This is a genomic window from Halomonas urmiana, assembly GCF_005780185.1.
In the GTDB taxonomy this organism is placed as follows: Bacteria; Pseudomonadota; Gammaproteobacteria; order Pseudomonadales; family Halomonadaceae; genus Halomonas; species Halomonas urmiana.
In genome coordinates this window covers 1-54,175 of the sequence record NZ_VBUI01000018.1, presented here as the reverse complement: position 1 = coordinate 54,175, position 54,175 = coordinate 1, and the positions used below count along the sequence as shown (strand labels likewise).

Below are 54,175 nucleotides of genomic sequence, written 5' to 3'. Positions count from 1 at the left end.
AGGAGCCCCAGCAGCGGACGGTCGAGGCGGCTGGCGCGGCGCCCGATAAAACCGGTGGTAAAGAGAGTTCGGCCAGCCATGAGCGGCTCCGGTGGTAACGTCCACCTTGAGTGAAGCCGATTTTCGACATGCTTTCGAGGCGTCGTGAAGGAAAAGCCAAAAAGTTGTACAAGGAATGTAGACTTCCACTATGGTGGTTACATGATCCCGCCACATAATCGCCACCACTCCCTATCCACGTCATAGAAAATTGCTACAAGCCTTTAACAAGACACTCCCGCTATGCTCATGAGTCACACCTATCGCTCACCCGATCGATTGATGACACGAGGGACCCTCCATGAACCCCAAGCATCTGATCGCCGCGGCCGCCCTCGCCACAACCGGCCTGATCGCCGCCCAGGGGGCCATGGCCTACCTGATCGATGATATCGACGAGACCGGGAAGCTGGAGGTCTCCGATGAGCGCGGCATGGCCTACGCCGTAGGCTACCTGTTCAGCGACAGGCTAGGCATCGAACTCAACGGCACCGAGGCCGTCGAGCACCGGCTCAGCACCGCGGCCCTCGATAGTCCTTCCGGTGGCGTGGATCGGCTGCCCGTCAACCTGACGCTCAACTACTACCCGATGGGCGGCACCGACGCCCGCATCCAGCCCTATGCCGGCATCGGCGTCAACTACACCCACGTCTCCGAGGAAGAGCTCGAGGAGCTGGACGTCGACGCCGCCTACGGATTGGCCGGCCAGATCGGGCTCGACATGGCGGTCAGGCGCTACCTGCTGGTCGGCGCCTTCGCTCGGTACGCCAACGTCGAGGCCGACGTCAGCGTCGAGGGCTCGGCGCTCGGCGAGGCCGATATCGACCCGATGACCCTCGGCGGTGGCGCCACCTTCCGCTTCTGATCCGTTACCAGCCGCGGTGTGTCGCACCGCACATGGCAGCATCGGGCCCAGTACACGATGTCGCCGCGTCTTTACCTTCAGCGCCGTGACGCTCAATCCTTGCGCTGGATCAATATCCTCCAGAAATGACGCCGATAGACTGTTGGCAGGATCCGACGCGGCAAGGCCGCCGCCCTCTCGTTTATCAGGAGATGACCCATGCACAAGAACGTCCTTCCCTCCCTGCTCGTGGCCGGCATTGCCGCCGCCGCCTTCACCACCAGCACCCAGGCCTTCGCCTACGGCGCCGGAGACTTCTTTACCCGTGTGGGCGTCGCCAAGGTCGAGCCCAAGAGCGATAACGGCGAGGTGGATACTGCTCTCGGCAAGTTCGAGGTAGATGTCCAGGACGATAGCGCCTTCGCCTTTACCCTGGGCTATCGCTTCACCGACAAGCTGGGCGTCGAACTGCTGGCCGCCGAACCCTTCGATCATGAGATCAAGCTCAACGGCGCGAACATCGCCGCCACCGACCATCTTCCGCCGACCCTGACCGTGCAGTACTACCCGCTGGGCGGCACCGACGCCCGCATCCAGCCCTATGCCGGCATCGGCGTCAACTACACTATCTTCTCCGACGAAGAGCTGGATGTGAGCGGAGTGGACCTTGAGCTGGACGACTCCTGGGGCGCGGCCGGCCAGGTGGGCGTCGACCTGCTGATCGATGACCACTGGGCGCTCAACGCCGCCGCCTGGTACCTGGATATCGACACCGATGCCACCGTCGGTGGTGCTGATGCCGGCGAAGTGGAGATCGACCCGGTGGTGGTGATGGCCGGCGTCAGCTATCGCTTCTGATCGCCCCGCCCGAGACGACAAGGCCCGCCAACTGGCGGGCCTTGTCGTTCTGGGCGATGACTCTGGGCCTAGTGCGCCTGGCCGTGGCAAGACGCTAGCGCGGGCTCTCGCGCGAGAGCCCGAGGGCGGCCAGGGTCGGCGCATCGAGGCCGGCCACCGCCTCCACCGCAGCGAGGCGAGCATGGTAGTCGGGCGTCAGGAAGGGCTCGCCGGCCAGCAGATGCTCGAGGTACTCCCGGGCCGGGCGCAGGGCCTCGGCGGTGGTGCCCGGCGCGGCGATATAGACCCAGGCCTCGATCGTGCCCTCGTGCGTCGCGATCGGCAGGCGATGACGGTCATACTCGTGGGGATAGCCCTCGAAGGGGTCCATGTCGCGAATCTGCTCGGGATGCGCGAGCTCGAACAGCGCACCCTCCACCCGTTTGCCGGCTGACGCCGCCACGTTGGCATGGGCGATGCCCGCCACCGTCGAGGCCTTGTCGAAGCGCAGGGCATGATCGTGCAGTACCCCGGCCAGGGCCCGGCGGGTACGCCCGATCCGGGCGGCGACCCGCTCGGCATTCATGTTGCTGCCATAGGCGAAATAGAAGGGCATCGGGCGGCCTCAGTTCTCGGTAACCAGGCGATCGATCTCCTCGACCACGCGGCACATCAGCAGCCGATCGCTTGGGCGCGCGCCCTCCTGTTTCAGCCACGCCTCCACCGCCGGTGCCACGTCGCACTGGGCCGGCATCGGCGAGCGCGTCTCGACCAGCACTTCCAGGCGCACGATGAAGACGAAGCGCAGCCACTGGGGCAGCGTCATGGTATCGATGCAGAACGGCTGCACGCTGTCGAAGGCGTGCGGCTCGGGGCGTTCCATGCGCCACAGGCTGGCGGCCTTCATGGTGGCTTCGAGCTCGCGCAGGGCGGCGGCGAGTTCGTCGTGAACGGTCATGGACAATCTCTCTGATGCATTTGTGCCCATTATCCCCGCTCGCCCCCGTCGCTGGCCACCCCAGCGGGTTGTCCACCGCGCACGAGGCGACCCGCATCGGCCTTGTGCACAATGCACAGATATCCTGAACGGCCCTGTGGATAAGCACTGGAAAGATGCCCCCTGGCCAGGCCTCATGCGCCTTGGCGTCGACTGATCAGGAAATGACCAGCGTGACGGCGGCGATGCGACGCCCCGGATGGCTGACAGCACCCCGGCGCCGCGGTAGAGTGCACGGTTCGTGACCCGGAGACAGCATGCAAGCGATCAATAGCCTTCACGATTTCTTCCAGCGCAGCGGTGCCGAGGTGCGGCTCTATCACCTGGGACGGCGCGTCGAGCCCTGCCCGCTCGACACCCTGGCCGCCTTCGAGGCTGGCGAGCTGGCCTGGCCGGCGCCGTGGCAGGGCGCCGCGCGCCTGGCCATGGTCTTCCGCCTGGGCGAGATGGACGACCCGCTGATCTGGTTCCTGGCCCTGCCGCTGGACGAGCAGGGCCACCTTGACCCGGCTCCCCGCGACGCCTTCGTGCAGCGCCTGCTGGAGACCCTGGGCCGCAGCGTGCAGGGCCTGGGCCGGGCCGAGGGCGAACGGATCGACAACCTGATGAAGGACAATCCGCTGGCCTTCACGCCCTCGCTGCCCTTCCGGGCCGTGTTGCACGCACGCGCCAGCCGGGATGCCGGCCGACCGGCCAGCGAGCATCTGGAACCCGCCGAGGCCTACCTGACCGGGCAGCAGACGATCGACTGGCGCGCCCTGGGACTGCAGGGGCTAGCCGACACCGTGGTGCGCCTGGACGCCACCACGAGCCAAGCCATCGCCGCCCACCTCGATGCCCTGCCCGGGGAGGTGCTGACCTCGCTGTGCTACTGCCTGGAGCACGTGGCCATCGACGATGATCTCGCACGAGCGCTGCGGCGGCGGGGCGAGGCCGCCGGCGCCAGCGGCGACATCGAGACCTTCTGCGCCTGTGTACGCGCCATGGGCGGCGCCTCGACTGAGCAGGCCGGCGCCTGGTTCGATGCCCTGCTCGACGATCCGGATGCCTGCGGCCCCGACCTGCTGGCCGCCATGGCCGGACGCGGCTGGCACCACCTGGAGGACGCCGAGCGCCTGCCCCGCTTCCTCACGCGCCTGGCCGAAGCCCCCGGCACCGACTTCATGGCCGTGGCCCGTGACCTGGCCCTGATCCCGCGGCTGCGCCTGCCGCTGCTGATGACGCTGCGCGAGGCCGAGGCGGAGTCCGCCATTGGCCGACGCCTGGCAGACCTGTCACGCTGAGCACAGAGACTTGAGAGCGAGACGATGAAAGAACTGCCCTATACGCCCAAGGCGGTGATCGGCCGCCGCGAGATGGTGACGCTGCCGGAGCTACACCTGACTCTGTGCGCCAAGGCCGACACCGGCGCCCGGACGTCGGCGCTGCACGCCGAGGACATCGAATCCTATGAAGAGGATGGCCACCTCTGGGTCGGCTTCACCACGCGTAGCGGAGGCCCCGGTACGCCGGCACACGTGCATCGCATGCACCTGCACGATCGGCGCCGGGTGACCAGCTCCAACGGCCAGGCCGAATGGCGCTATGTGATCCGCACGACCATGCAGCTGGGCACCCTCTCCTTCCCGGTGGAGCTCAGCCTGACCGACCGCCGCGACATGCGCCACCCCATGCTGCTGGGGCGACGCGCGCTGCGTCGCCTGCTGGTCGCACCCGGCGTCGCCTTCCTTCACGGCGAGCCCTGAGCCCCCCGTCCTACACCGCCTCGTCCCGATCCGGAGTCCCGCTGAATGCATATCGCGCTGCTGTCCCGCAATCGCAACCTCTACTCCACGCGGCGCCTGATCGAGGCCGCCGAGCAGCGCGGCCACAGCGCCCGCGTGGTCGACACCCTGCGCTGCTACATGAGCATCGCCTCGCACCATCCCTCGATCCACTACAAGGGGCAGGAGCTCGAGCCGTTCGACGCGGTGATCCCGCGCATCGGCTCCTCGATCACCTTCTACGGCTGCGCGGTGCTGCGCCAGTTCGAGATGATGGGCACCTACGTGCTCAACGACAACGTCTCCATCACGCGCTCCCGGGACAAGCTGCGCTCGCTGCAGCTGCTCTCGCGCAAGGGGCTGGGGCTGCCGATCACCGGCTTCGCCCACTCCCCGGACGACATTCCCGACCTGATCACCATGGTCAGGAACGCGCCGCTGGTCATCAAACTGCTGGAGGGCACCCAGGGCATCGGCGTGGTGCTGGCCGAGACCAACCAGGCCGCCGAGAGCGTAATCCAGGCCTTCATGGGCATGAAGGCCAACATCATGGTGCAGGAATACATCAAGGAGGCGAAGGGCGCCGATATCCGCTGTTTCGTGATCGGCGACAAGGTGGTGGCCTCGATGAAGCGCCAGGCCGCCGAGGGTGAGTTCCGTTCCAATCTGCACCGCGGCGGTAGCGCCAGCACCATCCGCATCACGCCGGAGGAGCGCTCCACGGCCATCCGCGCAGCCAAGGCGATGGGGCTCAGGGTGGCCGGCGTCGACCTGCTGCGCTCCAACCATGGCCCGGTGATCATGGAGGTCAACTCCTCGCCGGGCCTGCAGGGCATCGAGACGGCCACCGGTAAGGACATCGCCTCGCTGGTCATCGAGCACCTGGAGCGCAACGCCGCCCCGCGCCGCAAGGTGCCGCCTCGTCCCAAGGGCTGAGGGTCGAGGGAGGCGACCTGCGTCCAAAGACTAACGGCGAACCCGTGATTTATTGATCCGCAGGGGTGGCAAATGCACGGCGACAGCCCCACAATCTGCGTCACCGGAGGAGGTGACCGCTCATGTTTCTCGACAATCGCCAGGTGGCGATGGACAGTGCCCTCGAGGCGATGGCCGACAGCATCGACTATTTTCAGGACAATCTGGAACGCCTGATGCCCTCGCTGCGCGACACCCTGAAGCCTCATTACGAGGCCAGGGCTCAGTCGATGCACGAGCTCCAGGAGCTGTCGCGCAAGCACCTCAACCTGCTACCCCGCGATGCCGATGTGGAGCGCGACGACTACATGTGGCTGTGGAGCCGGCTGAAGAGCTTCGTGGGCAACGAAAGCCAGGTAGTGATCGGCGAGCTGCTGGAGCAGGAGCGGGTGCTGATGCAGGCGCTCTCGACGCTGTTCACCCATCCCCTTCCCGAGCCGCTTGAGCCGGTCATCGAGGAGTGCTGGAAGGGCTGCCGGGCGCTGATTCAGGAGCTGTATCGCCTGCAGAAGCAGCGCCAGAAACGCTGAACATCCCCGGCGGCAGCAGCAGGCGCTCGCGCTCGTCCGGCATGATGTCCAACGGCTCGAGCGGCCCCAGAAAGTGCGGCTCGCGCTCCCACACGTAGAGATCTCCCAGGGTGGCCACCCGCGCCACCCACTCGCGCAGCCTGAGCCGCCAGAGCCCGGACACCGCACGCTCCGGCGCCGCGCAGCCGCGCACCTCCAGGCCCAGTGCCCCGCCGATAAACAGTGCCCGCGGCAGGTGCCAGTCCTGGGTGATCAGCAGTGCACGCTTCACGCCGAACACGTCCCGCGCCCGCGCCAGAGTGTCGAAGGTGCTGAAGCCGGCATAGTCCAGGGTCATGTCCACGTCGCGCACGTCGCGGCCGCGCAGGTCGCGCCACATGGTGACGGGCTCGTTGTAGTAGCGGGTGCTGTTGTCGCCCGAGATCAGCAGATGATCGACCCGCCTCTGGTGGATCAGCCGGGCGGCGGCCTCCATCCGTCCCTCGAAGTGCGGGTTGCGGCTGCCGCTGCGCGTCCAGTGGGAGGTACCGAAGACGATGCCCACCGGCTCGCTGGCGCACTGCGCGGAGACCGGCTCGATGCGCCCCACGGTGCGACCCAGCACGTAGACGTTGGCCAGCACGAACAGCAGCGCCGCCAGGAGCGCAAGCGCACCCAGCGTCATCAGTACTCCCTTGCAGACCGTCCAGAGTGGCAGGCGCATGGATCTCCCCGGCGCAACCGCTAGAACATCCCCAGTTCCAGCTTCGCTTCGTCGCTCATCATCTCACGACTCCAGGGGGGATCGAACACGATCTCGGTGTGCACCTTGCTGATCTGCGGAGCGCCGAGGATCTTGTTACGCGCATCGGCGGCGATCACGTCGCCCATGCCGCAGCCCGGGGCGGTCAGGGTCATGCGGATGGTGACGAGGCGCTCGCCGGTGATCAGCCGCTCGATGCGACAGCCGTAGACCAGGCCCAGGTCGACGATGTTGACGGGGATCTCGGGATCGAAGCAGGTGCGCAGCTGGTCCCACACGAACTGCTCGATCTCCTCCTCGGTGGCCGCCTCAGAAAGCGTCGGGCGCGGCAGCGCCGGGAGGCCCAGGGCGTCCAGGTTGGCGCCCTCGATCAGGTAGAGGCGCCCCTCGAACCCCACGCTCACCGTGCTGCCCTTGGCCTGCATCACGCTGACGATGCTGTCCTCGGTCAGGGTCACGGTCTTGCCGAAGGGAATGGAGATCGCCGCCACGTCACGCTGCAGGGGCAGCTCCTGCCCCTTGTGGAGGGTGGCTATCTGCTCGATATCGCTCATGTCGCTCCTTGATAGGCCTCAGCGCAGCATGCCGATGACACGCTCGAGCCCCTCGACGAAGACGTCGATCTCCTCGGGCGTATTGTAGGCGGCGAAAGAGGCCCGGCAGGTAGCATCCACCCCGAACCGCGCCAGCAGCGGCTGGGCACAATGGTGGCCGGTACGGATTGCCACCCCGAGCTGGTCGATCAACAGCCCGATATCCTGGGAGTGCGCTCCATCAACCACGAACGACAATACGCCCGCCTTGTCCGGCGCAGTGCCCAGGATACGCAGCCCCTCGATGCCCTGTATCCCCTCGGTGGCATGCTCGAGCAAACGCGCTTCCCAGGCGCCAATCAATTCGAGTCCGATCCCCTGGACCCACTGCAGGGCACGCCCCAGGGCGATCACCTCGGCGATGGCCGGGGTGCCGGCCTCGAACTTGTGCGGGATGTCGGCGAAGGTGGTCGGCGCCTCGAAGGAGACCGTCTTGATCATCTCGCCGCCGCCCTGCCAGGGCGGCATCGCCTCGAGCAGCTCGGCCTTGCCATAGAGCACGCCCACGCCGGTAGGCCCATAGACCTTGTGGCCGGAGAAGGCGTAGAAGTCGGCGTCGATGGCCTGGACGTCGATGGCCTGATGGGGCGCGGCCTGGGCGCCGTCGATCAGGATGCGGGCGCCGTGCTCATGGGCCACGCGAGCCATCTCAACCACCGGGTTGACGGTGCCGAAGGCGTTGGAAATGTGATTCACCGCAACCAGGCGGGTGCGCTCGGTGAAGAGGTCGCGATAGGCCGCGAGGTCCAGCGCGCCGCGCTCGTCGACCGGAATCACCTTGATGGTGAAGCCGAGCTCACCGGCCAGCAGCTGCCAGGGCACGATGTTGGAGTGGTGCTCCAGGCGCGAGATCAGCACCTCGTCGCCGGCCTTGAGGTTGGCCCGCCCCCAGCTGCTCACCACCAGGTTGATCGCCTCGGTGGTGCCGCGGGTGAAGACGATCTCGCGTTGGTCCGCGGCGTTCAGGAAGGCGCGCACCGTCTCTCGCGTGCCTTCGAAGGCCGCGGTGGCCTCGTCGGCCAGGGTGTGCAGGCCGCGGTGGATGTTGGCGTTGTAACGACCATAGTAGTCGTCGAACACCTCGATCACCTGGCGCGGCGTCTGGCTGGTGGCGGCATTGTCCAGGTAGACGAGCGGCTTGCCGTGGACCTCTCGATCGAGGATCGGGAAGTCGCGTCGCAGCTTCGCCACGTCCAGCGTCAGGTCGCTGAAATCGGCCATCGCTTACTCCTCGTTCAGGGCCACGGCGGCTTCCACCAGGCCGGCCAGGTGGAAACGCTCGGGCAGCTTGCCGGCGACGGCCAGCTCGACCCGCTCGGCCACGGCGTCGAGATCCACCTGCTCCATCACCTCGCCGGCGAAGGCCAGGGTCAGCAGGCCACGGGCGGTCTGCTCGTCGATGCCGCGGGTGCGCAGGGCGAACACCGCCTCCTCGTCGAGCTGGCCGGTGGTGCTGCCATGGGAGCACTTGACGTCGTCGGCGTAGATCTCGAGCTCGGGCTTGGTGTCGATCTCGGCGCGGTCGGAGAGCAGCAGGTTGGCGTTGCTCTGGTAGCCCTCGATCTGCTGGCTGTCGCGCTTGACCATCACCTTGCCGTTGAACACGCCATGGGCGCGGTCATCGAGGATGCCCTTGTAGTTCTCGTTGGAGTAGGTGCGCGGCGCGTTGTGATTGACCAGGGTGTGGTTGTCCACGTGCTGACGCCCCTGGCCGTAGAACAGGCCGTAGAGGTTGGCCTCGGCCCCCTGACCATTGAGCTCGGCCACCAGGTCGTTGCGCACCAGGCCGCCACCCAGGTTCAGGTTGAAGGAGGTGTAGCGGCTGTCGCGGGCCTGCTCGACGTGGAGGCTGGCCACATGCAGATCCTGAAGCGAGGCCTCCTGCAGCTTGTAGTGGGTGAGGATCGCGCCGCGCTCGAGGATGATCTCCTCGACCAGGTTAGTGAAGTTGGCGGCGCCCTCCTCGCCCACGTGGTGCTCGATCACCGTGGCCTCGCTACGCCCGGCCATCTGGATCAGGATGCGCGGATGGCTCATCACCGCCTGCTCGCCGGACCGGGAGAGGAACTGCAGCACGATGGGCTTCTCGACCACGGTGCCCGGCGCGAGCCGCAGCACCGCACCCTCCTCCATGAAGGCGGTATTGAGGGCGGCGAAGGCGGAGAACTCGACGCCGGTCAGCCGGCCCAGCGGCCCGCCCACGGCCTCGTGGTTCTCCTCGAGGGCCGCCGAGAGTGGCATCAGCGCAACGCCCCCGGGCAGCTCGTCGAGCCGCGACAGGGCCGGGGCGAAGACGCCGTCGACGAAGGTCAGGCGGTGCGCCTCGATCGGCAGCGTCAGCGCCGCCGCGCTGGCGGGCGAGAACTCGGCGTCGCCGGCCAGGGCGAAGTCGCCCCGGGCGATGGCGCGCACGTCGGTGTACTTCCACGCCTCGACCCGGCGATGGGGAAAGCCCATGGCCTCGAAGCGCGCGGCACCCGCCTGGCGCCGTGCGGCGATCCAGGTGGGCTCCGGCCCGCGGGCGGCGTTGCGCTCGGCCAGGCGGTCGAGGAAGGTCTTCACGTCTTCACTCATGCGGCGGACTCCTCCTGCACCCAGTCATAGCCACGGCTCTCGAGCTCGAGGGCGAGGGCGGCATCACCGCTCTTGACGATGCGCCCGTCGACCAGCACGTGGACCCGGTCCGGCACGATGTAGTCGAGCAGGCGCTGATAGTGGGTCACCAGTAGGATGGCCCGGTCCTCGGCGCGCAGGGAGTTGACGCCGTCGGCGACCACCTTCATGGCATCGATATCCAGGCCCGAGTCGATCTCGTCGAGCATCGCGAGCCTGGGCTGCAGCACCAGCATCTGCAGGATCTCGTTGCGCTTCTTCTCGCCGCCGGAGAAGCCCTCGTTGACGGCGCGCTGCAGGAAGCTGGTGTCCATCTTCATGGAGGCCACCTTCTCCTTGATCAGCTTCATGAACTCCGGCGCCGGGATCTCGCCCAACCCTTCGGCCTCGCGCTTGGCATTCAGCGCCGCCTTGAGCAGGTAGATGTTCTTCACCCCCGGGATCTCCACCGGGTACTGGAAGCCCAGCAGCAGGCCGGCACGGGCGCGCTCCTCGATCTCCATCTCCAGCACATCCTGGCCCTCGAAGGTGATCGAGCCCTTCGTCACCTCGTAGCCGTCCTTGCCGGCGATCACCGCCGAGAGGGTCGACTTGCCGGCCCCGTTGGGACCCATGATGGCGTGGACCTCACCGGCGTTGATGGTCAGGCTGAGGCCCTTGAGGATCTCGGAACCCTCGGCCGTGACGTGCAGATCCTTGACTTCGAGCATGTTGACTACCTTTGATTCGTGGTGAGCCGCCGGCGCGACTCCTTGAATGTCTTGACCTTTTCGCGAATCCGGAGAAACGCGCGAGCGACGCGCAGCCGTTTTCTCAACCAACGGCGCCTTCCAGGGTCACGTTCAGCAACGCCTCGGCCTCCACGGCAAACTCCATCGGCAACTCCTGGAAGACGTCCTTGCAGAAGCCGTTGACGATCATGCTGACCGCATCTTCCTCGGAGATGCCGCGGCTCTGGCAGTAGAACAGCTGGTCCTCGCCGATCTTGGAGGTGGTGGCCTCGTGCTCCACCGTGGCGGTGCTGTTGCCGATCTCCTGGTAGGGGAAGGTGTGGGCGCCGCACTGATCGCCGATCAGCAGGGAGTCACACTGGGTGAAGTTGCGCGCGCCCTTGGCTCGCGGGCCCACCTTCACCAGCCCGCGGTAGGACTGGTTGCTGCGACCGGCGGAGATGCCCTTGGAGACGATATAGGAGCGCGTGCCCTCGCCGATGTGGATCATCTTGGTGCCGGTGTCGGCCTGCTGGCGGCCGTTGGTCACCGCCACGGAGTAGAACTCGCCGATGCTATCCTTGCCGCGCAGCACGCAGGAGGGGTACTTCCAGGTGATGGCCGAGCCGGTCTCGACCTGGGTCCAGCTGATCCGCGAGCGATCGCCGCGGCAGTCACCGCGCTTGGTGACGAAGTTGTAGATGCCGCCCTTGCCGTCCTCATCGCCGGGGTACCAGTTCTGCACCGTGGAGTACTTGATGTAGGCGTCTTCCAGGGCCACCAGCTCGACCACCGCGGCGTGCAGCTGGTTCTCGTCGCGCTGGGGCGCGGTGCAGCCCTCCAGGTAGGAGACCTGGGCGCGGCTCTCGCAGACGATCAGGGTGCGCTCGAACTGGCCGGTGTTGGCGGCGTTGATGCGGAAGTAGGTGGAGAGCTCCATCGGGCAGGTCACGCCTTCCGGCACGAAGACGAAGGAGCCGTCGGTGAAGACCGCCGAGTTGAGCGCCGCGAAGTAGTTGTCGCCCTGGGGCACCACGCTGCCCAGGTACTGCCGGACCAGCTCCGGGTAGTCGCGGATCGCCTCGGAGATGGCGCAGAAGATCACCCCCGCCTCGTGCAGCTTCTCCTTGAAGGTGGTCGTCACCGACACGGAGTCGAAGACCGCGTCCACCGCCACACCGGCCAGTGCCGCCCGCTCGTGCAGCGGAATGCCGAGCTTCTCGTAGGTCTCGAGCAGCTTGGGGTCGACCTCGTCGAGGCTCTGGGGCTTGTCCTCATCGCGCTTGGGCGCGCTGTAGTAGGAGATCGCCTGGTAGTCGATGGGCGGGTAGTCGAGGTGGGCCCAGGAGGGCGGCGTCATCTTGAGCCACTGGTGGTAGGCCTTGAGCCGCCACTCCAGCATCCACTCCGGCTCGCCCTTCTTGTTCGAGATGAAGGCGATGGTGCTCTCATCCAGGCCGGGCGGTACCGTGTCGCTTTCGATGTCGGTCACGAAGCCTTCCTTGTATTCGCGACGGACAAGCTGTTCCATTTCCTGACTTGCCATGATGTCTCCCCTCCCGGGCGGTTGGGTCGGCGAGCGCTGGCTCGCCTCGGGTAGTGAAATACTCGAGTGCGTCAGGCCTCGGCGGCCAGACTCACGCTCTGAATGGGCAGCTGCACCGGCAGCTTGATCGGATTGGTGTCGGCCAGGTGGGCCAGGGTGACGCTGTCGAGCAGGGTGCGGATGGCCAGCGAGACGCGCTGCCAGTTGTCCGCCACACCACAGGTGGCGGCCAGGTCACAAGCACCGCCGGCCTGGCTGCACTCGGTCATGGCCACGGGACCCTCGATGGCCGAGATGATATCGCTGGCGGTGATCCGGGAGGCCGGACGCGCCAGCGAGTAGCCACCCTGGGCGCCGCGTCGCGACTCCAGCAGCCCGGCGCGCACCAGCATCTTCAGCGTCTTGCTGACCGTGGGGTGCGGCAGCTGGACCGCTTCGGCGAGCTCCGCCGCGGCATGGGGCTGCTCGGGATGCCTGGCAATCTGCGCCATCACCACCGCCGCGTAGTCGGTCAGTCTGGAAAGCTTCAGCAAGGCCTGACTCCCCGGGGTTCGACCCCCTCGTGTTCGATTGGGGACCAGTTTAGTCCTGTATGAATTTGATGTGAAGCCCCGCAGCTCAGGAAGCGTCAGAACCGGCAGGATCGCGGCACGTTCGCCACCATTTGCCTAATAATGCCAATCATTCTCATCTAATGGACAGCCGATCTTCCCAGCGACGTGACGCCTCGGTAGCATGTCGCTAATCCCTTCGAGGCCGACACGATGACGATGTCCTTCATGTTGCTGATCGGTGTGGTGCTGGTGGTGCTTGCCGCCCTGCACTGGCTGGTGTTTCGCCTGGTCAAGCGGGCGATCATCCGCTCGGAAGCGAACCGGCAGGACGATGACCCGCGCCGAGAGTGAGCGACGCTGCCCCGCAGCCAGCGGCTCGCGACGTCACCATAGAAGACGACAGGAGAGATGATGATGCGCGAGGCTCCCGTAGTGGTCTTCGGCGGCACCGGCTTTCTCGGTGACGCCATCGTCCGGGAGCTGGTTGAAACCGGCCGGGCCGCGCGCATCGCCGCCCGCCACCCGGCGCTGCCCGCCTGGGCCGAGGAGGGCGACGTCATCGAGTTGGTCACCGCCGACCTGCGTGACGAGGCGAGCGTGACCGCGGCACTGGCGGGCGCCGGCGCCGTGGTCAACGCCGTCAGCCTCTACGTGGAGACCCGCGAGGCGAGCTTCGAGGCGATCCACGTCGCAGGGGCCGGCCAGCTGGCCCGCCTGGCTCGGGCGGCGGGCATCGCCCGGCTGGTGCAGGTCTCGGGTATCGGCGCCTCCCTCGACTCGCCCTCGACCTATGTGCGAGCCCGCGCCCGGGGCGAGGATGCGGTACTCGACGCCATGCCCAAGGCGATCATCGTGAGACCCAGCGTGCTATTCGGCCCCGGGGATGCCTTCCTCTCCGGCCTGGAGGGCCTGACCCGGCTACCGCTGATCCCGCTTTTCGGTCACGGCACGACCCGGCTACAGCCGGTACACGTGATGGACGTGGCGCGGGCTATCGCCACACTCACGGGTCGCTCTGCCACCGCAAGACGTCTCTTCGAGCTCGGCGGGCCCGAGGTACTGAGCTACCGGGAGATTCTCGAGACGCTGCTCACTCATCTGCACCGCGAGCGGCCGCTGGTGCCCATTCCCTTCCTCGCCTGGCGGCTGGTAGCGGCCCTGGCCACGTGGTTGCCCGGCCAGCCGCTGACCCGGGACCAGGTGATCCTGATGCAGACCGACAACGTCGCCGACGAGGATGTCGGAGGCTTCCGTGACCTGAAGATCCTGCCCCACTCGCTGCGCGAGAGCCTGCCGAATTGCCTGACACCCCACGATGCCTGATCCTTCATGCTCGTCAAGCAGAGGGCCCAGCGTCTATGTTGGGAGGCATGAAACTATTCTCTCTCAACGCCAGTAGGCCCTTTGGCGAAAAGGTGGCCCAGGCACTGGGCCACTCGCTTGCCGAACACGAGGAGCGCGACTTCGAGGACGGCGAGCACAAAGTGCGGCCGCTGGAAAGCGTGCGTGGTGAGGATGTCTATGTCCTGCAGAGCCTCAACGGCGCCCCGGAGCAAGGCGTCAACGAGCGGCTTTGCCGGCTACTCTTCTTCCTTGGCGCCGTCCACGATGCGGGAGCCCAGCGGGTCACCGCCGTCATTCCCTATATGGCCTATGCGCGCAAGGACCGCCGCACCAAGTCCCGTGACCCGCTGACCTCGCGCTATCTGGCCATGCTCCTCGAGGCCATGGGCATCGATGGCGTGATGACGCTCGATGTTCACAACCCCGCCGCCTTCCAGAACGCCTTCCGCTGCCCCACCCATACCCTCGATACGCGTCGCCTGTTTGCCGATTACATGCGCGAGCGCTGCGGCAACGGCAAGGTGGTGGTGGCCTCCCCCGACCCGGGCGGCGTCAAGCGGGCGCAGGGCTTCAAAGAGATGCTGGAACCCATGCTGGATCGCGAGATCGGCGCGGCCTACATGGAGAAGCGTCGCAGCGAGGGCAAGGTCAGCGGTACCCTGCTGACCGGCGAGGTCGAAGGCGCCACTGTGTTGGTCGTGGATGATCTGGTCAGCTCGGGGGGCACCCTGCTGCGTGCCGCCCAGGCCTGTCTGGACCGGGGCGCAAAGACGGTCGTCGGGCTGGCGGCACATGGGCTCTTCGTCGGCGATGCCAACCAGGTGGTTAGCGACCCGCAACTGACGAAGCTCATCGTGACCGATACCATCCCGCCGACCCGCCTCGACGCCGAGGTCGTCAGCCAACACCTCGAGGTGGTCAGCGCCGCTCCGCTCTTTGCCGAAGCAATCCGCCGCGTCCATGAGAATGGCTCACTTACCGAGCTGCTCGAAGGCCCCGCGTAAATGGCACGCCTCTACCGGCCTGAAAGGCCGGGAATCCAGGCAGATTAGGGCGCGTCCAGTTCACGGCAGGCCCGCTGCCCCAGAGCCAGGTAGTCCTCGGCCTGCGGCTCCCACTTGTCCGGCGTGCGCGGATCCGGCTCGAGCAGGTGAGCGAGGGACAAGCGAGCCCTGAGACAGGCACGATACGCCGTATAGAAAGCCAGCAACCGCCTGTCTGGCCAATCCAGTAGCGTCTGGGCGCACTCGTTGACCAGCAGCTCGCCAATCCAAGCGGCCCCGAGTCGGTCGCACTCAAGCCCCAGGAAGCTCAGTTCGTCGAAGGGGTCCACCAGCCGCAGAGGGCGACTGAATTCGAGGCAATCGATGACAACGGGGGGCTCGGAGAGGCAGACGTGCTCGGGGCGCAAATCACCATGTCCCTCGACGATTCGCCCCTGCCGGGCTCGCTCTCTCAGCAGGTCAGGCTCTTGGTCAACCAGACGATCGAGGCGGTCGAGCATCGGCGCCACGCCATCCCTCGCCAGCGAGAATCGCGCATCAGTGATGACCTCCCGATTCCTGTCGAGCTCACACTTGAAATGATCCAGGTAGGTCTCTACCGACATCTCAACCGGCTCCAGGCCCTGATAGAAGCTCGAGAGCCGCTCGGCGACCCGGGTGACCCCGGCCTTGGTGACGGTACCCTGCGACAGCGCCACATCCAGCATGAGATGCTCGGGCAGACGCTTCATCACGACCAGCCAGTCGACCACCTCTCCCTCGCCATTGAGCGCCAGCCTGCCCTCGGAATCCAGCCTCAACGATGCCACGCCCAGGTAGACCTCCGGTGCCAGGCGACGGTTGAGCCGAACCTCCTCATGGCAGAGAAACTCGCGGTCGCGAAGAACATGGCAGTCGCGGTGATTGTACTCGACGGGCTTCTTGAGCTTGTAGACTCGGTCTTCAGTCAGGAAGACCCAGGCCATGTGGGTCTCCTTGACATCGACCTCCCCCTCGAAACCGGTGTAAGCCTGGGGACTCGACAGGAACGCGACCTTGCCCCGAAGTGAGATGTCGTTTGTGGCCGCGGCTGAGTTGCGGGATGAATCCTTGGCCATGAGTGCTCTCTCCCAATGTGGCGAGGGGGTATTACACCTTCTTGACGAACCCGGACTTGAGCTTCATCGGCCCGATGCCGTCGATCTTGCAGTCGATGTCGTGATCACCCTCGACCAGGCGGATGTTCTTGACCTTGGTGCCGACCTTCACCACCGAGGAGGAGCCCTTGATCTTGAGGTCCTTGATCACTGTTACGGTGTCTCCGTCGGTCAGCGGGTTGCCATTGGCATCGCGGATCACCGCCTCGTCCTCGCTCGCCGCTGCGGCGTCCTTCGACCACTCGTGGCCGCACTCCGGGCAGACGTACTGCATGCCGTCGTCGTAGGTGAACTCGGAGCCGCACTCGGGGCAGTTGGGCAGATCGCTCATCGAAGATGTCCTGTGCATGGAGAGAAAGGCAGCAAGCCTACACCCGGCGCCCGCGCCGCTCCAGTCGACACCTTGCTGCGGGGCCCGAGCGACGATCCCCTTGAACCTGAGCTCAGCATCCCGCTCGCTGTTACCCTATTGGGCCTTGCCACATCGCCATAGGGGACCCCCATGACCCGGCCGCGGATCACCCTCGATGTCTTCAGCGACTATGTCTGTCCATTCTGCTACCTGGAGGCGCCGGAACTCGATGCCCTGGCCGAGCGCTTCGGGGGCGAGGTGACGATCCGCTGGCGCGCCTTCGAGCTGCGCCCCGCACCGGAGCCGACCCTCACCCCCGATGGCGACTACCTGCACGATGTCTGGGAACGCGCAGTCTATCCCATGGCCGCGGAGCGCGGCATGACCCTGCGCCTGCCCCGCCGCCAGCCCCGTTCGCGGCTGGCCCACGAGGCCAGTGCCTGGGCCCGCACGCAGGAGGCCATCCGATCCGGGGCCGACGGCGCCATGCGCAGGGCGCTGTTCCGTGGCTTCTTCGAGGAGAGCCTGGACCTGGCCGCCCCCGAGGCACTGGTCCAGGTGGCGCAGACGCTCGAGCTGGATGGCCAGGCCCTGCGCCAGGCCCTGGCGCAGGGCGAGTTTCGCCAGGAGGTACGGATCGACCAGCAGACCGCCCGGGAGCTCGGCATCGGCGGGGTGCCGGGCCTGCGCTTCTCGCTGGACGGCGAGCACGCCGGCGTGCTCGAGGGCGCCCAGCCGCGCCGCCAGCTGTTCTTGGCGGTGGAACGCCTGCGCGATGCCATGCGCTGATGTGACGGGCCATTCTCCCCCCACGGTGATCCCCCTGATATGCTGTTGCCGGGTCTGGCCCGTATGCTGCGCACAACAGGGAGCCTTGCTGTGGCCGAACAGAACAGCGTGATCGCCTTCTATGACGAGCGGATGCTGGCCCATGAGCCGAATATCGAGGTGCCCTTCCTGCCGGGTCGCATGGACAAGCGAGTCCGCTCATTGCTGTCGGGTCTGGGCGTACCCTGGAAGTATCCCGAACACCCCGCCCGGCTCACCGCCATCCGTCACCTGCTGGACCTCGAGCCGATCCCCGGGGTGACCTTCGAGAGGGGCATGCCGGCCACTCGCGAGCAGCTGGGGCGTGTCCACACCAACTCCTACCTGAACAGCATCTACCAGCTGCGCGGCAAGAGCGCCTGGCTGGACGTGGATACCACGGCCGTATCCCCCGGCAGCGTCGATGCCGCCGAGGTGGCCGCCGGCACGTCGATCGCCGCCGTGGAAGCGGTGATCGAGGGGCGCACCGAGAGCAGCTTCGCGCTGGTCAGGCCCCCCGGACACCATGCCGAACCGGTGCGCGCCCGCGGCTTCTGCCTGTTCAACAACGTGGCGGTGGCGGCGGCCCATGCGCGGCCCATGCGCGGGCCGTACTCGGCTGTCAGCGGGTCATGATCATCGATTGGGATGCCCATCACGGCAATGGTACCCAGGACATCTTCTGGGCCGACCCGGATGTGCTGTTCTTCGATATCCACCGAGCCTCCCCCTTCTATCCCGGCACGGGGAGCCTCGAGGAGGTCGGGGTGGGCCTCGGGGATGGCGCCATCATCAATGTCCCCCTGCCTGCCGATACCGGCGACGCCGCCTATCTCAAGGCCTTCCACGAGATCCTGGTCCCGGCGGCCGAGTGGTTCCGACCCGACCTGATCCTGGTCTCGGCAGGGTTCGATCCCCACAGCCATGACCTGGCGCTGAATGTCTCCTATGACGGCTTTGCCGCCATGACCGGCATCCTGCAGGGACTGGCACGCCGGCAGTGCGGGGGCAGGCTGGTCTTCGTGCTGGAGGGCGGTTACAACCTGATATCGCTGTCGCGCGGCGTCAGGTCGGTGCTGAAGGTGCTGGCCGGCGACGAACCACCGGAACCCGGCTTGCGCGGCCTCGCCGAGGTGGAAGCCGCGGCGGCCTTCCATCGCAGTGCCTTCGTCGCCGAAGAGGATACGCCGAGCACTCCAACCGACGCCGGTCCGGACGGGCCATCAGGCACCCCATGAGTTGAGCGGCATCACTGCTCGCCTTGCCACTCGAGCACCAGCCGGTCTGGGCCATCGCGGCGTACCCGGGTGCCGAGCGGCTTTCCCTCACGGTTCAGCATCCGGTACAGCCACTCGGCCTCCTCGCGGGGGGCTCGCTCGAGACGGAAATGGCGGCGCTGCAGGGGCACCATGACCAGCCGTTCCAGGCGGCCGTCCGTGGGGCAAAGGGTCGGGAAGTAGAGCAGGGCCAGGTCGTCGCGGAAGGCCTCGTGGCCGGTGATGCCCTCGTAGTCGTTGATCAGGTCACCGCAGCCGTAGAGGATCAGCCTGCCACGATACACCTCGATGCCCAGCGGATGGTGGGAGGAGTGGCCCCAGACCAGGTCCACGCCGGCCTCGTCGATCAGGCGGTGGGCGAACGCCCGGTGCGCATCGGGGATCGCGTAGCCCCAGTTGCCGCCCCAGTGCAGCGAGACCAGGGCCAGTTCGCCAGGCTCGCGCCCCCGGGCGACGTCCGCGGCAATGGCCGACACGGCGGCGGACGAGAGGTCGGCGAGCACGTTGACCCCGGGGCTGCCGTTACTGGCCGCCCAGTCGAGGGGCACGCCGCTGCTGGGCAGCCCGAAGGCCAGCAGCCGCACCCTCCCGCCGAGGACCTCGAAGCGTGCCGGGCCCCTCGCCTGCTGCCGGTCCAGGCCGGCACCGGCCGTGGCATAGCAGGCCTCCCCGAGCACAGTCAGCGTCTCGCATAGCCCGCGCCGTCCCCAGTCCAGCACGTGGTTGTTGGCCAGCACGCAGGCATCCACTCCCGCCGCGGCAAGCACCGGCAGGTTGGCGGGATGCATGCGGTACTGGATCCCCTTGGGCTCGGCATCGTCGCTGGTGGTGACCGACGTCTCGAGGTTGATCAGGCGCAGGTCGGGCGCCTGGCGCTCGAGCCACGTCAGGGCGTCGCCCCAGATGTAGGCGAAGTCGACGGGATGCGGGATGGGGCCGGTCACTCGCTCGGCCAGCCGGACATAGTCGATGGCCGAGGTCATGCAGGACTCGAAGATCCGGGGGTCGCCGGGATGCGGCAGGACCTGGTCGATGCCGCGGCCGGTCATCACGTCGCCGGTCAGCCAGAGGGTCACGCCGGCCATCGTCTCCCTCCCCGATCCGGGTCCCGGCCCCTACCCCTGCGAGGAGAGAGGCTCCCGGGGTAGCCGCTCCGGCAGGTGGGCCCGGATCTCGTCGCGGCTCAGGGCGGTGAGGTCCTTGTGCAGTTCGAGCACGATGCACGTCGCGACAGCCTCGGGCAGCGTCTCGCGCAGCAGCCCCAGGAAGCGCGGCGTGGCACTGATGATCAGGTGCCGGAAGGCACCGTCGTGCAGGCCGGTGGCCAGGCGCTCCCCCACCTCATGGGCGAAGCGGATCGCCTCCTGCTCCTTGGGCGAATGGTGCTTGCCCATGGCATGGCGCCCCTCGCCCATGGAGTCGAAGGCGCGCCCCGGGCTGTCGGCATTCAGGTCCCGGTCATGCAGGCGGCCCTCGGGATTGGCCAGGTCTTCCACCTCCTCCAGCGGCCCTCTCGGATCGGACGCCGAGAAGAGCCGTGCCCGTGCCTGATCGGCGACCACTACCCAGGTAGTGTCCATGTCGTTCCCTCACGCGAGGGGAGCCGGCAGGCCGGGCGTCCCGGTCTGCCGATCTTCCCGGATGGTTACTTGATCTCGACCTTGCGGCGGTTGGCCTGCTTGAGCTTGGGCAGCGTCAGCTCGAGGACGCCGTTCTTGAAGCTGGCGGCCGCCTTGTCGGCATCGATCTCGCTGGGCAGGGCCACAGTCCGGGTGAAGGAGCCGTGGGAGATCTCGGAGTGGAAGTAGTCGCCCTCTTCCTCCTTGCTCTCCTCGCGGTGGTCGCCCTTGATGGTCACCGCGCCGTCGGTCACCGAGACGTCGAGCTCCTCGCGCTCGAAGCCCGGAACCTCGGCGCGCACCACCACCTCGGTATCCCGATCGATGACGTCGACCTTCGGCATGCCCTTCTCGAAGGCGGCAAAGCGCTGCCAGAGGGGATGCTCCCAGCGCGAGGGCATCCCACCGCGATCAAAGAAACTATCAAGCATCCGATCGAACTCCCGGAACGGGCTCATCGCCCGGGACTCCGATGGCTGGGAAGACTTCTCGGTCGAGACCGGGACATCCTTGGACGCTTTCTTGGCCATGTCGATGACTCCTCGAATGCAGATCAGGAATGGCGAAACCCATGGGAACTGGAGGGACCGGACACCGAGGGGCACCGGTTATCGTTCCCCGAGTAGGCCCGCCTCATCCTCAAAGGTAGTCCAGCCCTGCCCGGCCGACTTGACCCAGATCAGTAGGGTTTTCATCATGCCCTGACGCTACAGGCGCTACTCGCCGATGTCCTCGTGCCACAGTTCGGGCGAGGCGGCGATGAAGCCCCCCATCAGCGCGATGCACTCAGGATCCTGGAGCACCTCCACCTCGACGCCACGCGCCTTCAGCAGGGCCTCCTCGCCCAGGAAGGTGCGGTTCTCGCCGATCACCACCTTCGGAATGCCGTAGAGCAGGATGGCACCGCTGCACATCGGGCAAGGCGAGAGGGTGGTGTAGAGGATGCTCTCGCGGTAGGTCTCGGCCGGATGGCGCCCGGCGTTCTCCAGGGCATCCATCTCGCCGTGCAGCACCGCGCTGCCCAGCTGCACGCGACGATTGTGGCCGCGGCCGATGACCACTCCGCGGTGCACCAGCACCGAGCCGATGGGGATGCCGCCCTCCTCGAGGCCATGGCGGGCCTCCTCGAGCGCGGCCTGCATGAAGCGATCCATTCGTTGACTCCCTGGCGTGACGGTGCCCCCAGCCTACGCCGCCCTGGCCCGAGCAGGCCAGCAGCCAGGCCAACCGGATCACGCTCACCCCCGCGGGCGGGTAAGAGACCCGGTTGGCAAGTGCCAGGAGTCAAGGCGGGCGGGACGGCCTACAGCCCCACGCCGAACAGCGCCTGCGCCAGGTGGCCGGTGAGGTAGGCCAGCCCCGCCGCGGCCCCGCCGATCAGCAGGGTTCGCAGCCCCGACCTCAGCACCGGCTGATGGTAGACCAGGCTCTTGCCCATGCCGATCAGGAAGAACATCAGCCCGGCCACCGCCAGGCTCGCCAGGAACTGCCGAGTGGTATCAAGCCCAGGGATCGCATAGGGCAGCAGCGGCATGGCGCCCACCACCAGGAAGGCGAGGAAGGTGGCCAGCGCCGAGCGCAGCGGGCTCAGCCCCACGGTCTGCAGGCCGTGCTCCTCGGAGACCATGGTCTCCACCCACACCTCGCGATCGCTGCAGATGGTCTCCACCACCCGTTCCAGGGTCTCGCCGGCGAACCCCTTGCGCTGGAAGATCTGGCGGATCTCCTCGCGCTCGCCCTCCGGCACCGCGTCGATATGGTGGTTCTCGCTGCGGCGCACCCCGTCGACATGCTCGCGCTGGGCCTGGATCGCCTCGTAGTTGCTGACCGCCATGCTGAAGCCGTCGGCGAGCAGGTTGGCGACCCCCAGCACCAGCGCCACCGTGGACGAGAACCCCGCGCCGAAGGCCCCGGAGACCACCGCGAAGGTGGTCACGCAGCCGTCGATGCCGCCGAGGATGGCATCGGGCAGGTGCCGGAGCCGGGAGGGGGCGCGCAGCCGCCGCTCGATCACCTCCGGGCGATGCTCGTGCTCCAGCGCCTCGCGCCGCCGATCGTTCATGGAGCCTCCCGTCGATGCATGATTGATCCTGGCTCCAGCTTGGCACAGCCGGCCAGGCTCGGGTAAGGCGCGCCAGCGACGCCCCTCCCCCGAGGATGCACCATACTGACAGCGCAACACGGCACGGCGAGGCATCGGCATGACTCAAGACACACTCAACGGCCCCTTCCGCCACCGCTACCTGAGCCACGCGGCGCTGACCCGCCAGCTCGAGACCTGGGCCCGGGACCACCCGCAGCTGGCCCGGCTGGAGAGCCTCGGCACCAGCCCCGAGGGACGCGAGCTGTGGGTGCTGACCCTCGGCCCCGAGCCCGACCGGCAGCGCCCCGCGGTCTGGGTGGACGGCAACATGCATGGCACCGAGCTGGCCGGGTCCAGCGTCGCGCTGGCCGTGGCGGAGATGGTCCTGGCCCTGCACCTGGACCCCGAATTGCTTCCCGGGGGATGGCCCGAGCATCAGTGCCGAGAGCTGCGCGAGGTGCTGTTCTACATCTGCCCGCGCCTCTCGCCGGACGGTGCCGAACAGGTACTGCGCCAGGGTGGCTTCGTGCGCTCCGCGCCGCGGCGCACCGCCGGCAGTCCCGACCGCCCCCGCTGGCGCGCCGAGAACCTAGAGGGCGACGGCCGCTGCCGCTACCTGCGCCGCCACGACGCGGCGGGCGACTTCGTCGCCTCCCCCGACCATCCCGGGCTGATGCTGCCGCGCCGGGTGGAGGATCCGCCGCCCTACTGGCGGCTCTACCCCGAGGGGGTGATCGAGCACTGGGACGGCGAGACGATCCCCGAGCCCGACTGGCTGGCCGACACCCCGGACTTCAACCGCAACTTCCCCTGGGGCTGGTGGCCCGAACCTGAGCAGGTCGGCGCCGGCCACTACCCCGGTGACGCGCCCGAGACCCGGGCCGTCATCGACTTCGCCCTCGCCCACCCAAACCTCTACGCCTGGCTCAACCTGCACACCTTCGGCGGCGTCTTCATCCGTCCGCTGGTCGATGCCCCGGACAGCCGCATGGACCCGCAGGACCTCGCGCTCTACCGTCAGCTGGCCGCTTGGGGCCAGTCGCTCGCCGGCTATCCCACCGTGAGCAGCTACGAGGAATTCAGCTACCAGCCCGAGACCCCGCTGCATGGCGACCTCATCGAGTTCGCCTATCACCAGCGCGGCTGCGTGGCCCAGGTCTGCGAGCTCTGGGACCTATTCCAGCGCCTCGGCCTACCCCGTCCCGAGCGCTTCATCGACCACTACACCGCCTTGGACCGCGAGCAGTTGGAGCGGCTGGCGCAATGGGACCGGATCAGCAATGGCCAGCGGCTGTTCGGTGCCTGGCGACCGCTGACGCATCCCCAGCTGGGCGAGGTGGAAATCGGCGGGCTGGACGCAAACCTCGGCATCTGGAACCCGCCGCCGGAGATCCTGCCGTCGATCTGTGACGGCCTGGCGGTCTACTGGCTACAGGTCGCCTCGATGATGCCGCGGCTGGTGATCGAGGCGGTGCACTGCACGCCGCTGGCCGAGGGCGTCCATGCGCTGGACGTGACGGTGGCCAACCATGGCTACCTGCCGAGTTATGGCGTCCAGGCTGCCCGAGCGCGCCCCTGGAACAGCGGCGTGGAGGCCGAGGCCACCACCAGGGGCTGCCGGCTGCATGAACCCGACCGGGCCCGCCGGGTGCTGGGCCACCTGGACGGCTGGGGCCGCGGCCTCGGTGACGCCGCCCAGATGCCCTGGTTCCAGCGCTCCCAAGGCAACAGCCACCAGGCCCGTGTATGCTGGGTAATCCTGGGCGAGGGCGAGGTGACCGTGCGGGTCGCCAGCCCGCGGCTGGGTGAGGTGCACCGGACAATCCCGATACCCGGGAAGTCCAGTACACCGGGCCCCAACTGAGCGGCCGCGACGCCGCTGCCCAGGCAACGGGGGTGCCCCCGGAGGGAGGAGAGGCGATGGACATCTCGCTGAAGGACGTCACCCGCGAGAACTTCGAGGCCGTCATCGCGCTGGAAGTCGCGTCATCACAGCGTGACTATGTCGCTGACAACCTCTATTCCATTGCCGAATCGAGCTTGCACCCCACCTACCGGCCTCGCGCCATCTATTGCGACGGCGAGGTGGTCGGCTTTCTCATGTACGAATCCTTCGCCCACGACGACCGGCCGCCGGCCTACAACATCTTCCGTCTCATGGTCGACCGACACCACCAGGGCAGAGGCATCGGGTACGGGGCCATGCAGTGCGTGCTGGACGAGATCCGGGCACAGGGCCCCTTCGAGCGGATCGCGATCTGCTATGTGGCCACCAACCTGGTCGCCCGGGACTTCTATGCCAGCCTCGGCTTCCAGGAGACGGGGCTCAGCGAGGAGACCGGCGAGGTCATCGCCGAGATCCAGGGGTGACGAGCGGCGCATCCTTCACGCCCGGTGTGCGCCACGCTTGACGGACGGCTGCCCGCCGCCCCCAGAATAGGGTATTCCCCCGAGGAGCCCGCCCATGCCCTTGCTGAACGCCATCCTGGCCGTCGCCCTCTCCGCCGCCCCCTGGCTGCTGCTGGGGCTGGTGATGGCCGGGCTGATCAAGGCGCTGGTCTCCGAGGCCCTGCTGCAGCGCTGGGTCGGCGGCCAGGGGCTGGGCAGCATCGCCAGGGCGGCGGTGATCGGCGCCCCCCTGCCGCTCTGCTCCTGCGGGGCCATTCCCACGGCACTGGCCATGTATCGCGGCGGAGCCTCACGCGGCCCGGCCACCGCCTTCCTGATCGGCACCCCGGGCATCGGCGTGGATTCCCTGGCCATTACCTATGCCCTGCTCGGCCCCTTCATGGCCATAGCCCGGGCGACCAGCGCCGTGCTCACCGCCATCGTCACCGGCCTGCTGGTAGGCCGTACCGTGCCGACGGACATGCCGACGAGTGTGCCAGCCGACGTCGAGCCCGAGGCGGAGGATAGCTGCGGGAGCTGCTGCGCCAGCGGCTGCGGCGATGCGCGGGATACGCCTGCCGAGAGCGCCGCGCCGCGGCTCGCCAGCCGACTGGCCGACGGGCTGCACTACGCCTTCACCGACATCCTCGACGACATCAGCCTCTGGCTGCTGGTGGGCCTGCTGGTCGCCGGGGCCCTGATCGCCCTGGTGCCACCACAGCAGCTGGCCGCCCTGGGCAGCGGCCTGGGGGCCATGCTGGTCATGGCAGTGATCGGGCATGTGCGCCACCGCCGCCACCCCCATCGCCGCCGGTCTGCTGCTGGCCGGCGTCTCGCCCGGCACCGTGCTGGTCTTCCTGATCGCCGCGCCGGTCACCAGCCTGGCCACCCTCAGGGTCTTCCGCCGCGAGATGGGCAACCGGGCCCTGGTGGCCTATCTCGCCGGCATCCTGGCAAGCGCGGTGCTGCTGGGACTGGGCGTGGATGCGGTGACAAGCTGGTGGCAGCTCGACATCGCCCGTCAGATCGAGGCAGTGAACGAACTGCTGCCGGCCTGGGTCGAGTGGGTAGGGCTAGTGGTGTTGGTCGGGCTGGCGGTAAAACCGCTGCGCCGCACCCTTGCCGGCCACCTGCCCCACCACGCCTGATCCCGGCGACCCGGCAGGCGGCACCAGCACCGACATTTCCCTGCCGGAGAACGGTCGACCCCGAAGGAGCCTACATGACGGATCGCCAGCCTCACCCCCGCATCCTGGTCTTTGCCGGCAGCAGCCGCGCCGGCTCCTACAACAAGGCGCTGGCGCGCCTGGCCGCCGAGCGCATCGAGCACCTGGGCGGACGCCCCACCTTCATCGACCTGCGCGACCACCCCATGCCGCTCTATGACGGCGACCTGGAGGCCGAGCAGGGCCTGCCCGAGAACGCCCTGGTACTCCGCCGCGGCCTGGCCGAGCACGATGGCCTGCTGATTGCCTCGCCGGAGTACAATGGCTTCATTACCCCACTGCTCAAGAACACCATCGACTGGCTGACTCGCCCTCATGAGGGCGAGAGCGGCCTGGACCTCTTCGCGGGCAAGCTGGCCGGCGTGGTCTCCGCGTCACCGGGAGGACTCGGCGGCCTGCGCAGCCTGTCGCTGACCCGCCAGTTGCTCACCAACATCGGCGTGACCGTGCTGCCCGACCAGCTCGCCGTGGCAAGGGCCGCGCAGGCCTTCGACGATCAGGGTCGGCTCGGCAACGACAAACAGCAGCAGACACTCGACGCCCTCTGCCAGCGGCTGGTCGACACCCTGCACCGACTGAGGGGCTGAACGAACGGCCTGAACAAGAGTGCCGATTCGAAGACTCACCCGAGGCGCTGAGCGGCCATCTCGGATCAGCGCTCATCACGAATCCGGCGCCCTAGCCTTATCATGACAGGGGCCGATGGACTCGCTGCGAAGGGCAGCCAAACGCCTGATTTTCTCCGGTCAAGCGGCGCTTTCAGGCGCCTTCGTGCCGCGCAGCGAGCGCCGAGCACTATACTGATAGAGCCAGCGCCAAGGCGCCCGCGACGGCGACCCGAAGGTCAGCGCAAAGAACCTCGGCTGATGTGTGAGTCAGACCCTTCTTCTTCCCGCGCCCCTCTCTAGCTCAGCACGCCTTGACGACCGGCACCCCCGGTGTCCGCCATGGCACGGCCGCCGTCGACCGGCGATCCCTGCGATCCCTGCGATCCCTGCGATCCCTGCGATGATGGACACTTACGGGTCGGCCCGATAGTTGGCGCCCGACCGACCCGACAGCGTCAGCGCCACGACACGACGAGGCGTCCCATGAAACTCACGACACTGACGGCCATCCTGTTGATCAGCCTGGGCTCCGTGAGTGCTTCCCTGGCGAGTGATTCGACGTATCTACAAGAGCGCACTGCGCGCCTGCATCAGGAGATCGCCGACACGCGCCAGGCGAGGGGCCAAGGGATGATGGGTACCGAACGCATCCAGTCCCGGGAACTCCAGCAGACCTTCCAGAGGGGCCAGCAACTCCGCCAGCAGGAGCGCTGGTGGAAGTAATGTCGGCAGCCACGTAGTCCCCTGTCTCGCTGACCCATGACCGAACACTGACGCCAGGGAGGGTCACGCCGGTCACGACCACCCGTTCGATACGGCTTCTATCGAGACACTCTGCCACTCCCCCGACCCAGGCCAGGCCCCGCGAGGGGCGTGGCCTGCCTGCGCAAACGTCTGCCATGACAGCGTCGCCTCGACGATGGATACTGAGCGTATCGTCCACCATCCGCAGGTCACCGAGCCTCATGACGACCGAGACACCGCGACGCGGGCGCAGCCGCCTGAAGAACGGCCTGCAGACCCTGCTGATCATGGCGGGCCTGGCCCTGGTGTTGGCCGTGCCCGGCTACCTGCTGGCCGGCGGGCTCGGCATCGTCATGAGCCTGGGGGTCGTGGTGGCCGGAGCCTTCGCCGGCAGCTGGGTGCCGGCGCGGGTCATCCTCGCCGATGCCGGGGCCGGTCTGCTCGATCGCCATCAGGCACCCTCGCTCTACCGGCTGCTCGATACGCTCTACCAACGCGCCGGCCTCACACGGCCCCCGCAGCTCTTCTACGCGCCCTCGCCCGAGCTCAACGCCTTCGCCGTGGGGACCCGCCACGACGGCGGCATCGCCGTCACCGAGGGCCTGCTACGCACCCTGACGCTGCGCGAGCTGGCCGGCGTGCTGGCCCACGAGGTGAGCCACCTGCGCCATGGCGATACCCGGGTGATGTCCATGGCCGCGGCCATGACCCGCCTGACCCTCTGGCTGACCACGGTGCTGCAGCTCGGCCTACTGCTGCTAGTGCCGCTGATCCTGGCCGGCGAGCTCCGCCTGCCCTGGAGCCTGCTGCTGGTGGTGGCCTTCGCCCCCAGCCTGAGCACCCTGCTCCAGCTGGCCCTCTCCCGCAACCGCGAGTACACCGCCGACCTGGACGCCGTGGCCCTGACAGGCGACCCTGAGGGGCTGGCCTCGGCGCTGGCCGTGCTGGAACGCCACCACGGCCGCTGGCTGGCCGCGCTGTTCGGCCGCCATCCGCCCGCGGGGCCCGACTGGCTGCGCACCCACCCGCCGACGGAGGAGCGCATCCGCCGGCTGATGGGCGTCGAGGCGACAAGGGACACCTCCCTGCATGACCATCACGACGACAATCACCACGCGCCACCGGAAATCCTCGAGCGCCCGGGGGCCATGGGCCGGCGCTACTGGATACGCCGCCGGCGCTGAGGCGCTCGCCCCCTCCCCCACTTTCCTGAACGAGCAAGAGAGACCGCCATGAGCGATACGCAAAAGCCCTGGAACAGCCCCATGCCCGAGCCGCAGTTCGACCTGATGCGGCGCATCCTCGCCGCCCCCAGCCCGGTGGGGCTCGAGGCCGCCATGACCTACGGCGTGCTCAAGCCCCACTTCGAGGGCTTCGCCCCGGATAGCTGGCAGCTGCACCAGTTCAAGGGCCACGCCGGCGTGGTGCTGGACACCCATCCGGGCCGCGACGACCTCTTCAAGGTGATGATCATCGGCCATGCCGACAAGATCCGCATGCAGGTGCGCTCCATCGGCGAGGACGGCAAGATCTGGATCAACAGCGACTCCTTCCTGCCCAACGTGGTGATCGGCCACGAGGTCACGCTGTTCAGCGAGGACCCCGAGGCGCCCGGCAGCTACCGGCGCATCGAGGGCGGCACCGTGGAGGCGCTGGGCGCCATCCACTTCTCCGACCCGGCGCAGCGTTCCGGCGAGAAGGGCATCAAGAAGGAGCAGCTCTACCTCGAGTTGCAGATCCACGGCGAGAACAAGAAGCAGCAGGTGGAGAACCTGGGCGTGCGGCCCGGGGATTCGATCCTCCTCGACCGGCCCATCCGCCACGGCTTCAGCCCGGACACCTTCTACGGCGCCTACCTGGACAACGGCCTGGGCTGTTTCGTCACCGCCGAGGTGGCGAGGCTGATCGCCGAGGCGGGCGGCACCGAGAAGGTGCGGGTGATGTTCGCCATCGCCAGCTACGAGGAGATCGGCCGCTTCGGCAGCCGGGTGCTGGCCGGTGAGCTCGAGCCCGACGCCATCATCGCCGTGGACGTCAACCACGACTACGTGGCCGCCCCCGGCATCGGCGACCGGCGCATGCAGCCGCTGGAGATGGGCAAGGGCTTCACCATGTCGGTGGGCGCCATCGCCAGCGAGCAGCTCAACCGGATCATCGAGACCACCGCCCGGGAACAGGGCATCCCCATGCAGCGTGACATCGTCGGCGTGGATACCGGCACCGACGGCATGGCCGGGGTGCTCGCCGCCGTGGACTGCGTGGCGACCTCCATCGGCTTCCCGATTCGCAACATGCACACCATCTCCGAGACCGGCTATACCCGGGACGTGCTGGCGGCGATTCACGCCATCACCCATACCGTGCAGGCGCTGGACGCCCTGCCGGACCCGCACCGCGAGTTCCTCGACCACCATCCGCGCCTGGATCATGCCGGGGCATTGGGTCACCAAGGAAGTGACAAGCCCGAAACGGGGCAGGACAAACAGTAGGCCACCGGCGGAGGGCGACTCATGGCAGTCGCCCCTGCCGCGCCAGGCGCCGCCTGACCCAACGCCGATAGGCCCTGGCCAGCAGCGGCCTCACGACGGGCAGTCCGATCAGCCATGTCAGCGGCCGAAGGCGTGGCACGCGACTCATCAGCAAGATATAGGCATCGATACCGTCGACGATCCGACCCTCGGCATCCTCCACGTGCAGCGACAGCAGCGCGGCCTTGGGCGCCACGCCGCGTCGTCGCAGCCGTTCATCGTGGCGATTGACATCGATCCACTCCACCGAGGCGGACGCCTCACCGGCCCAGCGCTCGTAGCGCGCCCTGTCGCGCCGGCAGATGGGGCAGTCGGCGTCATAATAGACCTTGAGCATGGAACGGTCGGACATCTATCCCCCTGTCGTCGCTACCCCTTTCAGCGCCTCCCCCAGCACCGGCGCCATGGCGATGGCGTTGCTCTCATGAGCGATGCAGTCGGTGCTCCAGACCTCTCCCACTCCGGCGGCGCGAATCACCGCCAGGGCATTCCCGGCGAAGAGCGCATGGGTGACGGCCACGTCCACCGAGGCCGCCCCGGCATGGAGCAACGCCTCGGCGGCGCGAGCGAGGGTATGGCCCGAACTCGCCACGTCGTCCATCAGCACCACCTGGCGGCCGGCCACGTCGAGCTCCGGCAGCGTGATCGCCACGTTGCGGTCGCCATGGCGGGTCTTGTGGCAGACACCGACACCGAAGCCGGTCACGGCGGCCGCACTCTGCACCCATTGATGCGCCTCGGCATCGGGGCCGACCAGCAGCGGGTTCGCGCGCTTCTCGGCGATCAGCTCGGCGAGTCGCGGCGCGCCAGAGAGCGCGACGGCGTGCTCGAGGGGAATTGCCTGGTCGAGGCGCTCGATACGGTGCAGGTGGGGGTCGACGGTGATCACCGCGTCGAACAGCTCGGCGAGGAAGTGGCCGATCAGCGGCTGGCTGACGACCTCACCGGGATGAAAGGCGATGTCCTGGCGCATGTAGGCGAGGTAGGGCGCCACCAGCACCAGGCGGCGTACGCCCTGGGCTCGGGCATGGCGGGCGATCAGCAGCAGCTCTACGAGCTTGTCGTTGGGACGGTCGAGGCTGCGATAGATCACCAGGGTCTCGGGAAAGGCCGCGGCGGCATGCAGGGGCAGCGTCAGGCGCAGCTCCTCGTCGGGGAAGCGGTGGCACTCGATGGCGGCAGCCGTCAGCCCCGCGGTCTCGGCCAGGCGGCAGGCGGCAGCGGCCTCGTCGTCACAGTAGAGCAGCACGGGCGTCATCAGCCCTCCACGTTGAGTCGGGTGATCTGGTCGGACTGGCCGATGGCGAAGCCGCTGTCGCGCTCGCTGGCCCGGCGGGAGAAGGTCAGCTCGTTGGGGTAGGCGGCGTAGACCCGGTACAGCAGCTGGCCGGTCTCCACCGCATCGCCGATCCGCGCCAGCACGTCGACGCCGGCGCCGATGGCCCGGGGCGCCCCGGCGAGCCGGGCGATGCGCGCCAGTTGCAGGTTGTCGATGGCGGTCACCACCCCGCCGGAGCGAGCGATCACTTCCACGCAGTGCGGCGCCAGCGACGGATGCTCGGGGTCGAAGGGCTTGGCGCCCTGGGCCACGATGATGGCCTGCATCTTCTCCAGGGCGCGACCGGCATCGAGGATATCCCGGGCCAGCCCGAAGCCGTCGCCGCCGCGCACGTCGGGATCGAACTCCAGCATCCGCCCGGCCAGGCGCAGGGCCTTCTGGCGCAGGTCCATGGGGGCGTGCGGGTGGTTGGTGAGCACTCGCATCACGTCCCGGGCCTCGAGCACGGGGCCGATGCCCCGCCCCACCGGCTGGCTGCCGTCGGTGATCACCACCTCCAGGGTCAGGCCCATGCGGCCGGCCACGAACTCGAACAGCTTGCGCAGCCGGCGGGCCTCGGGCATGGAGCGCACCTTGGCGTGGGGGCCGATGGGGATGTCGAGCAGCAGGTGGGTGGAGCCGGCGGCGACCTTCTTGGAGAGGATCGAGGCGACCATCTGCCCCGGCGAGTCGATGGAGAGCGGGCGCTCCACCGAGATCAGCACGTCGTCGGCCGGCGAGAGCTGGCTGGTGCCGCCCCAGGCCAGGCAGCCGCGGTGAGTGCGCACTAGCTGACCCAGCTCCTCGAAGGGCAGGTCGACGTTCGCCAGCACCTCCATGGTGTCGGCGGTGCCCGAGGGCGAGGTGATGGCGCGCGAGGAGGTCTTGGGGCACAGCAGGCCGTGGGCGGCGACGATGGGCACCACCAGCATGGAGGTGCGGTTGCCCGGGATGCCACCGATGCAGTGCTTGTCGACCACCGGATGCTCGTGCCAGTCGAGCCGACGCCCTGCCCGGCTCATGGCATCGCTCAGGTAGAACACCTCCTCTCGGTCGAGCTCGTTGCGATCGCAGGCCACCACGAAGGCGGTCAGTTCGATCTTCGAATAGCGCCGCGCGGCGATATCCTGAACGATCTGGACAAAGTCGTCGCGGGTCAGGCGCTCGCCGGCGAGCTTGCGATGCAGGGCGGGAATCGAGGGTGGCGGTTCGGCCTGCAGGATGCTCACCGGATGGCCCTCGGCCACCCCAAGGGTGGCGAAGGCATCCTCGGAGAGCCCCAGCTCCCCGCAAGAGACGATCGAGGCATCGTCCACCACGTTAAGCGTCGCCAGGATGCGCTGGCCATTGGCCCGCACCTCGACCTTGGCCAGCGCCTGGAAGCCCTCGGCCCGGTAGCGGTCACACTCGCGGTGCATGTAGGCCACGTTCTCGCGGTAGGTATCGATGCCGACGCGTTTCAGCTTGAGCGGCGAGAGGCGATCCTGAGCGGGTGCCGCCTCGGCGGCGGATCGGGTCATCGTGTCGTCCTTGCGGGGTGGCGGGCCGGTGCCGCGCCCGGGGCGCGCGGGCAGGTTACCCGAATGTAGCGGTGGTTTTATCCTAGCAGCGCCCCGGGGTAGCGTCATCGCGGCGCGGCGAGCATCGTCGCCGCCACTCCAAAGGGCCGCCGCCATCTTCTCCGGCTCTTGCAATGGCTGGTGATAGACGACGGTGCGGCGAACATCGTGCGGCGGTCACAGGGCGCCCACGAGCGTATCCAGGCCTCAAGCTCGCGGCGCGGGAGACAGGCTCGTGACGCTGAGACAGGGATCGCGCTAGGCTTGCCCTCTATCCGCTCAAGGGAAGGCCCATCGTGCTCGTTGCCACTCTCTACAACGGTCACCTCTGGGCGGTGGCGATCACCCTGGTCACCGTCCTGATCTGCATCCTGATGCACTACGAGGTATCGCTACGCCTCTGGCAGCGACTGGAGCGCTCGCGAAGCTCCCTGCGTGCTCGCTTCCTGATGCTGAGCTTCGTGCTGTTCAGCACCCATGTCGCCCAGATCTGGCTCTTCGCCCTCGCCCTCGCCCTGCTCGGCGCGCATCCCCTGACCGGCGACCTGGTCGGCATGGCGAGCCTCGACTTCCTCGACTATGTCTACTTCTCGGCGATCACCTACACCACCCTGGGCTACGGCGACCTGGTCCCGACGGGACCGATCCGCTTCATCACCGGCACCGAGGCGCTGATCGGCCTGATGCTGATCACCTGGTCGGCCTCGATCATCTTCCTGGAGATGCAGCGCCACTGGTCCGCCCGCCGCGAGCGGTAACGGATCCTGAGCGGAGAGGGGATCCGAGCGACGACGGCGACGCGGACTCGACACCCTGTCGGCGAGCTCGCCCCGTGGCATGATGTCAGGCGACACTCATCCCCGGGAGATCACCATGCCTCGCCTGCTGATCGTGGCCCATGCGCCCTCACCCAATACTCGCCGACTGCGCGAGGCCGCCGAGCGCGGCGCCCGCCACCCGGACATCGAGGACGTGGAGGTGGTGGTCAAGCCGCCGCTGGAGGCGGGCCCCGATGACGTGCGGGCCTGCGATGCCATCCTGCTCGGCACCACCGAGAACCTCGGCACCATGAGCGGTGCGCTCAAGGACTTCTTCGATCGCAGCTACTACCCGGTGCTGGAAGTGCAGCAGGGGCTGCCCTGCGCACTCTATGTTCGCGCCGGCCACGACGGCACCGGCACCCGGCGCGCTGTGGAAGGCATCGTCACCGGGCTGCGCTGGAAGTGGGTGCAGGCGCCGCTGATCCTGCGCGGCGAGTGGCAGGAGGGCTTCGTCGACCGGGTGGAGGAGCTGGGCATGGCGATGGCGGCGGGACTCGACGCCGGCATCCTGTAACGTTGATCGACAAAAAGCATGATGTTTCGCCCTCAAAGCACCAGAAACATCATCCCTCCTCTTGGGCACGTCATGCTATACCTCAAGAGTGTCTCGGCAGCATCCCGAAGCAAAAACACGACTTATTGAGCATGAACTCAATAAGAACAATAACGATGCAGGCTCGACCCTCTCGTCCAGGCCTCCACGGGCAGCCCCCGGCCACCCCCCGGTCCCGCCCTTGGCTCAGGGTGCCCAAGTCGGCCATTTCGCATGAGGTCCGTCATGAACGTATCCACCAGACTCTTGGCTGCCTTACTGGTAGGCCTGCTGCTCTCGGGCCCGGTCGCGGCACAGGACGAGGCCCCCCTGGTCATCGCGACCGCCAGCCCGGCCGGGGTCTACCACGTGGTCGGGCGGGCGCTGTGCCGTACCATCGAGACGCCCTGCCGAGCGCAGCCCACCGAGGGTTCCAGCGCCAACCTGAGGGCCCTGCGGCGGGGCGAGCTGGAGATCGCCCTCGCCCAGTCCGACCTCCACCTCTACGCCACCCTGGGCACGGAGGGATTCCAGAAGGACGGGGCGGACGACTCGCTGCGCTCAGTGTTCTCGCTGCACAACGAGCCCTTCACCCTGGTGGTGCGACGGGACGCCGGCATCCATCGCCTGGAGGACATCACCGGGCGCGTCGTGAACATCGGCAACCCGGGCTCGGGCCAGCGGGGCACCATGCTGAGGCTGATGGACGCGGAGGGCTGGAGCCGTAGCGACTTCCGCTCGCTCCACAACCTGCCGGCCGACCAACAGGCGCTGGAGCTGTGTCACGGCAACATCGATGCCATGGTCTATACCGTGGGCCATCCCAACGCCTCGGTGGCCAAGGCCATCCGGCTGTGCGATGCCGTTCTGGTCGACGTGGAGGGCGACATCATCGACCTGCTGGTGGATGCCTATCCCTACTTCACGCGCGCCTGGATCCCCGCCGATATCTACGGCCCCGACCAGCCGGCGGTGCACACCTTCGGGGTCAAGGGCACCCTGGTCGCCTCGGCGGATACCGATCCCGACCTGGTCTACCGGCTGGTGGCCGCGGTCTTCAACGACTTCGAGCGCTTCAAGGCCGCACATCCGGCGCTGGGGGTGTTGACCCCGGAAGAGATGATCCGGGACGGCCTCACCGCGCCGCTGCACGAGGGGGCCCTGCGCTACTACCGCGAGCGTGGGTGGCTCGAGCCGACCGAGGCCGACTGACCGCCTCCGCGCACGACCGTCGAACCGGCACCGGAACGCGTGACGCCGCCCCGAGGGGCGGCGTCACGCAAGGCCAGATCAGGCCAGGAGAACGTAACGGCTATTTCAGCCGCTCGAACACCGTGGCCACGCCCTGCCCCATGCCGATGCACATGGTGGCCAGACCCAGGGTGGTGTCACGCTCCTGCATCACGTTGAGCAGGGTGGTGCTGATGCGGGCGCCGGAGCAGCCCAGCGGATGGCCCAGGGCGATGGCGCCGCCGTGGAGGTTGACTTTCTCCTCCATGGCATCGCGCAGCCCCAGGTCCTTGAGCACCGGCAGGGCCTGGGCGGCGAAGGCCTCGTTGAGCTCCACGGTCTGGATGTCCTCGATGGACAGACCCGCGGCCTTCAACGCCTTCTTCGAGGCCGGCACCGGCCCGTAGCCCATGATCGAGGCATCGCAGCCGGCGACGCCGGTGGAGAGGATGCGGGCAATGGGCTTGAGCCCCAGGGCCTGAGCCCGTTCGCCGCTCATCACCATCAGGCTGGCGGCGCCCACGGAGAGCGCCGAGGAGGTGCCGGCGGTCACCGTGCCCCCGCGCGGGTCGAAGGCCGGCTTGAGCCCGGCCATCTTCGCCAGGCTGGCATCGCCGCGGATCACCTCGTCGCGATCCACGCGAACGCGGAAGCCACGTGCATCGTGGCCCTCGATACCGACGATCTCGCGGTCGAAGCCGCCGTTCTCCATGGCCGCCTGGGCCCGCTGGTGGGAGCGCACGCCGAAGGCGTCCTGATCCTCGCGGGAGATGCCGTGCATCTTGCCCAGCAGCTCGGCGGTCAGGCCCATCATCATGGCCGCCTTGGCCACATGCTGGCTGGCCGCCGGATTGACGTCGACGCCATGGGTCATGCCGACGTGCTCCATGTGCTCGACGCCGCCGATGAGGTAGACGTCACCCATACCGGCGCGGATGTTGGCGGTGGCGATGTGCAGCGCGCTCATGGAGGAGCCACACAGGCGGTTGACCGTCTGGGCCGGCACGCTACGCGGGATGCCGGTCAGGATCGCCGCGTTACGGGCGATGTTCATGCCCTGTTCCAGGGTCTGGTTGACGCAACCCCAGATCACGTCGTCGACCTCCGCCGGGTCGAGCCCCGGGTTGCGATCGAACAGCGCCTGCATCACCGCGGCGGAGAGGTTCTCGGCGCGCACGTGGCGGAAGGCCCCCTGCTTTGCCCTGGCCATGGCGGAGCGGGCACAGTCGACCACCACCACGTCTCTCGGATTCAAGCTCATCGATTACTCCTTGGAATTCTGTCCGACACTCGCGGGTCGTGGCATCAGGCCCGGGACGGGGCGGGATAGAAACGCTCGCCGGCGGCGGCCATCTGGCGCAGCTTCTCGGTGGGCGCGTAGAGCGGGCCGAGCTCCTCGGCCAGGCGCTCCGCCTGGCTGACGAAGGCGTCGACGCCCATGGCGTCGATGTAGCGAAGCGCGCCACCGCGGAACGGCGGGAAGCCGATGCCGTAGATCAGCGCCATGTCGGCCTCGGCCGGGCTTGCCACGATGTCGTCCTCGAGGCAGCGCACGGCCTCCAGGCACAGCGGCACCATCATGCGGGCGATGATCTCCTCGTCGGAGAACTCGCGGCGCTCCCGGGCCACCTCCTTGATCAGCGCGGTGGCGGCCTCGTCGGTGACCTTCCGGGGCTTGCCCTTGCGGTCCTCCTCGTAGGCGTAGAAGCCCTTGGCATTCTTCTGGCCCAGGCGGTCGTTCTCGAACATCACCTGGATGGCGCTCTTGCCCTGGCCGTCGCCCCGCTCACCGGCCATGCCGGCCATGCGCTCCGGGAAGCCCTCGGCCATCACCTCGCCGGCATGCACCGCGGTATCCATACCCACCACGTCGAGCAGGTAGGCGGGCCCCATCGGCCAGCCGAAGCGCTCCATCACCTTGTCGATGCGCTGGAAGTCGGCGCCCTGCGCCACTAGCTGGCTGAAGCCGCCGAAGTAGGGGAACAGCACCCGGTTGACCAGGAAGCCGGGGCAGTCGTTGACCACGATGGGGCTCTTGCCCATGGTGCGGGCGTAGGCCACGGTCGCCGCCACGGCGGCGTCGCCGGTCTTCTCGCCGCGGATGACCTCGACCAGCGGCATGCGGTGCACCGGATTGAAGAAGTGCATGCCGCAGAAGTTCTCGGGGCGCTTGAGGTTCTCGGCCAGGCGCGTGATGGAGATGGTCGAGGTGTTGGAGGTGAGCACGGTGTGCTCACCGACCTGCCCTTCCACCTCGGTCAGCACGGCGTCCTTGACCTTGGGGTTCTCGACCACCGCCTCGACCACCAGGTCGACCCGCTCGAAGTCGCCGTAGGAGAGGGTCGGTCGGATGTTGGTCAGCTTCTCGGCCATCTGGGCGCTGGTCAGCTTCTTGCGCTCCACCTGCTTGGCGAACAGCTTGCGCGCCTCCTTGAGGCCGAGCTCGATGGCCTCGTCCTTGATGTCCTTCATCAGGATCGGCGTGCCCTTCGCGGCGCTCTGATAGGCGATGCCGCCACCCATGATGCCGGCGCCCAGCACCGCGGCCTGCCCGACCGGGCGGGCCTGCTGCGCATAGCGGCTGCCCTTCTTCTTGACCACCTGATCGTTCAGGAACAGTCCGACCAGGTTGAAGGCCACGTCGGAGAGCGCCAGCCGGGCGAAGGCCTTGCTCTCGATGGCCTGGGCCCGCTCGCGGGTCTCGCCGGCGCCCTTCTGGATGACCTTGATGGCCTCCACCGGGGCCGGATAGTGCGGGCCTGCCTTACCGGCCACATAGCCCTTGGCCGTCTCGAAGGCCATCATCTGCTCGATGGGGCCGAGGTTCAGCGGCGCCTGCTTCTGCGCCCGGCGCCGGCGATAGTCGAGCTCACCGTCGTTGGCACGTGCCAGGATGTCCAGCGCCGCCGCCTCGAGCTCTTCCTGGGGCACCACCGCATCCACGACACCCATCGACAGGGCCGCCTCGGCGCGGCTCTCCTTGCCGCCGGCGATCCACTCCACGGCGTTGTCGGCGCCGATCAGCCGCGGCAGACGCACGCAGCCGCCCCAGCCCGGTAGGATGCCGAGCTGGGTCTCGGGCAGGCCGATCTTGGCCGACTCGGCCATGACGCGAAAATCGGTGGTCAGGGTCAGCTCGCAACCACCGCCCAGTGCCAGGCCGTTGATGGCGGTGACGGTGGGAAACGGCAGGTCCTCGATGGCGTTGAAGATCCCGTGCACGCGCTCGAGCATGGTCGCAAGCGATGCTTCGCCCTGCTCGAACATGGCGTGAAACTCGGTGATGTCGGCACCGACGATGAAGACCTCCTTGGCGCTGCCGATCACAAGCCCGGTGAGGCCCTGCTCGGCGCGGATCGCCTCGACGGCGTGGCCGAGTTCCTCGATCACGGCGCTGGAGAGCTTGTTGATGGACTCGTCCTTCAGATCGAGGGTGAGCCGGGCGATGTCATCGCCGCCACCCTCGGGACCCCGCGCCACCGTGATGGCATTGCCTTGATAGATCATCCACGAATCTCCCTACAGGAATTCATACGCTCGTTTGATTTTCGACAGCTTGGGACAGTCCCGCATCCACGTCAAGCCCGTTCCACCAGCATGGCACGTGGATGGCGGCTCACCCTGGCCGAGGCCGTGCTGGTAAGATGCGCTCATGACGCAAGCACCCGACATCGATCCCCCATCTCCTTCCGCCGAGCCGCCTGCCGGCGGGCCACCCTTGCGGCTGGCTACCTGGCAGGCTCGCCTCCAGCGCCTGATGGCGCGCCTGCATCCCTGGCGCTGGCTGTGGCCGCCGATGGCGCTGGCGGCGGGCCTGGCCAGCTTCTTCCTGGTGGAGCGCCAGCAGTGGCTGGGGGCCATGCTCGCCCTGGGCATGCTGATGGCCTGGATACTGCTGCTCTCCGAGAGCCTGATCGGCCGCCTGCTGGTCAGTCGCGGCTATCCGGCGCTGCCCCGCGGGGTGACCGCCTTCATCGCCCAGCTGATCCACCAGGAGACCCTGTTCTTCGCCCTGCCGTTCCTGCTGGCCACCACGGTATGGCAGAGCGGGCAGGCGCTCTTCACCCTGCTGATCCTGGCCATGGCGCTGCTGTCGATCCTCGACCCGCTCTACTACCGGATGGCCGAGCGTCATCGCTGGCTCTACTTCGCCTTCCACGCCCAATGCGTGTTCGTGGTGGTGCTGGTCACCCTGCCGACCCTGCTGCACCTGACCACCGGCCAGAGCCTGGTGCTGGCCATCGTGGCCATGCTGCTGTTCAGCCTGCCCAGCCTGATGCACCTGCTGAGCCCGCTGACCACGCCCCGTGTGCTGGCGATGCTGGCCCTGCTGCCGCTGCTGGCGGGCGCCGCCTGGGCCGGCCGGGTCTGGGTGCCGCCGGCCAGCCTGTGGATCTCGGGCAGTGCGCTCTCTCCGGCCTTCGCCCGCCAGGCACGCCATCCGCTGGGCAGCATGCCGCTCACTCCGACGGCCCTGACCGGCCAGGGACTCTATGCCTACACGGCGATCCATGCGCCCCGCGGGCTGAACGAGGAGGTGGTGCATGTCTGGCGGCAGGACGGCGTGGAGGTCGACCGCATACCGCTGGCGATCCGCGGCGGGCGAGCGGCGGGCTATCGGGCCTGGAGCCACAAGCAGAACTTCCCCGAGGATCCGAGCGGCGCCTGGCGCATCGATGTGATGACCGACAGCGGCCAGCGCATCGGGATGCTGCGCTTCACTGTCAGCGACGACAGGGAGGCGGCCACCCTGGCCGACGGCACGATCCAGGCGCCCTCCGGCCTTCCCGGCCTGGACATCCGCCGGCTGCTGCCGCAGCCCGCATCGCCCGACGACGCTCCAGCGTCGACAGAAAAGGCAAGCGCCACGCAGGAGGCGTCGTCACCGACCGATGAGGCGAGCGACGAGGAGACGTAAGCGGGTCGCCATCACCGTGTCGGCTCATGGCGGCGACCGTTGATGGGAGCGCGGTCATCGCAGGGGATAGTCGATGAAGGGGCTGTCGGCGAAGGGCGCTATACGAGGGAGTCACGACAGGAGGGACCAGGGATGCAGGGCGCTGCCGGTGAAATGGTAAGCCTGCTTGCATTTAACGCCGGTGGTTCCGACAATCCCATCAGGCTTCCTGCGGATGCACAGACCCATGCCCCAAAACATCGGCTTCCAGCTGTCTCGCGTGCCACGCCTATGGCGCGCCGTCATCGACCGCCGTCTGGCCCCTCTGGGCCTGACCCAGACGCGCTGGATCACGCTCTACCATCTCTGGCGCCTCGGCGACGGCCAGCCCCAGTGCGACCTGGCCCGCGCCATCGGCGTCGAGGCGCCCTCGCTGGTGCGCACCCTCGACCAGCTCTCCGAGCAGGGGCTGATCGAGCGGCGCGGCTGCGACCAGGACCGACGCACCAAGCGGATCTTCCTCACCGACGAGGCCACCCCCCTGCTCCAGCAGATCGATGCGGTGGTCAGCCAGGCCCGCGCCGAGATGCTGGCCGGCCTCGACACCGACGACGTGGCGCACCTGGCCCGCCTGTTGTCACGCATCGAGGAGAACGGCCTGGCGATCCAGGCCCGCGAAGCCCAGGAGTGAGCGGCCTCAGCGCGGCATCAAGGGCGTGCGCGCCTCACGGCGTGGCCGGTCGCGGCCCGGCCGATCGGGGCCCGGCCGATCGGGGCGCCCCGAGAGGACGTCGCGCAGCGCCGTGAGCCGCGCCAGCAGCAGCGACAGGGCCTCGACCGACAAGGACTCCTCCCACCACAGGGTCAAGGCGTGGCTGGCGGACTCCAGCACCAGCGCGTCTCCGGGCAGCGACGCCAGAGCATCCTCTAGTCGTTCCACGGCCTCGGCCGGCAGCGGGCGCAGCGGCTCGACGCGCCAGCGCCAGCCCTCCCGGAAAGACTTCAGCGAGGCGCTGGCCGCCTCGTCGCGCACCAGCACAAAGTCGGGCCCCGGGTGCTGCTGGGGATAGGACCAACGGTAGGCCGCCATGGGCCCGCCCGCGCCATGCAGCGGCGGCGACTCGAGCCGTACCGCCACGTCCGCCTGGCGAGCCGCCGTGCGCAGCTTGCCCATGCGCTGCTGGGCGGGCGATGGCTTGAGCCACATCACCGGCGCGAAGACCAGGCCGACGATAACGATGATGAGTAACCAGACCATGGGGTCTCCTCGGTGAATATTGACGCAAGTCGTTGTCTTGTCTTACAAGGCGTCCTAGAGTTGAAGCACCATCAGACACGCTGGACGCGGTACGGAGAGTCACACCATGAGCAACGAATATCGTCATGTCCTGGTCGCCGTCGACCTGACCAAGGACTCCCACAAGGTGCTCGAGCGCGCGATGCAGATCGCCGATCGCAACGAGGCCAAGCTATCCATCATGCACACCCTGGAGCCGCTGGGCTTTGCCTACGGCGGCGACATCCCCATGGACCTGACCAGCATCCAGGACCAGCTCGACGAGCACGCCAAGCAGCGCCTCGCCGAGATCGCCGACGGCCACGTCGACCGCGAGAACCAGCACGTGGTGGTCGGCATGCCCGACACCGAGATCCACCGCTTCTCCGAGGAGCAGAACGTCGACCTGATCGTGGTTGGCTCCCACGGCCGGCACGGCTTCGCCCTGCTGCTGGGCTCTACCTCCACCGGCGTGCTGCATGGCGCCCAGTGTGACGTGCTCGCCGTGCGGGTGGGTGCCAAGAGCGAGGAGTAGCCCATCACGCCGCGCTCATCTCCTTGAAAAGGCGCCCGAGGGCGCCTTTTTCGTGGGCGGCCGCGGCTCACTCGCCGGCGGCCATCGCCTCCAGCTCCATCCAGCGCTCCATCGCCGCGTCCAGTGCGGCCTGGGTGTCATTGAGCGACTGCAGGGTGGCGGCGACGGTCTCGGCCTCCTGCTGATAGAAGGACGGCGCTCCCACCCGCTCCTCGAAGGCCGCCACGGCTGCCTCGAGGCGCTCGATCTCGGCGGGCAGGCCGTCGAGCTCACGCTGCAGCTTGTAGGAGAGCTTGACTCGCTTGGGGGCCGTCGGCGACGGGGCCGCCTCGCTCTGTGCCCTGGCCGGCTCGGCGACAGCCGCCGCGGCCGTTGGCTCGACGCCCTGACGGGCCGCCCCCTCCCAGGGCGCCGGCGGCAGCTTGCCGCCCTGGCGCACCCAGTCGGTGTAGCCCCCCACGTACTCGCGCACCCGGCCCTCGCCCTCGAAGGCCAGCACGCTGGTCACCACGTTGTCCATGAAGGCCCGGTCGTGGGAGACCAGCAGCAGGGTGCCGTCGAAGTCGAGCAGCAGCTCCTCGAGCAGCTCCAGGGTCTCGACGTCCAGGTCGTTGGTCGGCTCGTCGAGGACCAGCACGTTGGCCGGCTGGGTGAACAGCTTGGCCAGCAGCAGGCGGTTGGATTCGCCGCCGGAGAGCGCCTTGACCGGCTGACGCACGCGATCCGGGGTGAACAGGAAGTCCTGCAGGTAGCTCATCACGTGGCGGTCGCGCCCCCCCACGCTGATACGATCGCTGCCCTGGGCGACGTTGTCGTAGACGGTCTTCTCGGGCTCCAGGCCGGCACGCAGCTGATCGAAATAGGCCACCTGCAGCTTGGTGCCGAGCAGCACCTGCCCCTCGCTGGGCTCGAGTTCGCCGAGCAGGATCTTGAGCAGGGTGGTCTTGCCGGCGCCGTTGCGGCCGATGAAGCCAAGCCGGTCGCCGCGCTGGATCTCCAGGCTGAGATCGTCGATCACCACCTCGTCGCCGAAGCGATGGGTGACGTGGGAGAGTTCCACGACCCGCTTGCCGCTGCGCGCGCCGCTGTCCACGGAGAGCGCGGCCTTGCCCTGGCGCTCACGGCGCTCGCGGCGCTCATGGCGCAGCTGCTGCAGCGCCCGTACTCGGCCCTCGTTGCGGGTCCGCCGGGCCTTGATCCCCTGGCGGATCCACGCCTCCTCCCGGGCGAGCTTCTTGTCGAACTCGGCGTTCTCCCGCGCCTCGACCTCCAGCTCGTGCTGTTTCTGCTCCTGATAGGCGGCGTAGTCGCCCGGGTAGCGGCCGAGGCGCCCGCGATCGAGCTCGAGGATCGCCGTGGCGAGCTTCGACAGGAAGGCCCGATCGTGGGTGATGAACAGCACGGCGCCATTGAAGTCGGCGAGCTGCTCCTCCAGCCAGGCGATGGTGTCCAGATCCAGGTGGTTGGTGGGCTCGTCGAGCAGCAGCAGGTCGGGCTCGGCGACCAGCGCCCGGGCCAGCGCCACGCGTCGACGCCAGCCACCGGAGAGGTCGGCCATGGCGGCGTCCTCGGGCAGCCCCAGCCGGGTCAGCACCACGTCGATGCGCTGGTGGAAGGACCAGCCATCGATGGCCTCGATGCGGGTCTGCAGCTTGGCCATGCGATCCATGTCCGGATCATCGTCGTGGATCAGGTGATGGTACTCGGAGAGCAGCTCGCCGGCCTCGGGCAGCCCCTGAGCCACCACGTCGAAGATCGTCTGGCCGCAGGCGTCCGGCAGCTCCTGGGCGAGCACACCGATCTTCAGACCCGGCGCGCGCCAGACGCTGCCGCCATCGGCCTGAATCTCGCCCGCCACGATCTTCAGCAGGGTCGACTTGCCGGTGCCGTTGCGCCCCACCAGGGCCAGGCGTTCGCCCTTCTCCAGCACCAGGTCGGCGCCGTCGAGCAGTACATGGGTACCGTAAGCCAGTTGCAGCTGTTCCAGTCGTAGCAGGGTCACGCATTCACCTCGTCGTTCATCAAGGGGGCTAGTGTAACGCATGGTCGAGCCGGCGTGGCCCCACCCCCGCCCTCCCGGGTACAATGCGCGCCCGCTTTCACAGGAGTGTTCCGCCGTGGCCGATGCGACGCCCCCCTTCGATGACGCGCTGCCCGAGGCGCTGAGGTTCCGTTCACCGGCCCCGCTGGTCGACATCGGCGCCAACCTGACCCACGAGAGCTTCGCCCGCGACCTCGAGGCGACGATCCAGCGCGCCCGGGCCGCCAACGTGAGCACGCTGATCCTCACCGGTACCGACCGGGAACACGCCGAGCAGGCCGTGGCGCTGGCGCGACGCTACCCGGGGCTCTACGCCACCGCCGGCGTGCACCCCCACGATGCCAGCCAGTGGTCGCCGAGCCTCGCCGCCGCCATGGGCGAGCTCCACCGCGCCCCAGAGGTGGTCGCGGTGGGCGAATGCGGGCTGGACTTCAACCGCAACTTCTCGACGCCCGCCGCGCAGGAGCGCGCCTTCGAGGCCCAGCTCGGGCTGGCGGCGCAGAGCGGCAAGCCGCTGTTTCTCCACGAGCGCGATGCTGGACGGCGCATGCGCGAGATGCTGCATGCCTGGCGTGACGACATCCCGGACGCCGTGATCCACTGCTTCACCGCCGACCGCGAGACGCTCTATGGCTACCGGGATCTCGATCTGCACATCGGCCTGACCGGCTGGCTCTGCGACGAGCGTCGCGGCCACCATCTGCGCGAGCTGGTCGGCGAGATTCCGCTGGAGCGGCTGATGGTGGAAACCGACTGCCCCTACCTGCTGCCGCGCAATTTACCTGCCAAACTCAAGGGCAGGCGCCACGAGCCCGCCCTGCTGCCCTGGATCGTGCGCGAAATCGCCCACTGGCGGAGCGTGGACGAGGTCGACCTGGCACGGGGCACCACGGCCACCGCCCGCGCCTTCTTCCGCCTGCCGACGGACCCGACACCCCCCGACACCGAACACGAGGAATCCTGACATGGCCGGTTCCGGCATCAACGAGACGCCCGGCTTCATCGCCGTGGAGACCGGCGACGACGATGGCCTGCCGCTGGCGATCGCCTGGACGCTCACCGACGGTCGCATCAAGCATACGCTGATCCAGCCCGACGACGACTGGCTCGACAGCGAGATGCACTCGCTGGGCGGCTACAGCATGGAGGAGCTCAACAGTATCGGCGTGAGCCCGCTGGACGTGATCCGCGAGCTGGAGAACGACCACTTCAACCAGACGCTCTACACCGCGGGCGTCGGCGACGACGAGGCGGCCATCTCGCGCCTCTTCGACACCTACGGCCTCGACCCCTTCGTGGAGCTGGCCCCGGCCGAGAGCCTCTATGGCGACCTGGAACCCGGCGACTGGCCGCGCGCCCGCGGCGACCTGTTCGGCGAGCTGGGACTCGAGCCGCTGCGCCCGGAGCACGAGGTGGAGGTGATGCTGCACCTGCACCAGCGCCTCGCCCCCGATGCCGAGGCCCGCGAGGCGATGCCCTTCGATGGCCGGCTGATGGATGGCGACGACGTCGACGACTGAGCGAGGCGCTTACGAAGCGCTGGTACCAGGCGCTATCGCCCGCCCCACCAGCTGCCGGGCGAGCTCGACGATGCCGTCCACCGAGGGCAGGGTGAGGGTGGCGGCCGGCCCCAGGGCGATGAAGCTGTCCTCGGCGGTCAACCGCGCCAGCCGCTCGCCCGCCATGCCGCGCTCGACCAGGCCGGTAATCAGCTCCTCGCTGAGCGAGCCGCTGCGGCGGCACTCGTCCACCACCAGTACTCGCGCGCAGTCGGCCACACGCTCGTGCAGGGCCGCATGGTCGATGGCGGTGAGCCAGCGCAGGTCGATGATGCGCACCGCGATGCCCTCGGCCGCGAGGCGCACCGCGGCCCGTCGCGACAGAGAGATCCCGTTGCCGTAGCCGACGATCGCCAAGTCGCGCCCCTCGCCCCACTGGCCAAGTGTCCCCACGGGCAGGCGATAGTCCGGGCCCGGATCGACGCCACAGGCGCGCTCGTCGCCCTCCTCCAGCAGGTCGCGGCCGTGATAGCGGGCGATCGGCTCGAGGATCACCACCACCCGCTGCTCCTCATCGGCCAGGCGTACCGCCTCCTGCAGCAGCCCCACCGCCTCGACTCCGCCGGACGGGCAGGCCACCAGCAACCCGGGAATATCGCGCAACACGGCGATGGCGTTGTCGTTGTGGAAGTGGCCGCCGAAGCCCTTCTGGTAGCCGAGCCCGGCGATGCGCACCACCATGGGATTGGTGTACTGGCCGCAGGAGAAGAAGCTCAGGGTCGCCGCCTCGCCGCGCAGCTGATCCTCGGCGTTGTGCAGGTAGGCGAGGAACTGGATCTCGAGGATCGGCACCAGACCGCTCTGGGCGAGGCCGATGCCGAGCCCGAGTATGCTCTGCTCGTCGAGCAGGGTATCGATCACCCGATGCGGCCCGAAGCGCGCCTGCAACCGCTGGGTAACGCCGTAGACCCCGCCCTTGCGCCCGATGTCCTCCCCGGCCATTACCAGATGCGGATAGCACGCCATCAGACGCGCCAGCGTCTGGTTGATCAGCCGGGCCATGGGCGCCGGAGTGGCGTCGACCTCGCCCTGCCAGGCCTGCCGGCTACCGGCACGCGGCGGCGGCACGATGCTCGCCAAGACCTCCTGCGCGCGCGTCAGCTTCGGCTGGCCTACCGCCGCCTCGGCCTCTCGGGCCACTTGCTCGCCGATCGCCCGGTAACGCTCGGCGATCTCGTCTACCGAGAGCAGGCCGTGGCGACGCAGCAGCCCGGCGCTGACCAGCAGCGGGTCGCGAGCCTCATCGGCCGTGATACGCGCCGCCGAGCGATAGGCCTGCTCGGCATCCGACCCGGCGTGACCATAGAGGCGCACGCAGCGCAGGTGCAGGAACACCGGCTGGCGGCGGGACCGGGCGATGTGCGCCGCCGCGCGGGCCGCCCGCCAGGTATCCAGCAGATCCAGGCCGTCGCCGGCGAGGTAGTGAATGCCGGGGCGGGCGCGCATGCTGGCCGCGATCCAGCCGGGCGGCGTGGGCATGGAGACACCCAGGCCGTTGTCCTCGCAGACCAGCACCAGCGGCATGGGCGCGCCCTGGAAGGCGGCCCAGCCCGCGGCATTGAGAGCCCCCTGGGCAGTGGCGTGGTTGAAGGAGGCATCGCCAAAGCTGCAGATCACCACGCTGTCCGCCGGCCACTCGCCGCCGCCTCCCAGGCGCCGCCACAGGCCGAGGCTGTGGGCCGCACCGATCGCCTTGGGCAGGTGGGAGGCGATGGTACTGGTCTGGGGCGGAATGTGCAGGGCCTTCGAGCCCAGCACCTTGTGGCGCCCCCCGGAGATCGGGTCCGCGGCCGCAGCGACGAAGCTCAACAGCAGATCGCGGATCGGCGTCTGATTCGCCACGGCGCGGCTGCGCTCGATCAGGAAGGCGGCGTCGCGATAGTGCAGGAAGGCGGGATCACCGGCGCGAAAGGCGCGGGCGATGGCCGCACTGCCCTCGTGGCCGGCGCTGCCGATGGTGTAGAACCCCTCGCCCCGGGCCTGCAGGCGGCGGGCCTCGAGATCGAGGTGGCGGCTGATCAGCTGGGACTCGAACAGCTCGATGAGCGCCGCGGCGTCGAGCCCGACCTCATCGAGCCCGTGCTCCTGGTCGGAGGCGGGCCAGTCGTCGCGTCGCAGGGCGTCGAGGAAGCGCTGTTCCTGGGGCAGGGCGTCGGCCACGGGCGGCCTCCGGTCGGCGGCGGGTGCTTACAGCCTAGTCGACCGTCTCGAGCCGCCGCGACCCGGCCGATGCTACCGGCTCGAGCAGGGCACGCCCGGCGGCCACGGCGGTCTCTCGGCTCTCGCCCTCGTGGTAGAAGGCCGCCAGCGCACGACGGAAGGCCGCCGCTCGGGGGGGCAGTCCCTCGCGCAGGTAGCGCTCGGCGCGCGCCTCGACCCGCGCTCGGAAGCCCTCGCGATCGACCTGGACCTCGCCCAGGTTGTCGACGCTGACGTTGAAGGGCAGCCCGCAGGCCTCGGCGAAGAGCCGCTCCAGCGCCTGGGGCGCCACCTCCACCGACTCGAACTGGCGCTGCTGGTCGGCATCGCGGCCATCGGGCAGGTACCAGTAGCCGTAATCCTCGAGCTCACGGCGTCGCGCCCCGGCGATGCACCAGTGGCTGATCTCGTGCAGGGCGCTGGCGAAGAAGCCCCGGGCGAAGATCACCCGGTGCCAGGGGCTCTGCGCATCCGCCGGCAGGTAGAGCGGCTCGTCGCCGCCGCGCACCAGCCGTGTCTTGATGGTCGGCTGGAAGAGGCCGTCGAACAGGGCGATGACATCCTCGAGTCGGTGGCTCACGCGCTCTCCCGGGAAGTGACAAAGGGCGCCATTATAGGCGCTGAGCGGGCGGAGCGAAAATCGCCACCTCCTGATAGACTGAGTGCCTTCCCGGCGCTGGTCGCCGATCGACGTCGCCTTCCCTACTGCTGTATGGAGCCGCGCCTTGGTGCCGTTTTCCTCTCGCCTGCTGGCCACCAGCCGCAGGGAAACCCCCGCCCTGATGCGCCTGGCCCTGCCGATCTGCGGGGCCCAGTTGGCCCAGGCCGGCATGAGCGTGGTCGACGTGATGATGACCGGGCGGCTCAGCGCCACGGACCTGGCGGCGGTCTCGGTCGGCGCCAGCCTGTGGCTGCCGCTGATGCTGTTCATGACCGGCACCCTGATGGGGCTGACGCCCATCGTCGCCCAGCTGCTCGGCGGTGGGCGCACCGCGGGCATCCGGCCCAGCGTCCATCAGGCGCTGTGGGTGGCCCTGGCGCTGGGCATCATCGCCGCGCTGCTGCTGTGGAGCGTGGTGATGCCGATCTTCCGGCTGATGGCGGTGCCCGAGGAGGTCGCCAGCCGTGCCACGGCCTATCTGGCGGCCCTGGCCTTCGGCATGCCCGGGGTCGCGCTGTTCCAGGCGCTGCGCGCCTTCTCGGACGGCATGAATCACACCCGCCCCTCGCTGTGGATCAGCCTGGTGGGGCTCGGCGTCAACATTCCCTGCAACTTCGTGCTGATCTACGGTGGCGACGGCCTCACCGGCCTGTTCGGCCCCGGGCTGCCCGGCTGGCTGCAGGATCTACCCGCCCTCGGCGCGCTGGGCTGCGGCATCGCCACGGCGATCTCAATGTGGGTGATGAGCCTGGCCATGTTTGCCTATACCCGCCGCTCGAGGGCCTACGGCGACATCGATCTGTGGCGGGCCCCCTCCCCGCCGCGCTGGCCGCTGATCGCCGAGCTGCTGCGCGTGGGCGTGCCGATCGGGGTGGCGATCTTCGTCGAAGTGACCCTGTTCACGCTGATCGCGCTGTTCGTGGCCAGCCTCGGCGAGACCACCGTGGCGGCCCACCAGGTCGCGCTCAACTACACCTCGATACTCTTCATGCTGCCGCTGTCGCTCGGCATGGCGCTGACCGTGCGGGTGGGCAATACCCTCGGCCAGGACCGCCCCGACCAGGCACGCCTGGTGGCATGGAACGGCATCCTGGTGGCCCTGGGCGTGGCCGGGCTAAACAGCCTGCTGCTGTGGCTTACGGCCGAGCCGGTGATCGCGCTCTACACTCACAATAGCGAGGTGGCACGCCTGACCCTGTCGCTGGTCGGCCTGGCGATGCTCTACCAGGTCTCGGACTCGCTGCAGGTCAACCTGGCCGGGGCCCTGCGTGGCTACAAGGACACCCGGATCATCATGCTGATCACCCTGCTGGCCTACTGGCTGGTGGGGCTGGGGGGCGGTCACTGGCTCGGGCAGGTCGGCCTCTTTGGCTGGATCGACCCGCTGGGCGTCCATGGTTACTGGATCGGCCTGGTGGCCGGCCTGACCACCGCCGCGGTACTCTTGGGTGAGCGACTCAGGCGTATCAGCAAGGCGAGGGTTCATGATAGGTTCGAGACTTCCGTCGATTGAAAGCCGTCACGCACGTCGCCACCACGGGCCTCGCCGGCTGCTGGCCGTGGCGGTGGCACTGTTGGCCGGCTGCGGCGAAGGCGAGAGCGAGGCGCTGTTGGTCGACTACCAGCAGCATCTGGCCGACACCCTGGCCCTCGAGGCCCCGCCCCGTGCCTCCCCGGACAATATCGGCACCTTCCCCGAGCGCGACCAGCGGCTCTTCGAGGTCGCCGAGACCCGCGAGGGAATGCTCGACATCTACGCCCTGCGCGGCTGCCATATCGCCTCCCTGGTGGCCGGACGCAACAATCAGCTGGGGCGGGTGGCGCTGCCCAGCCAGCGCTGGCTCTACGAGCTCGAGCTATGGCGACAGCTCAGCGAGTGCTGGAACACCGAGGTGCCGGCGACGCTCTCCGACACCAGCCGGGAGCGGCTCTCGCGACTCACCGAACTCAAGACCGAGCAGCTGCCGCGAGTGAGCTGGAATGCCCTGTTCGCCTCCGAAGAGTGGGTCAAGAACTTCTCACGGGCCAGTGCCCCCCTCGCGCCCGAGGCCCTCGACGAGGCCCGGCCGCGCAGCGCAGCCCTGGCCTACCTGCGCGAGACGACCCTGCGTCAATTCGATCCCCACTGGAACGCCGATTCCGCCACCCTGGAGGGCCACTTCAAGACACTGCAGGAACGCCCGTTCTCCGCCGAGCTGCTGCGCACCCTGCTGTTGGCCGAACAACGACTGGGCGAGGCCTCAACGCTGATCGAGCAGGCGCTGGCCCGCGCCGACGGGCAGGCCTGTCGCGTCGACCCCGAGCGTCTGACCGACGCCCCCGAGGTCACCCGCCTGAGCGAGTGGCTAGCGACCCTGGAGCGCTCGGCCCGCCACTGGCTCGAGGCCATCGATGCCCTGCTCGATGCTCAGGTGGCGCCGCCGCCGGCGGTCGCCGCGTACCGCCGCGACTGGCTGTCGCTGAGCCATCCCGAGGCTCCCCTGCCGGCCTTCGCCGAGGCCCGCGATCGCCACCAGACACTGCTCTCTCGCCTCCGCCGTCGCTGCCAATCCACCTCCGGGACTTAACCTCGGCAATCACTCTGTGCTATTGATGAAGCTACAGTGACGCAGTGCGCTGCTGACCAGGCCGATGCCGCGACCATGCAGCACTTGGAGGGACATCATGGGAATCCCGCAGTCACCCCGCAGCGCTCGAGTCATCGATCTCGAGGCCATGCGCCAACGCCAGCTGGCACGCCGCCGGCTGGTTCGCCTGTCACCCGAGCTGGACAATCTGGAGATGGTCTATCGCCTCTCCTCGGATGGCGACACCCTCTACGGCATGCCACTGCTGGCGTGGGGGTTGCAGGAGGATGGCGAAGTGGTGGGCCTGGTGCCCTGGATGGAGGCCCTGACGCCCTGCCACCGTCTCGATGACGCCGATCACGGTCATTTCATCGGCTATCGCGACCCGGAGACCGAGGAGCTCTTCGAGCAGGCGCCGGAGCACAAGGTGCTGGAGCTCGAGCACGCCGCGGCCTACTTCGACTACGAGGAGACCGACGAGACCACGCTGATCCAGCAGCTCCCGGAGACGCAGGGCACTCATGCCCTGTGCATGGACGAAGGCGATGCGCCCTGGCAGCTCAAGCAGGTCTTCGGCTGGCGGCTCTACAGCGACGGCGCGGTGGAGGCCCTGCTCGCCGACGAACGCCTCGTCGAGACGACGCCGATCCTGCCCGGCGATCCCTGCCTCTATCCCGGCCACAGCCAGCACCGGGTGGTCTACTTCTTCCAGCGCCAGATTGCCAGCCGCATCCGCCAGGAAGATCCCACGACTCTCGAGGCCCTGGCGCTGATGGTCATGCCCGACGGCGACGCGGCCCCTGAGGCCGAACCTGGGGCCGAGTAAGGGGCCGGGCGCGCCTCAGCCGAGACGGATCAGGTAGCGATAGCGGCCGTCGTCCTCATGCTGGTAGATAAGCTCGTGGCCGAGAAAGCTGCAGAACTTGGGAATGTCACGCGTCGTGGCCGGGTCGCTGGCCACCACCTCAAGCACCTCTCCGGGGCGCATGTCGCGCACCCGGTTGTGCATCAGCATGATCGGCTCGGGACAGTAGAGCCCGGTGGTGTCGAGCCGTGCATCAGTGGGCGGCAAGGAATCCGCGGAATCAACCATCGATGACCTCGTTGCAGGACAGGAAAGTAGGAGCGTAACCGGATGATCAAGATCATTATCGAACGTCGTATCATGCCCGGCCTGGAGGAAGAATACGAGGCGGCCGCCCGGGACGCCATGCGCCACTCCCTCGGCGCGCCGGGCTTCGTCGGGGGCGAGAGCCTCGTCGAGTTCGGCCACAGCGATCGACGCCTGATGATCACCAAGTGGCGCGACCTGCGCGCCTGGAAGGAGTGGTACCAGAGCGAGACCCGCGCCCGCGTCATGCAGGGCCTGCTGCCGCTGCTGACCGAGGAGGAGCGCATCCGGATCTACGAGGCGGCCAGCGGTTGAGACACGATCACGACGAGCGCCGTCAATCCCGCAGTCGCACGTGCACCGTCACCTCTTCCCGGTCGTGGTAGAGGTGGCGACACGCCACCTCCGCCCGCACACCGGCCTCGGCGAGCGCCGACTCGAGGCGTGATAGGCAGCCGGCGACCTCCTGCCAGCGCCGCTTCATCGGCAGCTTGAGGTTGAACACCGCCTCGCGACACCAGAGGCGCACCAGCCAGCGCTGGACCATCGACATTACCCGTGACGGTTGATCGACGATATCGCAGACCAGCCAGTCGAGCCGCCCGGGAGGCACCCAGACGAAGCCGTCCTCGCGCAGATGCTCCACCATCCCGGTGGCCATCAGCCCCTTGTCCATGGGACCGTTGTCGATGGCATAGACATGCATGCCGCGCTGAACCAGCTGCCAGGTCCAGCCGCCGGGCGCCGCCCCCAGATCGGCCGCCTGCATGCCTTCGCCCAGCCGCTCCTGCCACTCGTCTCGCGGGACGAATTCATGCCAGGCCTCCTCCAGCTTGAGCGTGGACCGGCTGGGCGCCGCGTGGGGAAAGCGTAGCCGTCGGATGCCTCCCAGCAGTTCGCTGCGGTTGCCGGGAAAGCTCATGCCCAGCTGGACCCGGTCCCCGTCACTCCACAGCAGGTGCAGCCTGCGACCGCCCGCCTTGCGCCGCAGGCCTCCTCGCTTCTTCAGCATCGATTCCAGCGGACGCTTCAGCGCCTTGATCAGGCCGGCCAAGGCCTTGGCCTCGTTGGTATCCGGGGTCTCCTGCCACAGTGACTCGAAACTCCAGCCGCTGTCGCTCACCTGATCGACGATGGGCGACAGCCGATCCTCCCGGGAGAGCGACAGCGGCGGCAGGGCCACCAGGCTCTGGCGAGCAAATACCAGGCCAGACAGCGGCAGGTCCCGATGCAGCCCGTTGGCCGGCTCGTTTCCTTCGACCAGGAAGCGCACGAAGCCGCCATCGGGGCGATACTCGGTGCTCCCGGGCCGGCCCAGGGCGGAAGCCTTGTCGGTGATCTCGGCGGCCAGGTCCGGCTCGAAGCCCGGACGGCAGTAGAACAGCAGTTCACTCGGCGTGGTCATGGTGTTCCTCGCTCGACGGTGTCCGCCGGGAACCGGAGGCCACCAGCGCCTCGATATCCTGGAGCTGGACATTGAGGGCATTGGTGGATATCTGGATCTCCCAGCAGGAGTAGATCAGTGAGACGGACAGCAGCACCAGGCTGGCACCGAACAGCACCATCCCCGGTAGATCCAGCGACAGGAAGAGCGCAAACATCGAGAGGGTGCAGAACAGGAAACTCAACACACCGGCCAGCTGCATCCGCTTGGTCAGGGAGATGCGCCGACGCAGCAGCACGATCTGCTTGGCATTGCCCTCGTGGTGCTGGGTTCGCTCCTCGTCGGCCAGCTTGCGAATCAGCTGCGCCAGGGTGAGGAAACGGTTGGTATAGGCCAGCAGCAACAGCGAGATGGCGGGAAACAGCAGGGCGGGAGTGGTCAGCGTCACGGGCGATCTCCGGGAGCATGGCGACGTCCATGATGACAGGCGCTGCTGTCACGGACTGAACATGAAAAAACCCCGAGCTCGTTGAGCTCGGGGTTTTCTCGGAATAGGTGCCTGACGATGACCTACTCTCGCATGGGGAGGCCCCACACTACCATCGGCGCTGATCGGTTTCACTGCT

Annotated in this window: 60 protein-coding genes and 1 pseudogene (1 of these 61 cut by a window edge); 32 read left to right on the top strand and 29 right to left on the bottom strand. The window is 68.1% G+C overall.

What is annotated here, in order from left to right; all coding sequences use genetic code 11:
* Positions 1–80, bottom strand: partial view of a hypothetical protein gene (locus FEI13_RS12400; RefSeq protein WP_138181834.1) — the 5' portion only. It extends 241 nt beyond the left edge of the window; the window shows 80 of its 321 coding nt (coding positions 1–80); it begins with the start codon at positions 78–80; its stop codon lies beyond the left edge, outside the window.
* A 260-nt stretch (positions 81–340) separates the two neighbouring features.
* Here FEI13_RS12400 and FEI13_RS12395 point away from each other — a divergent pair, with 260 nt between their 5' ends.
* A complete protein-coding gene (locus FEI13_RS12395; protein ID WP_138181833.1) occupies positions 341–904 on the top strand; it encodes an OmpW/AlkL family protein in 564 nt (187 codons plus the stop codon).
* Positions 905–1,102: 198 nt separating this feature from the next.
* On the top strand, positions 1,103–1,741 hold the full coding sequence (locus FEI13_RS12390) for an OmpW/AlkL family protein (protein ID WP_138181832.1): 639 nt from the start codon (positions 1,103–1,105) through the stop codon (positions 1,739–1,741).
* 94 nt (positions 1,742–1,835) lie between these two features.
* Here the strand turns inward: FEI13_RS12390 and FEI13_RS12385 are convergent, their stop codons facing one another.
* Both FEI13_RS12385 and FEI13_RS12380 read right to left on the bottom strand, forming a co-directional pair.
* Positions 1,836–2,336, bottom strand: a complete 501-nt coding sequence (locus tag FEI13_RS12385; RefSeq protein WP_138181831.1) for a gamma-glutamylcyclotransferase family protein — start codon at positions 2,334–2,336, stop codon at positions 1,836–1,838.
* Positions 2,337–2,345: 9 nt separating this feature from the next.
* Positions 2,346–2,678, bottom strand: a complete 333-nt coding sequence (locus tag FEI13_RS12380; protein WP_138181830.1) for a YqcC family protein — start codon at positions 2,676–2,678, stop codon at positions 2,346–2,348.
* A 296-nt stretch (positions 2,679–2,974) separates the two neighbouring features.
* Between FEI13_RS12380 and FEI13_RS12375 the strand changes: the two genes are divergently transcribed.
* The 4 genes from FEI13_RS12375 (at position 2,975) to FEI13_RS12360 (ending at position 5,985) form a co-directional block, all read left to right on the top strand.
* Positions 2,975–4,000, top strand: coding sequence for a DUF3549 family protein (locus tag FEI13_RS12375; RefSeq protein ID WP_138181829.1), 1,026 nt, complete (start codon positions 2,975–2,977; stop codon positions 3,998–4,000).
* Between the two features lie 24 nt (positions 4,001–4,024).
* Positions 4,025–4,462, top strand: coding sequence for an ATP-dependent zinc protease family protein (locus tag FEI13_RS12370; protein ID WP_138181828.1), 438 nt, complete (start codon positions 4,025–4,027; stop codon positions 4,460–4,462).
* A gap of 45 nt (positions 4,463–4,507) precedes the next feature.
* Entirely contained in the window at positions 4,508–5,416 is a 909-nt protein-coding gene (rimK, locus tag FEI13_RS12365) for a 30S ribosomal protein S6--L-glutamate ligase (RefSeq protein WP_138181827.1), read from the top strand.
* A gap of 122 nt (positions 5,417–5,538) precedes the next feature.
* Positions 5,539–5,985 (top strand): hypothetical protein, encoded by a 447-nt coding sequence (locus FEI13_RS12360; protein ID WP_138181826.1) that lies wholly within the window; start codon positions 5,539–5,541, stop codon positions 5,983–5,985.
* Here the strand turns inward: FEI13_RS12360 and FEI13_RS12355 are convergent.
* The 7 genes from FEI13_RS12355 to FEI13_RS12325 form a co-directional block, all read right to left on the bottom strand.
* Complete coding sequence (locus FEI13_RS12355) at positions 5,906–6,688, bottom strand: SanA/YdcF family protein (RefSeq protein ID WP_138181825.1); 783 nt, start codon at positions 6,686–6,688, stop codon at positions 5,906–5,908. The two genes, FEI13_RS12360 and FEI13_RS12355, sit on opposite strands and share 80 nt — an antisense overlap.
* 20 nt (positions 6,689–6,708) lie before the next feature.
* Positions 6,709–7,281, bottom strand: coding sequence for a putative Fe-S cluster assembly protein SufT (gene sufT, locus FEI13_RS12350; protein ID WP_138181824.1), 573 nt, complete (start codon positions 7,279–7,281; stop codon positions 6,709–6,711).
* A gap of 18 nt (positions 7,282–7,299) precedes the next feature.
* Complete coding sequence (locus tag FEI13_RS12345) at positions 7,300–8,541, bottom strand: aminotransferase class V-fold PLP-dependent enzyme (protein WP_138181823.1); 1,242 nt, start codon at positions 8,539–8,541, stop codon at positions 7,300–7,302.
* 3 nt (positions 8,542–8,544) lie between these two features.
* Complete coding sequence (sufD, locus tag FEI13_RS12340; protein WP_138181822.1) at positions 8,545–9,894, bottom strand: Fe-S cluster assembly protein SufD; 1,350 nt, start codon at positions 9,892–9,894, stop codon at positions 8,545–8,547.
* Positions 9,891–10,643: a Fe-S cluster assembly ATPase SufC gene (gene sufC / locus FEI13_RS12335; RefSeq protein WP_138181821.1), complete on the bottom strand. Its 753-nt coding sequence runs from the start codon at positions 10,641–10,643 to the stop codon at positions 9,891–9,893. The genes sufD and sufC overlap by 4 nt, the downstream gene beginning before the upstream one ends.
* 103 nt (positions 10,644–10,746) lie before the next feature.
* Positions 10,747–12,189 carry a Fe-S cluster assembly protein SufB gene (gene sufB / locus FEI13_RS12330; protein ID WP_138181820.1) on the bottom strand — a complete coding sequence of 481 codons (1,443 nt, stop codon included), beginning with the start codon at positions 12,187–12,189 and terminating at the stop codon, positions 10,747–10,749.
* A 71-nt stretch (positions 12,190–12,260) separates the two neighbouring features.
* Positions 12,261–12,722, bottom strand: a complete 462-nt coding sequence (locus FEI13_RS12325; RefSeq protein ID WP_138181819.1) for an SUF system Fe-S cluster assembly regulator — start codon at positions 12,720–12,722, stop codon at positions 12,261–12,263.
* Positions 12,723–12,953: 231 nt separating this feature from the next.
* Here FEI13_RS12325 and FEI13_RS19090 point away from each other — a divergent pair, with 231 nt between their 5' ends.
* From FEI13_RS19090 to FEI13_RS12315, 3 genes are all read left to right on the top strand, one after another.
* A complete protein-coding gene (locus tag FEI13_RS19090; protein ID WP_158294543.1) occupies positions 12,954–13,094 on the top strand; it encodes a hypothetical protein in 141 nt (46 codons plus the stop codon).
* A gap of 63 nt (positions 13,095–13,157) precedes the next feature.
* Complete coding sequence (locus FEI13_RS12320) at positions 13,158–14,066, top strand: complex I NDUFA9 subunit family protein (RefSeq protein ID WP_138181818.1); 909 nt, start codon at positions 13,158–13,160, stop codon at positions 14,064–14,066.
* Positions 14,067–14,113: 47 nt separating this feature from the next.
* Complete coding sequence (locus FEI13_RS12315) at positions 14,114–15,091, top strand: ribose-phosphate diphosphokinase (protein ID WP_193555737.1); 978 nt, start codon at positions 14,114–14,116, stop codon at positions 15,089–15,091.
* 44 nt (positions 15,092–15,135) lie between these two features.
* Here the strand turns inward: FEI13_RS12315 and FEI13_RS12310 are convergent, their stop codons facing one another.
* Both FEI13_RS12310 and FEI13_RS12305 read right to left on the bottom strand, forming a co-directional pair.
* Positions 15,136–16,188: a hypothetical protein gene (locus tag FEI13_RS12310; RefSeq protein ID WP_138181817.1), complete on the bottom strand. Its 1,053-nt coding sequence runs from the start codon at positions 16,186–16,188 to the stop codon at positions 15,136–15,138.
* 31 nt (positions 16,189–16,219) lie between these two features.
* Positions 16,220–16,558: a zinc ribbon domain-containing protein YjdM gene (locus tag FEI13_RS12305; protein ID WP_138181816.1), complete on the bottom strand. Its 339-nt coding sequence runs from the start codon at positions 16,556–16,558 to the stop codon at positions 16,220–16,222.
* Positions 16,559–16,729: 171 nt separating this feature from the next.
* Between FEI13_RS12305 and FEI13_RS12300 the strand changes: the two genes are divergently transcribed.
* From FEI13_RS12300 to FEI13_RS19490, 3 genes are all read left to right on the top strand, one after another.
* The gene (locus tag FEI13_RS12300) at positions 16,730–17,368 is read left to right on the top strand and encodes a DsbA family oxidoreductase (RefSeq protein ID WP_138181815.1); all 639 of its coding nucleotides are present in this window, start codon (positions 16,730–16,732) and stop codon (positions 17,366–17,368) included.
* Positions 17,369–17,458: 90 nt separating this feature from the next.
* On the top strand, positions 17,459–18,022 hold the full coding sequence (locus tag FEI13_RS19495; protein WP_240036509.1) for an arginase family protein: 564 nt from the start codon (positions 17,459–17,461) through the stop codon (positions 18,020–18,022).
* Positions 18,019–18,624, top strand: coding sequence for a histone deacetylase family protein (locus FEI13_RS19490; RefSeq protein WP_240036508.1), 606 nt, complete (start codon positions 18,019–18,021; stop codon positions 18,622–18,624). The genes FEI13_RS19495 and FEI13_RS19490 overlap by 4 nt, the downstream gene beginning before the upstream one ends.
* 11 nt (positions 18,625–18,635) lie before the next feature.
* Here FEI13_RS19490 and FEI13_RS12290 read toward each other — a convergent pair whose 3' ends face one another.
* The 5 genes from FEI13_RS12290 to FEI13_RS12270 all read right to left on the bottom strand — a co-directional run bounded on the left by FEI13_RS12290 (position 18,636) and on the right by FEI13_RS12270 (position 22,344).
* Positions 18,636–19,748, bottom strand: coding sequence for a CapA family protein (locus FEI13_RS12290; RefSeq protein ID WP_138181814.1), 1,113 nt, complete (start codon positions 19,746–19,748; stop codon positions 18,636–18,638).
* 30 nt (positions 19,749–19,778) lie between these two features.
* Positions 19,779–20,243: a host attachment protein gene (locus tag FEI13_RS12285; protein ID WP_138181813.1), complete on the bottom strand. Its 465-nt coding sequence runs from the start codon at positions 20,241–20,243 to the stop codon at positions 19,779–19,781.
* Between the two features lie 65 nt (positions 20,244–20,308).
* Positions 20,309–20,812 (bottom strand): Hsp20/alpha crystallin family protein, encoded by a 504-nt coding sequence (locus FEI13_RS12280; RefSeq protein WP_138181812.1) that lies wholly within the window; start codon positions 20,810–20,812, stop codon positions 20,309–20,311.
* A gap of 186 nt (positions 20,813–20,998) precedes the next feature.
* Positions 20,999–21,436 (bottom strand): nucleoside deaminase, encoded by a 438-nt coding sequence (locus tag FEI13_RS12275; protein ID WP_138181811.1) that lies wholly within the window; start codon positions 21,434–21,436, stop codon positions 20,999–21,001.
* 149 nt (positions 21,437–21,585) lie between these two features.
* On the bottom strand, positions 21,586–22,344 hold the full coding sequence (locus FEI13_RS12270; protein WP_138181810.1) for a VIT1/CCC1 transporter family protein: 759 nt from the start codon (positions 22,342–22,344) through the stop codon (positions 21,586–21,588).
* Between the two features lie 139 nt (positions 22,345–22,483).
* Between FEI13_RS12270 and FEI13_RS12265 the strand changes: the two genes are divergently transcribed.
* The 8 genes and pseudogenes from FEI13_RS12265 to FEI13_RS12235 all read left to right on the top strand — a co-directional run bounded on the left by FEI13_RS12265 (position 22,484) and on the right by FEI13_RS12235 (position 29,820).
* Complete coding sequence (locus FEI13_RS12265) at positions 22,484–24,229, top strand: M14 family metallopeptidase (protein ID WP_138181809.1); 1,746 nt, start codon at positions 22,484–22,486, stop codon at positions 24,227–24,229.
* Positions 24,230–24,285: 56 nt separating this feature from the next.
* On the top strand, positions 24,286–24,735 hold the full coding sequence (locus tag FEI13_RS12260; protein WP_138181808.1) for a GNAT family N-acetyltransferase: 450 nt from the start codon (positions 24,286–24,288) through the stop codon (positions 24,733–24,735).
* A gap of 94 nt (positions 24,736–24,829) precedes the next feature.
* Positions 24,830–25,477: pseudogene (locus FEI13_RS19485) on the top strand (permease); the annotation flags it as partial.
* A 55-nt stretch (positions 25,478–25,532) separates the two neighbouring features.
* Positions 25,533–25,901 carry a hypothetical protein gene (locus tag FEI13_RS19480; RefSeq protein ID WP_240036514.1) on the top strand — a complete coding sequence of 123 codons (369 nt, stop codon included), beginning with the start codon at positions 25,533–25,535 and terminating at the stop codon, positions 25,899–25,901.
* A gap of 74 nt (positions 25,902–25,975) precedes the next feature.
* On the top strand, positions 25,976–26,566 hold the full coding sequence (locus FEI13_RS12250; RefSeq protein ID WP_138181807.1) for an NADPH-dependent FMN reductase: 591 nt from the start codon (positions 25,976–25,978) through the stop codon (positions 26,564–26,566).
* Between the two features lie 504 nt (positions 26,567–27,070).
* Complete coding sequence (locus tag FEI13_RS12245; RefSeq protein WP_138181806.1) at positions 27,071–27,310, top strand: DUF192 domain-containing protein; 240 nt, start codon at positions 27,071–27,073, stop codon at positions 27,308–27,310.
* Positions 27,311–27,552: 242 nt separating this feature from the next.
* Entirely contained in the window at positions 27,553–28,515 is a 963-nt protein-coding gene (locus FEI13_RS12240) for a zinc metalloprotease HtpX (protein WP_138181805.1), read from the top strand.
* Between the two features lie 48 nt (positions 28,516–28,563).
* The gene (locus tag FEI13_RS12235; RefSeq protein ID WP_138181804.1) at positions 28,564–29,820 is read left to right on the top strand and encodes a M20/M25/M40 family metallo-hydrolase; all 1,257 of its coding nucleotides are present in this window, start codon (positions 28,564–28,566) and stop codon (positions 29,818–29,820) included.
* Between the two features lie 19 nt (positions 29,821–29,839).
* Here FEI13_RS12235 and FEI13_RS12230 read toward each other — a convergent pair whose 3' ends face one another.
* Genes FEI13_RS12230 through FEI13_RS12220 form a run of 3 tightly spaced genes read right to left on the bottom strand, consistent with a single transcriptional unit; the run spans position 29,840 to position 32,697 of the window.
* A complete protein-coding gene (locus tag FEI13_RS12230) occupies positions 29,840–30,211 on the bottom strand; it encodes a thiol-disulfide oxidoreductase DCC family protein (RefSeq protein ID WP_138181803.1) in 372 nt (123 codons plus the stop codon).
* Positions 30,212–31,117 (bottom strand): ribose-phosphate diphosphokinase, encoded by a 906-nt coding sequence (locus tag FEI13_RS12225; protein ID WP_138181802.1) that lies wholly within the window; start codon positions 31,115–31,117, stop codon positions 30,212–30,214.
* The gene (locus FEI13_RS12220) at positions 31,117–32,697 is read right to left on the bottom strand and encodes a thymidine phosphorylase family protein (protein WP_138181801.1); all 1,581 of its coding nucleotides are present in this window, start codon (positions 32,695–32,697) and stop codon (positions 31,117–31,119) included. The genes FEI13_RS12225 and FEI13_RS12220 overlap by 1 nt, the downstream gene beginning before the upstream one ends.
* 335 nt (positions 32,698–33,032) lie before the next feature.
* Between FEI13_RS12220 and FEI13_RS12215 the strand changes: the two genes are divergently transcribed.
* The 3 genes from FEI13_RS12215 to FEI13_RS12205 all read left to right on the top strand — a co-directional run bounded on the left by FEI13_RS12215 (position 33,033) and on the right by FEI13_RS12205 (position 35,301).
* Positions 33,033–33,494: a potassium channel family protein gene (locus FEI13_RS12215; RefSeq protein ID WP_240036507.1), complete on the top strand. Its 462-nt coding sequence runs from the start codon at positions 33,033–33,035 to the stop codon at positions 33,492–33,494.
* A 115-nt stretch (positions 33,495–33,609) separates the two neighbouring features.
* Positions 33,610–34,071 (top strand): flavodoxin family protein, encoded by a 462-nt coding sequence (locus FEI13_RS12210; protein ID WP_138181800.1) that lies wholly within the window; start codon positions 33,610–33,612, stop codon positions 34,069–34,071.
* 264 nt (positions 34,072–34,335) lie between these two features.
* Positions 34,336–35,301, top strand: a complete 966-nt coding sequence (locus tag FEI13_RS12205; RefSeq protein ID WP_158294542.1) for a TAXI family TRAP transporter solute-binding subunit — start codon at positions 34,336–34,338, stop codon at positions 35,299–35,301.
* Positions 35,302–35,401: 100 nt separating this feature from the next.
* On the opposite strand, the gene fadA is transcribed toward FEI13_RS12205, so the two are convergent.
* On the bottom strand, positions 35,402–36,580 hold the full coding sequence (gene fadA / locus FEI13_RS12200) for an acetyl-CoA C-acyltransferase FadA (protein ID WP_138181798.1): 1,179 nt from the start codon (positions 36,578–36,580) through the stop codon (positions 35,402–35,404).
* A 44-nt stretch (positions 36,581–36,624) separates the two neighbouring features.
* Complete coding sequence (fadB, locus tag FEI13_RS12195; protein WP_138181797.1) at positions 36,625–38,826, bottom strand: fatty acid oxidation complex subunit alpha FadB; 2,202 nt, start codon at positions 38,824–38,826, stop codon at positions 36,625–36,627.
* 145 nt (positions 38,827–38,971) lie between these two features.
* Here fadB and FEI13_RS12190 point away from each other — a divergent pair, with 145 nt between their 5' ends.
* Together FEI13_RS12190 and slyA are read left to right on the top strand one after the other, a co-directional pair.
* Entirely contained in the window at positions 38,972–40,237 is a 1,266-nt protein-coding gene (locus FEI13_RS12190; protein WP_275668747.1) for a DUF5924 family protein, read from the top strand.
* Between the two features lie 226 nt (positions 40,238–40,463).
* On the top strand, positions 40,464–40,907 hold the full coding sequence (gene slyA, locus FEI13_RS12185; RefSeq protein WP_138181796.1) for a transcriptional regulator SlyA: 444 nt from the start codon (positions 40,464–40,466) through the stop codon (positions 40,905–40,907).
* A gap of 6 nt (positions 40,908–40,913) precedes the next feature.
* Here slyA and FEI13_RS12180 read toward each other — a convergent pair whose 3' ends face one another.
* Positions 40,914–41,474 carry a preprotein translocase subunit YajC gene (locus FEI13_RS12180; protein ID WP_138181795.1) on the bottom strand — a complete coding sequence of 187 codons (561 nt, stop codon included), beginning with the start codon at positions 41,472–41,474 and terminating at the stop codon, positions 40,914–40,916.
* Positions 41,475–41,580: 106 nt separating this feature from the next.
* Between FEI13_RS12180 and FEI13_RS12175 the strand changes: the two genes are divergently transcribed.
* Positions 41,581–42,027 carry a universal stress protein gene (locus FEI13_RS12175; RefSeq protein WP_138181794.1) on the top strand — a complete coding sequence of 149 codons (447 nt, stop codon included), beginning with the start codon at positions 41,581–41,583 and terminating at the stop codon, positions 42,025–42,027.
* 67 nt (positions 42,028–42,094) lie between these two features.
* Here FEI13_RS12175 and FEI13_RS12170 read toward each other — a convergent pair whose 3' ends face one another.
* On the bottom strand, positions 42,095–44,029 hold the full coding sequence (locus FEI13_RS12170; protein ID WP_138181793.1) for an ATP-binding cassette domain-containing protein: 1,935 nt from the start codon (positions 44,027–44,029) through the stop codon (positions 42,095–42,097).
* A gap of 115 nt (positions 44,030–44,144) precedes the next feature.
* Between FEI13_RS12170 and FEI13_RS12165 the strand changes: the two genes are divergently transcribed.
* Positions 44,145–45,032 carry a TatD family hydrolase gene (locus FEI13_RS12165; RefSeq protein ID WP_240036506.1) on the top strand — a complete coding sequence of 296 codons (888 nt, stop codon included), beginning with the start codon at positions 44,145–44,147 and terminating at the stop codon, positions 45,030–45,032.
* 1 nt (position 45,033) lies between these two features.
* Positions 45,034–45,588 (top strand): hypothetical protein, encoded by a 555-nt coding sequence (locus FEI13_RS12160; RefSeq protein WP_420841594.1) that lies wholly within the window; start codon positions 45,034–45,036, stop codon positions 45,586–45,588.
* 9 nt (positions 45,589–45,597) lie between these two features.
* Here the strand turns inward: FEI13_RS12160 and FEI13_RS12155 are convergent, their stop codons facing one another.
* A complete protein-coding gene (locus tag FEI13_RS12155; protein ID WP_138181791.1) occupies positions 45,598–47,787 on the bottom strand; it encodes a thiamine pyrophosphate-dependent enzyme in 2,190 nt (729 codons plus the stop codon).
* A 34-nt stretch (positions 47,788–47,821) separates the two neighbouring features.
* Positions 47,822–48,406 (bottom strand): elongation factor P hydroxylase, encoded by a 585-nt coding sequence (locus FEI13_RS12150; RefSeq protein WP_138181790.1) that lies wholly within the window; start codon positions 48,404–48,406, stop codon positions 47,822–47,824.
* 202 nt (positions 48,407–48,608) lie between these two features.
* Here FEI13_RS12150 and FEI13_RS12145 point away from each other — a divergent pair, with 202 nt between their 5' ends.
* The 3 genes from FEI13_RS12145 (at position 48,609) to FEI13_RS12135 (ending at position 51,880) form a co-directional block, all read left to right on the top strand.
* Positions 48,609–50,000, top strand: a complete 1,392-nt coding sequence (locus FEI13_RS12145) for an MATE family efflux transporter (RefSeq protein ID WP_138181873.1) — start codon at positions 48,609–48,611, stop codon at positions 49,998–50,000.
* Positions 49,972–51,054 carry a DUF3080 family protein gene (locus tag FEI13_RS12140; RefSeq protein WP_138181789.1) on the top strand — a complete coding sequence of 361 codons (1,083 nt, stop codon included), beginning with the start codon at positions 49,972–49,974 and terminating at the stop codon, positions 51,052–51,054. The genes FEI13_RS12145 and FEI13_RS12140 overlap by 29 nt, the downstream gene beginning before the upstream one ends.
* Before the next feature lie 97 nt (positions 51,055–51,151).
* The gene (locus FEI13_RS12135) at positions 51,152–51,880 is read left to right on the top strand and encodes a hypothetical protein (protein WP_138181788.1); all 729 of its coding nucleotides are present in this window, start codon (positions 51,152–51,154) and stop codon (positions 51,878–51,880) included.
* Between the two features lie 15 nt (positions 51,881–51,895).
* On the opposite strand, the gene tusA is transcribed toward FEI13_RS12135, so the two are convergent.
* Positions 51,896–52,147 carry a sulfurtransferase TusA gene (tusA, locus tag FEI13_RS12130; RefSeq protein WP_138181787.1) on the bottom strand — a complete coding sequence of 84 codons (252 nt, stop codon included), beginning with the start codon at positions 52,145–52,147 and terminating at the stop codon, positions 51,896–51,898.
* A 42-nt stretch (positions 52,148–52,189) separates the two neighbouring features.
* Here tusA and FEI13_RS12125 point away from each other — a divergent pair, with 42 nt between their 5' ends.
* Positions 52,190–52,480 (top strand): antibiotic biosynthesis monooxygenase family protein, encoded by a 291-nt coding sequence (locus FEI13_RS12125; protein WP_138181786.1) that lies wholly within the window; start codon positions 52,190–52,192, stop codon positions 52,478–52,480.
* 22 nt (positions 52,481–52,502) lie between these two features.
* On the opposite strand, the gene rlmM is transcribed toward FEI13_RS12125, so the two are convergent.
* Entirely contained in the window at positions 52,503–53,570 is a 1,068-nt protein-coding gene (gene rlmM, locus FEI13_RS12120; RefSeq protein WP_138181785.1) for a 23S rRNA (cytidine(2498)-2'-O)-methyltransferase RlmM, read from the bottom strand.
* Positions 53,554–53,997 (bottom strand): DUF2721 domain-containing protein, encoded by a 444-nt coding sequence (locus FEI13_RS12115; protein WP_138181784.1) that lies wholly within the window; start codon positions 53,995–53,997, stop codon positions 53,554–53,556. The genes rlmM and FEI13_RS12115 overlap by 17 nt, the downstream gene beginning before the upstream one ends.
* Positions 53,998–54,175 lie beyond the last annotated feature (178 nt).

Coding starts and splice junctions, on each gene's coding strand:
- FEI13_RS12395 (WP_138181833.1), top strand. CDS start 341: ATGAACCCCAAGCATCTGATCGCCGCGGCCGCCCTCGCCACAACCGGC.
- FEI13_RS12390 (WP_138181832.1), top strand. CDS start 1,103: ATGCACAAGAACGTCCTTCCCTCCCTGCTCGTGGCCGGCATTGCCGCC.
- FEI13_RS12385 (WP_138181831.1), bottom strand. CDS start 2,336: ATGCCCTTCTATTTCGCCTATGGCAGCAACATGAATGCCGAGCGGGTC.
- FEI13_RS12380 (WP_138181830.1), bottom strand. CDS start 2,678: ATGACCGTTCACGACGAACTCGCCGCCGCCCTGCGCGAGCTCGAAGCC.
- FEI13_RS12375 (WP_138181829.1), top strand. CDS start 2,975: ATGCAAGCGATCAATAGCCTTCACGATTTCTTCCAGCGCAGCGGTGCC.
- FEI13_RS12370 (WP_138181828.1), top strand. CDS start 4,025: ATGAAAGAACTGCCCTATACGCCCAAGGCGGTGATCGGCCGCCGCGAG.
- rimK (WP_138181827.1), top strand. CDS start 4,508: ATGCATATCGCGCTGCTGTCCCGCAATCGCAACCTCTACTCCACGCGG.
- FEI13_RS12360 (WP_138181826.1), top strand. CDS start 5,539: ATGTTTCTCGACAATCGCCAGGTGGCGATGGACAGTGCCCTCGAGGCG.
- FEI13_RS12355 (WP_138181825.1), bottom strand. CDS start 6,688: ATGCGCCTGCCACTCTGGACGGTCTGCAAGGGAGTACTGATGACGCTG.
- sufT (WP_138181824.1), bottom strand. CDS start 7,281: ATGAGCGATATCGAGCAGATAGCCACCCTCCACAAGGGGCAGGAGCTG.
- FEI13_RS12345 (WP_138181823.1), bottom strand. CDS start 8,541: ATGGCCGATTTCAGCGACCTGACGCTGGACGTGGCGAAGCTGCGACGC.
- sufD (WP_138181822.1), bottom strand. CDS start 9,894: ATGAGTGAAGACGTGAAGACCTTCCTCGACCGCCTGGCCGAGCGCAAC.
- sufC (WP_138181821.1), bottom strand. CDS start 10,643: ATGCTCGAAGTCAAGGATCTGCACGTCACGGCCGAGGGTTCCGAGATC.
- sufB (WP_138181820.1), bottom strand. CDS start 12,189: ATGGCAAGTCAGGAAATGGAACAGCTTGTCCGTCGCGAATACAAGGAA.
- FEI13_RS19090 (WP_158294543.1), top strand. CDS start 12,954: ATGACGATGTCCTTCATGTTGCTGATCGGTGTGGTGCTGGTGGTGCTT.
- FEI13_RS12320 (WP_138181818.1), top strand. CDS start 13,158: ATGCGCGAGGCTCCCGTAGTGGTCTTCGGCGGCACCGGCTTTCTCGGT.
- FEI13_RS12315 (WP_193555737.1), top strand. CDS start 14,114: ATGAAACTATTCTCTCTCAACGCCAGTAGGCCCTTTGGCGAAAAGGTG.
- FEI13_RS12310 (WP_138181817.1), bottom strand. CDS start 16,188: ATGGCCAAGGATTCATCCCGCAACTCAGCCGCGGCCACAAACGACATC.
- FEI13_RS12305 (WP_138181816.1), bottom strand. CDS start 16,558: ATGAGCGATCTGCCCAACTGCCCCGAGTGCGGCTCCGAGTTCACCTAC.
- FEI13_RS12300 (WP_138181815.1), top strand. CDS start 16,730: ATGACCCGGCCGCGGATCACCCTCGATGTCTTCAGCGACTATGTCTGT.
- FEI13_RS19490 (WP_240036508.1), top strand. CDS start 18,019: ATGATCATCGATTGGGATGCCCATCACGGCAATGGTACCCAGGACATC.
- FEI13_RS12290 (WP_138181814.1), bottom strand. CDS start 19,748: ATGGCCGGCGTGACCCTCTGGCTGACCGGCGACGTGATGACCGGCCGC.
- FEI13_RS12285 (WP_138181813.1), bottom strand. CDS start 20,243: ATGGACACTACCTGGGTAGTGGTCGCCGATCAGGCACGGGCACGGCTC.
- FEI13_RS12280 (WP_138181812.1), bottom strand. CDS start 20,812: ATGGCCAAGAAAGCGTCCAAGGATGTCCCGGTCTCGACCGAGAAGTCT.
- FEI13_RS12275 (WP_138181811.1), bottom strand. CDS start 21,436: ATGGATCGCTTCATGCAGGCCGCGCTCGAGGAGGCCCGCCATGGCCTC.
- FEI13_RS12270 (WP_138181810.1), bottom strand. CDS start 22,344: ATGAACGATCGGCGGCGCGAGGCGCTGGAGCACGAGCATCGCCCGGAG.
- FEI13_RS12265 (WP_138181809.1), top strand. CDS start 22,484: ATGACTCAAGACACACTCAACGGCCCCTTCCGCCACCGCTACCTGAGC.
- FEI13_RS12260 (WP_138181808.1), top strand. CDS start 24,286: ATGGACATCTCGCTGAAGGACGTCACCCGCGAGAACTTCGAGGCCGTC.
- FEI13_RS19480 (WP_240036514.1), top strand. CDS start 25,533: ATGTGCGCCACCGCCGCCACCCCCATCGCCGCCGGTCTGCTGCTGGCC.
- FEI13_RS12250 (WP_138181807.1), top strand. CDS start 25,976: ATGACGGATCGCCAGCCTCACCCCCGCATCCTGGTCTTTGCCGGCAGC.
- FEI13_RS12245 (WP_138181806.1), top strand. CDS start 27,071: ATGAAACTCACGACACTGACGGCCATCCTGTTGATCAGCCTGGGCTCC.
- FEI13_RS12240 (WP_138181805.1), top strand. CDS start 27,553: ATGACGACCGAGACACCGCGACGCGGGCGCAGCCGCCTGAAGAACGGC.
- FEI13_RS12235 (WP_138181804.1), top strand. CDS start 28,564: ATGAGCGATACGCAAAAGCCCTGGAACAGCCCCATGCCCGAGCCGCAG.
- FEI13_RS12230 (WP_138181803.1), bottom strand. CDS start 30,211: ATGTCCGACCGTTCCATGCTCAAGGTCTATTATGACGCCGACTGCCCC.
- FEI13_RS12225 (WP_138181802.1), bottom strand. CDS start 31,117: ATGACGCCCGTGCTGCTCTACTGTGACGACGAGGCCGCTGCCGCCTGC.
- FEI13_RS12220 (WP_138181801.1), bottom strand. CDS start 32,697: ATGACCCGATCCGCCGCCGAGGCGGCACCCGCTCAGGATCGCCTCTCG.
- FEI13_RS12210 (WP_138181800.1), top strand. CDS start 33,610: ATGCCTCGCCTGCTGATCGTGGCCCATGCGCCCTCACCCAATACTCGC.
- FEI13_RS12205 (WP_158294542.1), top strand. CDS start 34,336: ATGAACGTATCCACCAGACTCTTGGCTGCCTTACTGGTAGGCCTGCTG.
- fadA (WP_138181798.1), bottom strand. CDS start 36,580: ATGAGCTTGAATCCGAGAGACGTGGTGGTGGTCGACTGTGCCCGCTCC.
- fadB (WP_138181797.1), bottom strand. CDS start 38,826: ATGATCTATCAAGGCAATGCCATCACGGTGGCGCGGGGTCCCGAGGGT.
- FEI13_RS12190 (WP_275668747.1), top strand. CDS start 38,972: ATGACGCAAGCACCCGACATCGATCCCCCATCTCCTTCCGCCGAGCCG.
- slyA (WP_138181796.1), top strand. CDS start 40,464: ATGCCCCAAAACATCGGCTTCCAGCTGTCTCGCGTGCCACGCCTATGG.
- FEI13_RS12180 (WP_138181795.1), bottom strand. CDS start 41,474: ATGGTCTGGTTACTCATCATCGTTATCGTCGGCCTGGTCTTCGCGCCG.
- FEI13_RS12175 (WP_138181794.1), top strand. CDS start 41,581: ATGAGCAACGAATATCGTCATGTCCTGGTCGCCGTCGACCTGACCAAG.
- FEI13_RS12160 (WP_420841594.1), top strand. CDS start 45,034: ATGGCCGGTTCCGGCATCAACGAGACGCCCGGCTTCATCGCCGTGGAG.
- FEI13_RS12145 (WP_138181873.1), top strand. CDS start 48,609: ATGCGCCTGGCCCTGCCGATCTGCGGGGCCCAGTTGGCCCAGGCCGGC.
- FEI13_RS12140 (WP_138181789.1), top strand. CDS start 49,972: ATGATAGGTTCGAGACTTCCGTCGATTGAAAGCCGTCACGCACGTCGC.
- FEI13_RS12135 (WP_138181788.1), top strand. CDS start 51,152: ATGGGAATCCCGCAGTCACCCCGCAGCGCTCGAGTCATCGATCTCGAG.
- tusA (WP_138181787.1), bottom strand. CDS start 52,147: ATGGTTGATTCCGCGGATTCCTTGCCGCCCACTGATGCACGGCTCGAC.
- FEI13_RS12125 (WP_138181786.1), top strand. CDS start 52,190: ATGATCAAGATCATTATCGAACGTCGTATCATGCCCGGCCTGGAGGAA.
- rlmM (WP_138181785.1), bottom strand. CDS start 53,570: ATGACCACGCCGAGTGAACTGCTGTTCTACTGCCGTCCGGGCTTCGAG.